The sequence below is a fragment of the Micromonospora sp. Llam0 genome (assembly GCF_003751085.1).
In the GTDB taxonomy this organism is placed as follows: Bacteria; Actinomycetota; Actinomycetes; order Mycobacteriales; family Micromonosporaceae; genus Micromonospora_E.
This window is the reverse complement of the sequence record NZ_RJJY01000002.1, coordinates 566182-623852: the sequence shown is the minus strand read 5'-3', so window position 1 is coordinate 623852 and position 57671 is coordinate 566182. Positions and strand designations below refer to the sequence as shown.

Genomic DNA, 57671 nt, shown 5'->3' with positions numbered 1-57671 from the left:
TACTGACCACCCTAACCAGGCGAAAAGCCCTCGGTGGGACAAACCGTCCGAGCCGTTCGGGCCACCCGGCGGGTGTCAGCTGACGCGGAGGCCGGCGATGAGCAGGCCGACCAGGCGGCGGGCGTCGTAGCGGGGGTCGGCGTCCGCCCCGACGCAGAGATTGCCGACGCCGCGCATCAGTTGGTACGCGTCGACTTCGGGGCGGATCTCCCCGGCGGTGACGGCGGCGGCGAGCAGCTCGGTGCAGACCGGGACCAGTCGGCCCAGGAAGTAGTCGTGCAGCGCATGGAAGGCGGCGGCGTCGGACTGCAACGCCCCGGCGAGACCGTGCTTGGTGACCAGGAAGTCGACGAACAGGTCGACCCACCGGGCGAGGGCGGCGTGCGCGGTGGCGCTCTCCGTCAGCATCGTCGGGCCGGCATCGGCGCAGGCCTCGACCTGGTGCCGGAACACCGCGACGATCAGATCGGACCGGGTGGGGAAGTGGCGGTAGATGGTGCCGACGCCGACCCCGGCCCGGGTGGCGATGTCGCGTACCGGGACGTCGACGCCGGATGCGACGAACGCCGCCGCCGCGGCCTCCAGCAGGGCCTGCTCGTTGCGCTGGGCGTCGGCCCGCTGCCGGCGCGGCCGGGCCGGCTCGACCGGTCCCGCCGACCCGCTGCTGACACCGCCGGTGTCGACCATACGTGCTTTCCTCCATTGCTCACTTGCTAACCGGAACAGCGTTCCGTATCGTCTTAGCGGAACGCTGCTCCGCTTCGGTGTCAGCGTGCCAGACCAGGCGACCCCGCTCAAGGAGAAACAGCCGTGCAGTACCGCACTCTCGGCCGCACCGGCGTGCAGGCCGGCACCCTCGCCCTCGGCGCGATGAACTTCGGCGCGATCGGCGACACCAGCCAGGACGAGGCCAGCGCCATCGTCGACGCCGCACTCGACGCCGGAATCAACCTCATCGACACCGCCGACTGGTACAGCCAGGGCCAGTCGGAGGAGATGCTCGGCAAGGCCATCGCCGGCCGCCGCGACGACATCGTGCTCGCCACCAAGGCCAACATGCCGATGAGCGACGAGCGCAACCACCAGGGCAGTTCCCGCCGCTGGCTGGTCACCGCGCTGGACGACAGCCTGCGCCGGCTCGGCGTCGACCACGTCGACCTCTACCAGATCCACCGCTGGGACCCGACGACCGGCGACGAGGAGACCCTGTCCGCGCTGACCGACCTGCAGCGGGCCGGCAAGATCCGCTACTTCGGCTCGTCGACCTTCCCCGCCTACCGGATCGTCCAGGCCCAGTGGGCCGCCCGGGAGAACAAGACCAGCCGGTACGTGACCGAGCAGCCCGCGTACTCGATCCTGCAACGCGGCATCGAGGCCCACGTCCTGCCGGTGACCCAGGAGTACGGCATGGGGGTGCTCGCCTGGAGCCCGCTCGCCTCCGGCTGGCTGTCCGGCGCGATCCGCGCCGACCAGGAGATCAGCACCAGCCGGTCCGGCAAGATGCCGCAGCGGTACGACCTGGACATCCCCACCAACCGGGCCAAGCTCGACGCGGTCGAGAAACTGGCCGCCGTCGCTGACGCCGCCGGCCTGACGATGATCCAACTCGCGCTCGGCTTCGTCACCGCGCACCCCGGGGTGACCAGCGCGATCATCGGCCCGCGCACGATCGACCACCTGCGTTCGCAGCTGGCCGCCGCGGACACCGTGCTGACCGCCGATGTGCTCGACGCCGTCGACGCGATCGTCGCCCCCGGCGTCGACCTGGCCCCGCACGAGAAGCACGACACCCCGCCCGCCCTGCTCGACCCGGCGCTACGCCGCCGCTGACCGCGTACTGGATGGACTGATGTCACCGACGGCTCGGCCCAGCTTCGGGCTCATGACCGCCCCGTCCCAGGTCGACTACCACGACGTGCTGCGCGTCTGGCGCGACGCGGACACGATCCCGGCAATCGAACACGCCTGGCTCTACGACCACCTGATGCCGATCTTCGGCGACCCGAGCGGGCCGACGTACGAAGGCTGGACCCTGCTCGCCGCGCTCGCCGCGCAGACCCGGCGGCTGCGCCTGGGCCTGTTGGTGACCAGCAACCGTTTCCGGCCACCGGCGATGCTGGCGAAGATGGCCGCGACCGTCGACGTCGTCTCCGGCGGCCGGCTCGACTTCGGCATCGGCGCCGGCTCGCGGCCCAGCCACCCGCTGGCCCGACGCGAGTATGACGCCCACGGCCTGCCGTATCACGACTTCACCCACTCGGTGGGCAGCCTCGCCGAGGCGTGCACCATCATCAGTCGATTGTGGACTGAGGCCGAACCGTTCGACTTCCACGGCACCCACCACCGGCTCACCGGAGCGTTCGGCAACCCGAAGCCGGTGCAGAAGCCGTACCCGCCGATCCTGATCGGCGGGCGGTCGGCGGCCCTGCTGCGGGTGGTCGCCGAACACGCCGACCTGTGGAACATCCCCGGCGGCGACATCGCCGACGCGGTCAGCCGCAGCGCGTTGCTGGACCGCTACTGCGCCGAGATCGGCCGCGACCCGGCGACCATCACCCGCTCCATCCACCTGCCGGTCTCCTACGACCAGCCGGGCGCCACCCGGGCCGCGATCAGCGAAGCCACGGATGCCGGCTTCCGGCATGTCGTCCTCGGGCTGTCGACGCCCTACCCGCCGGACGTCGCCCACTGGGTCGCCGACGAGATCATCTCCACCACGGCTTAACCGGTGTCCCGGCTGTACGCGGGTGACTGTGAGTTATCCTTTGCGATCGCCGAGTCCAACCCCGGCTTCACATCGACACGTCAAGGAGAGCGAGCATGGCGCTCCAGCGGATGGACAACGTCCTCATCGTTGTCGAGGACCTTGACGCCGTCATCTCGTTCTTCGTCGAACTCGGTATGGAGCTGGAAGGCAGGGGACCGGTCGAAGGGCGTTGGGTGGAGCGGGTCATCGGGGTCGACGACGTCCGACAGGAAATCGCGATGCTGCGTACCCCGGACGGCCACAGCAAGATCGAGCTGGCGATGTTCCACACCCCGAAGGCGATCAGGCCCGAGCCGACGGACGCACCAGCCAACACGCTGGGGATCCGTCGCGTCATGTTCGCCGTCGACGACATCGAGTCCGTCGTCGCCCGGCTGCGCACCCACGGTGCCGAACTCGTCGGCGAACTCGCGCAGTACGAGGAGCTCTACAAACTCTGCTACGTCTGCGGTCCCGAAGGCATTATCGTCGGCCTGGCCGAGCAACTCACCTGACGGCCGCCGGAGTCGTCCCGGGTCCTCGGCCGCAGGTCAGTGATCCTCGCCGGGTGCTGTGGCTGGTGGGCACGGCTCGGCGAGCAGCGCGGCGCTGCGGTCGTCGTCCGCGCCGAGCATGCGTAACAGGTCGCGGGCCAGGCTGTCGGCCAGGCGGGCATGCTCCCGGGCTGGTCTGTGCGCTGTCGCCCGCAGGATCGCGTCGATGGCACCGGCGGCGGCGATGACCGTGACCTCGGTGTCGGTCGGTTCGACGCGACCCGGGTTCAGCGCGGCGAGGGCGTCGAGGATGGCCACGCGTAGGCCGGGGCCGGCCGGGCCGTGCTCGCCGGGGGCCGCCTCCGCGAGCCGGCTGGTGAGGACCCTGGCGATCTCCGGGCGCAGCAGCCCGAGCCGACCGGTGAGTCGCACGCTCATCACGAACCGGGCGACCGGATCCGTACCGGCCGGGATCTGGGCGTCGCGCCACGCCACGTACGCCTGGAAGGCCTCGGCGTACGCCGTCGCGAAGAGCTCCGTCTTGCTCTGGAAGTGGTTGTAGAAGGAGCCGAAGCCGACGTCGGCGCGCTCCGCGATGGCCTGGATGCTGGCGCTGTCGGCGCCCCCCTCGGCCAGGATCTGCTGCGCCGCGCGGACGAGGGCCGCGCGGGTCCTGGTCTTGCGCCGCGTGTTCCGACCCGTCGGTTCGTCAGCGACCTCCACCACGCCCTGATGCTACCGGGACCCTTATCTGATAGCTTCATCAAATCTGATGGCACGATCAGTTAGTGGGAGGCGAGATGTGTGAGCCCAAGATCCCCCGGCGCCGGGTCTTGGCGGCCGGCGCGGCCGTCGGCGTGGGATCCGTCGCCGCAGCCGTGGGGATCCCGCTCCTGCGGGGCGAGGATGACCCGGCGAAGGCCACGCTCCCCGATGCCGAACCGCTGCGGATCGACCACGTGACGGTGATCGACCCGCTGGACGGCTCCCGGCAGGAGGACGTCTCCGTCGTCGTGAACGGCGGGCGCGTCGCCGCCGTGGGACGCGATGTCCCGGCGTCCCCGACAGCATCCGCCGTGGACGGTGCCGACCGCTTCGTCGTCCCCGGCTACGTCGACACGCACACGCATGTGCTGCAGGTCGACCGACCCGAGGCACACCTCGCCGCACTGCTCGCCGAGGGAGTGACCGGGATGCGGCAGATGGCGGGCAGCGAACAGCTCCTGCGCTACCGCGCGCGGGGCAGGCTGCCACTCACCGAGTACGCCCCCGCGCTGCTCGCCATGCCGGGCGAACTGCTCCTGCCGTTCCGGGCCGGGTCCGCCGAGCAGGCCCGCGAAGAGGTACGTCGGCAGCGCGACCAGGGCGCCGACTTCATCAAGACCGTGCTGTTCGACCGGGAGGTGTTCCTGGCCGCCGTGGACGAGGCCCGCATGGTCGGGATTCCCACCGCCGGGCACCTTCCGGCGCAGGTCACCCCGGAGGAAGCTGCCGCCGCCGGCTTCGGCTGCCTGGAACATTTCGGTACGGGTACGCCGGTCTGGATCTCCTGCTCCACCGAACGCGACGCCCTGCTGGGCCGGGACGACACCCGCCTGCCGGTCCCGGACTGGGTCCTCGGCCTGCCGTTCGTCGAGAAGATCGTCATGGGCCAGATGCGTAAACGTCTCGTCAACCCGGCGGCGTTCGACGACCCCGCAACGGTCGCGTTGCTGCGCCGAGCCCTCGACACTTTCAATGAGGCCCGAGCCGCCGAGCTCGCCGGCACGTGGGCCGACAGTGGCACCTGGCAGGTGCCCACGTTGGTGCGCCTGCGTACCCAGTTTCTGGCCGACGACCCGCAGTACCGGCAGGATCCCGCGCACCGGCTGATGACCCCGCAGGAGTCCGAGGACTGGCATGAGGTGCTCGGCACGTTCACGTCGCTGCCGACCGAAATGAAGGAGACCTACCGCCTCGCCTACCAGACGACCCTGCGACTCACGAAGATCTGCCACGACGCGGGCGTACGGATGATGACCGGTACCGACTCGTCCGGCGCCACCCCGGGGCAGTCCATGCGTCAGGAGTTCCAGGAGATGGCCGCCGCTGGCCTGTCCCCCCTGGACATCCTCCGGGCGGCGACCACGGCACCCGCCGAATTCCTCGGCCGGACATCCCGGGCCGGCCGGGTGGCGGTCGGTATGGACGCCGACTTCCTGCTCCTGGGCGCGGACCCGCTGCAGGACGTCGCCAACCTGTCGGACGTGACGGCCGTGGTCCGCGCCGGCCACCACCTCACCCGGGAGCAGATAACCACCCGCGTCAACGCCGAGTCTGCCGGCAACGGGCCGTGACGCTACCGGTCGCGACGGTGATCCGGATCGGCATGCTGGGTCAGGAAGGTCGTCACCGCTCGACGGAAGTCGGCAGGCTTCTCGACCCACGGCAGGTGACCGGCCCCGGCGAGGCTCACGCGGCTGCTGTCGGTCAGCGCCCGGTGCAGTGAGTCGACGGCCCAGCGGGGGCGGATGTCTTCAGCGCCGTCGATGATCAGCACCGGCAGGTCGAGCGCTCGGCAGCATACCGCCAGGTCGGTGTCGGTGAGTTCCCGCTTGACCTCGGCGTTGATGGCTCGGCTGCAGTCGTAGCTGATGCCCAGCCACGGGGTGGCCATGTGTTCGGCGTGACTGAGCGCGGTGTCCTGATCGGCGAAGTCGGCCGACCACTGCAGGATCGCCCACTCACGTTCCTCGGCGGGGGTACGGGAGCGGGCGCCCAGAGCCTCCCACCGGTCCAGGTGACGCCCGAGTCGCAGCCGCAGATTCCGCTCGTAGTGCGGATGCCAGCCGCGCCCGGAGTCGATGCCGGTCCCGGAGACGTAGACCAGCTGGCTGACCCGATCGGGGTGTTCGACGGCGTACCGCAATGCCAGGTGGGCACCCCACGAGTGGCCGAGCAGGGCCATTCGCGGCCCGGCCAGTTGGTCACGGACCGCGTCGAGGTCGGCGACGAAGCGGGTGACCGTGTACGGCCCACGCCGCTCCGATCGGCCGCAGCCGCGCTGGTCCCACCGGACGACGCGGACCTGATCTTCGAGGAGCCGGGCGAGCGGGTCGAAGTAGTCCCACAGACCCGGACCGCCGTGACAGAGGACCAGTGGCGATCCGGTACCGGACCGCTCACCCCACAGTCGGCAGCCGTCGTCGCTGCGTACGTCGAGGCCCACGGTGCCCATTATCCGGGTGAAGATGGACGCCGAACATGATCGATGGCTGTTACCTACTCGCCGACTGGGTACGGCTGTGGCTGGGGTTGATCCACTTCGCCTCATCGACTCGACACCCCGACACCGAGTCAGCTGGGCCGTATCCGATCACGCCGCACCGGAGAGGAACACCGCCCGTGGCGGGCCCGGCGTGGATGCCGGGCCCGCCCGTCATGCTGTGGTGCTGTGGTGCTGTGGTGTGGTGGGTCAGCGTTGCAGGGTGAGGACGCCGGGGCGGTAGGGCAGGAGGCCGTAGTCGCCGCCGGAGTTGGGGGAGCGTCCTTGGTAGAGGAGTTGGAGGTTGCAGGGGTCGATGGTCATGGTCTGGTCGGCGTTGGTGCGGATGAGTTCGCCGTGGCTGATGTCGTTGGTCCAGGTGGCGCCGCTGTTGGCGCGGCCGGCGAAGGGGTTGTTTTCGCTGGTGGCTTGGGGTGTCCAGGTGCCGCCGAGGTTGGTGGCGGTGAAGGAGCGGAAGTAGCGGCCCTGGGAGCCGATGGCTTCGACGATCATGAGGTAGCGCTGTTGGCCTTGGAGTTTGTAGACCTGGACGCCTTCGAAGAGGTTGTTGGTGGTGTCGGTCATGATGGTGGTGTAGTTGGAGCCGAAGCTGGCGGGGAAGTTGCCGATGGGCATGCTGGCGCGGTAGATGCGGCCGTTGTCGCCGGCGAAGAAGAGGTACATGTTCTGGTCGTCGCCGATGAGTGCCTGGTCGATGGGTCCGGTGCCGGAGTTGCTGATGCTGCCGGTGAAGAGGGTCTGGTGGGCGGACCAGCTGTTGACGTCGGCCGGGTTGGTGGAGGTGCGGTAGGAGAAGGCGGGGCCGCCCCATTGGTAGGCGAGGATCCAGATGTTGCGGGGGGCGAAGTAGAACAGCGACGGTGCGACGGCGGAGAAGGGCATGGCGTTCTGGCTGGCGGAGCCCATCTGGTTCCAGTTGGAGAAGAGGCCGAAGTTCATGGAGCCCCAGCTGGTGCCGTAGTCGTGGTTGGTGGCGTAGACGAGGTGTTGGCCGTTGTAGGGGGCGTGGGTGAAGTCCTTCAACGACACCCAGCCGGAGCGGGGTTGGGCGAGTGCGCCGGTGGAGGTCCAGCGGTACGTCGACGGCAGATTGCAGGTGCCGCCCGGCGGTGGTGTCGTCGGGTCGGGGTCGGGGTTGCCGCCGCCGTCGACCCGGACGAGCTGCCACTGCTGGTTGGCGCCGCCCCAGTCGTCGTACTGGACGATGTTGCCGCCGTCGGCGGTCGACGCGCCCTGGACTTCGAGGGCCTTGTTGCTGTGTCGGCTGATCAGTCGGACGTGACCGCCGTCGGAGTCGGCGAGGCGCCACTGCTGGTTGGTGCCGTTGTGGTCGGTCCACTGGACGATGGCCGCGCCGTTGGCGGTGGACCACTCGTAGACGTCGAGGACCTTGCCGGACAGGCGGGACTTGAGCCGGTAGTAGCCGCCGCCGGAGTCGACGAACTGCCACTGCTGCTGGTTGCCGTCGTTGCGGGACCACTGGGTGATCCGGGCGCCGTCGTTGGTGGCGAGGTTGTACACGTCGAGGGCTTTGCCGCTGTTGCGGTTGAGCAGCACGTACCAGGCGCTGGTGTCGACCGTCGCGGCGGCGGCGGGTGGCTGCGCCACCGCGACGGCGGCGCCGCCGACCACCAGCGCGGTCGCGCTGGCCATGGCGACGCGCGGCAGCCAACCGCGCCGCCGGGCCGGCGACGCGGTCGATGCTGATCTGCCAAAGGCAAACATGATCCTCCTTCAGGGGCCGAAGCTGACTGGTCAGCTGGAAGCGGGCGCACCGAACCGCATCCACCGGCCGCTGCCGGAGGATGTCAGCGTTAACAGAGCTACCGCTTGCCCTGGCGGTACGCCTGGTTCAAGGTCCGACGAGGCGGGCTTGCCCGGTGAGCCGCAGGCGTCGTCGTCCTTGGATATAGACTGTGAGCGATAACATGCCGTTCGTCAAGCCGTAACATGCCGCGATCGAGCCACCGGCAGCGCCGGGTCGGGTCCACCAAGATCATGTGAGCGCCATGGACGTCACCTCGCGGTCTTGAGGTCCATGGCGCTCACATGATCTTGACGAGGCCGCCGTCGGTTCGGCGGCCTCGGGTCAACGGCGGATCGCTCAGTGACCAGCCGTCGTCGCGGTGGCGGTGATCGGGCCGCGGTGCAGCCAATCGACCAGCTCCGGTACGGCGAGCTTGGCGACCTGCTCCTCGTACCGCTGCAGGTCGTCGTCGTCGAGCAGGTCACGCCACTGGCCGGTGACACCCCGGTTGAAGAACTGCTTCGGGTCGCGCCACATCGCCAGGACGGGGGCGAACTCCTTGGCGCGGTCACGCATGGAATCGAAGGTGGCCGCCTCTACCAGCTCCGGCCACCGCTGTTCGGGCACCTCGATGCCGAGCTGCTTGGCGATCGCCCGCATCTGGCCCGCCAGGTCGGCCTTCAACTCGTCGTAGTGCAGCAGCAGGACGTTGGATCGCTCGCGCTCCGCCCAGAACCCCGACATGTGGTGCAGCATCGACGGCAGGCCGATCTGTACGTCGGGGTGTTCCATCCAGGCCCAGAACCGGTCGTACTCGGAGTCCAGCTGCGGTGGCGCGTCGTCGGTGAGCTCGCCGGTCAGGTCGTCGTTGCCGACCGCCTCGTCGCGCAACTTCAGCACCACGTCGTAGTCGGTGTTCTGGAAGTGTGCGTCCCAGGACAGGGCGACGTCACGCGGGTCCCGGCCGACCGCGAGGTAGGTGACCCCGTCGTGGATCGGCAGACCGTCGAACGGGGTGTGGGTCTTGATGATGCGCCGGTGCTGCTGCGCCTCGTAGAACGCGAACACGTCGGCCTGGCTGCGCGTCTTCATATCGGGCCAGACGGTGATGTCGTCCAGCGGGCGGGGCAGCTCCGGCGTCTGAAAGATCAACAGAGCGCAGATCGTCTGGGTCCACGTCGTGCCGCACTTGGCGGGTGTCGAGATCACGATGTCGCCGTCGCGGAAGGGGAACCCCTCCCATCGGGCGCTGTCCATGATCGCATTGTGGTACCGAACCGTGGGTTGGCGCACCGGCCCTCCAGCCTGAATTGGTCAAGTCGTCCAATCAAGACCGTAATCTCCACAGTGTAGCAATGTCCAGGGTCGAGCAGAGAACCCGGCACCTGACCAGACAGTGACGGGGCCAGCCGATCCGGCTGACCCCGTCGCTGTCAGTGCTCTGCCCCGTCGCTGTCAGGGCTGTCTGGATCGTGGCCGGCGTACGGCCACCGCCAGGGCGGCCAACGCCAGTACGGCGAGACCGATCGGCCATGTCCAACGCCACCAACCGGCGCCGGCCGTACCGCCGGACTCGTCCTCGGCCGCCGCGGCGGCCAGATCGGCGACCGGCGGCGCCTGGCCCTCCACCGCCTGTACCTCGACCGTCGCCGTACTGTCGTACGGAGCCGGAGCGCTCACCGTCACCTGCCAGTCACCCGGGCTGAGCACCGGCCCGCTGGCGTAGAAACCCTGACCTTCACCGGCCGGTTCGAGCTGCAGCGGGCCGACCGACCGCCCACCGTCGGCGGTGGCGGTCAGCACCAGCCGGACCGGCAGGTCCAACCGGTGGCCATCCTCATGGAAGGCCTGCACGGTCACCCCGGTGGCGCCGTCGCCGGCCACCTCCAGGTCGAGTTTGCCGTTGTGCGCCTGCGCGGGACCGGCCGCCGGCAGCACCGCCAGCAACAGGCCGAACAGAACGGCGGCCGCTCCACGCGTACGACGCATGGTGTCTTCCCTTTCCTGTCTCGTCGACGGGTCGGTGACCTGCCGCTAGGACGGTGGCCCCGCCCGGCACCGAGGACCGGGCGAGGCCACCGCGGATCAGAGTTGCTGGTCGGGGTCGATCCGGGTGGGGTCCTCCGCCAGCCGACCGGCGCCGGTGACCGGCTTGCCGCCGTTCGCCTGCACCCCGGCCGCGCTGGCCGTGCCACCGAGCCGTTCGATCATGGCGTCGGCGTCCCGGATCAGGACGTCCCGTACGTCGGTGTCGGTCACCAACTCGGGGTCAGCGGCGAGCGCCTTGAAAGCGGTCAACTGCTGCGTCGCCCGCTTGTCCTTGCCCTGCGCCTCCGACAGCCGCGCCGCGTCCAGCTTGTTGGACAGCTTGCGGTGCGCCTTGTTGGACAGCTGCCCGGTCGCCTTGAACCGGTCGATCAGGCTCTGCATGTCCCGGAACGACGTGGTGACGAAGAACCGGACCGTCGAGGTGGTGTCGTTACCCGCCTTGTCGGTCGCGGTCACGGTCAGCTCGTGCAGGCCGAGCGGCAGGTCGTACATCACCTGCAGGGTGTTGTTGGCGTACGGCTGCCCGTCCAGCGTGCCGACGACGGTGTCGATGCCGGAGGTCGGGTCGACCGCCTGCCACGACACCCGTACGTCCTGGCTGTCGCCGTACAACTGGCCGTCGGCCAGCCCGGAGATCAGCAGGGTCGGCTTGCTGCCGTCGATCTTCACCACCGCCGACTTGAGCGCCTCGACGTTGCCGGCGAGGTCGGTGGCCCGGTAGAGCAGCTCGTGGTCACCGTCGCCGGTCACCTCGACCGGCTCGTCGTACGGCGTCCAGTCACCGCCGTCGAGCGACCATTCCAGCAGCTCGACCCCGGAACCGTCGTCGGCCGACGAGAGCACCACCGGGATGGTGCCGTCGTGCCAGCCGTTGTCGTTCGCCGGGGCGAACTCCGCCGAGCTGACCGGTGCAGTGGCGTCGATCTGGAAGGTGACCGACTGGGTCTGCTCCACGTTGCCGGCCGCGTCGGTGGACCGGAACCGCAGCTCGTGGCCGCCGTCCCCGCTCACCGCCACCGGTTCGGTGTACGCCGTCCACCCGGTCTCGTCGTCGAGCGAGTACTCGGTACCCGCCACCCCGCTGCCACCGTCTTCGTCGGTGGCGGTCAGGGTGACCGCGACCGGCCCGGGGTACCAGCCCTCGACCGGACCAGCCGGCTCGCCGGTCCCGACGACCTCGGCCTCGGTCACCGGCGCCGTGGTGTCCTCCTCGACTACCTCGGTGGTCAACCGGAAGTAGTCGAACGACGCGGTCTTCGACTCCGTCTGGTTGCCGCTGAGGGTGAACACGCCGATCTTCGGGGTGGCTCCGACGACCGCGCTGGTCAGCGAGTCGAACGTCGTCCAGTCGGTGCCGTCCGCCGAGTACGCGGCGGTGAAGACGTCACCGGCACGGGACACCCGCAGGTACCACACGCTCGAGGTCAAACCGGTGGCCCCCGGCTGCGGGTCCTGGATCACCGCGTCGATCTCGCTACGGAACTCGATCCGCCGACTGACCGCCGAACCGGGCGAGTTGTCGGTGACGAAGTCCAACTTGAGGTAGTTGTCGTCGTCGGCGTAGACGAGCAGACCGGCCTGCTGGTACTGCTCGTTCAGCAGGCTGCCGTCGATCTTCGTCTCGATCGTCCAGTCGCCCTCGGGCGCGGTCTGCAGGATGAAGTTCGTCGGCCCGGTGTTGTCACCGGTGTAGATGTCGCCGTTGGGCACGTCGATGAACAACGACCCGTCGACGACCCGGTAGGCGGCCGAGTCCTCCCGCACGATGGCGTCCCACCGGCACTTGTCCAGCGCGTCGCCGTCGAACTCGTCGGACGGCTCGACCGGCCCGGCCGGCTCATCCGGCGTCACCTGGAACCAGTCGAAGGCCGCGTCCACCACCGGAGCCTCGGTCCCACCGTTGAGCGCGAACACGCCGAACTGCGGGTTCTCGATGCCGTCCAGCGCGGCCTCGCGGCCGACCGGGGTGAAGGTCTGCCCGTCGGCCGACATGGCCGCGGTCAGGTTCGTCCCGTCGCTGGTCACCCGCAGGTAGATGGTGTCACCTGTGGGTGCGTCGGTGGCGTCGGCACCCTCGTTGCGCGGGGTGCCGGCGGTCTCCCGGATGAACTCCACCCGGCGACTGCCGTTGTACAGCAGATCCAACTTGGCGTAGTTGTCGTCGTCGCCGTAGACCAGCAGACCAGCCTGCTGGTAGTTGGCGGTCACCGGCAACGTGACCTTGGTGGTGGCCTGCCAGGCGCCGTCCGGCGCGGGCTGCAGGACCAGGTTGGTGGCGTCGTTGCGGTCGCCGTACAGGTCACCGACGCCGGTCGGCAGCAGCAGCGTGCCGTCGGCCACCGAGTACACCTGGCTCTCCCGGACCACCGTCCACCGGTCGCGGTCCAGTTCGTTGCCGAGGAAGTCGTCCGACCGCGCCCCGAAGCAGGACGTGTTCGGCGCCTCGACCCGCACCGACACGTACGCCGATGCCGTCGCGCCCCGGGCGTCGGTCACCACCAGGGTGGCGACGAAGGTGCCCGGTGCGGTGTACGTGTGGCTGGCGTCCAGGGTGTCGGCGGTACCGCCGTCACCGAAGTCCCAGGCGTACGTCAACGGGGTGTCGTCCTCGGCGTCGGTGGCCGTGCCGTCGAACGCCACGGTGAGCGGCGCGGTGCCGGACGTCGGCGTCGCGGTGACGCTGACCTGCGGCGGCGCGTTCTCGGTGACGCCTCGGCCGAGGAAGTCCATCCAGTTGACGTTGAACAGCGAATCGGCGCCGCCAGCCGGATCCCGGGCGACGAAGTACAGCATCGCCGCGTCGGCACCGCCGGTGACCGGCGCGGTCACGTCGGTCCAGGTCTGCCAGTCGCCGGTACCCGCGATGTCAGCGGAGGCGACCACCGGACCGTCGACGGCGTCGGCGCGGACCTCGATGCGGCCGCCGGCCGTCGCCGACGCGACCCGGAACCGGATCGAGTCGACGTTGGTCAGGTTGGCCGGGTCGACCGACCACCAGTCGCCGTCCTCGATGAAGCCGATGTTCTCGCCGCCACCGGCCGGGTCGTTGGTGGTCTCAATCTGTACGCCCGGGTCGCCGCCGCCGGTGGCGCCGTCCACCCGTCCGGTCGAGCTGAAGTACTCGGCCTGCTTGCGCTTGGGCTGCAGCAGTTCGATCGCCCGGCCGGTCAGCGGCGCGGCACCGCCGACCCCGCCGTCGTCGGTGTAGGTGGCCTCGAACACGCCGAAGACGTTCGCCTCGGCGCCGTGGCCGGCGGCGAGCTGGGTCTGCACCGTGCCGGAGCAGCCGGTGTGCTGCTCCAACGGGTGGGCGTGCTCGTCGTGGCCGAGCAGCACCTGCAGCTCCACCCGGTCACAGTCGATCTCGCCGTCCTCCGGGTCGGTCACGGTGATCGTGTACTCGACCTGGTCGCCCCAGTCGAAGAAGCCACCGGCCGGCGGGAAGTCGATGGTCACCGTCGGTGCGGTGTTACCGACCGTCACCGGTACGTTGGCCACCGCCGTACGCTCGTTGGGGTTGGTCACCGTCAGCTGCGCGGTGTAGTTGCCGGCCTCGGCGTAGGTGTGGGTCGGGTTGGCCTCGGTGGAGGTCCCGCCGTCGCCGAACGCCCAGGCGTAGGTCAGCGTGCCGCCGTCCGGGTCGCGCGAGCCCGCGCTGGAGAACTGCACGGTCAGCGGTGCCTGCCCGGAGGTCGGGGTGGCGCTGGCCTGCGCGATCGGTGCCCGGCTACCGGCGATGTAGTCGACCCGGTAGATCCCCGAGTCGTCGTTGTTGCCGCCGAAGCCGCTGCCCCACTCGATCAGGTACATGGCGCCGTCCGGGCCGAACTCGAAGTCCATCGGCCGGATGAAGCTCATCCCGGTCAGCAGCTGGTTGATGTCCACCAGTTCGGTGCCGTCGGCGGACACCTGCATGGTGTACATCTTCGACTGGTTCCACTCGCCCAGCAGCGCCTTGCCGTCGTAGTACGCCGGCCACTTGCGGTCGGAGGCCAACTCGGCGTCGTAGCGGTAGACCGGCCCGCCCATCGGCGCGCCACCGCCACCGATTTCGGGGTAGCGCGGGTCACCGCTGTAGCCGTAGTCGACGGTGGCGGCGATCGCCGGCGGCAACTCGGTCAGGCCGGTGTTGTTGGGGGAGTCGTTCACCGGCGCCGAGCAGTCGAACTTCGCGCCGCTGGGGCCGGACGGGAACTGGTAGTCGTTGTACGCCTCGTTCGTCCCGGTGCAGTACGGCCAGCCGTAGTTGCCGGGGGTGTCGACGATGTTCCACTCGACCAGGCCGCGGGGACCCCGGTCGGGGTTGTCCGAGTTGGCGTCCGGGCCGTAGTCCGCCACGTAGAGCGTGTCGGTGGCCAGGTCCATGCCGATCCGGAACGGGTTGCGGAAGCCCATCGCGTAGATCTCCGGGCGGGTCTGCGCGGTGCCCGGCGCGAACAGGTTGCCGTCCGGGATGGTGTACGTCCCGTCGTCCTCCGGGTGGATCCGGATCACCTTGCCGCGCAGGTCGTTGGTGTTGCCGGAGGTACGCTGCGCGTCGTAGTCCTGGCGCCCGGGCCGCTCGTCGAGCGGGCTGTAGGCGCTGGACTCGAACGGGTTGGTGTTGTCCCCGGTGGCCAGGTAGAGGTTGCCCTGGCTGTCGAAGGTCATGGTGCCGCCGGCGTGGCAGCAGGTGTTGCGCTGGGTGTCGACCTGCAGCACGGCCTGCTCGGTGGCGGGGTCGATGCTGTCGCCGACGACAGTGAACCGGGACAGCAGGTTGCGGGCCACGCCGTCGTTGGGGGCGTAGTACAGGTACACCCAGCCGTTGTCGGCGAAGTCCGGGTCGAGCCGGATCCCGATCAGGCCGTCCTCGTTGCCGGTGAACACGTCGAGGTCGATAGCGGTGACCGTGTTGCCGGTGTCCGGCTTGATGATCTGCACCCGGCCGTCGCGTTCGATGTAGAAGACCCGGCCGTCGGGGGCGACGTCGAGCTCCATCGGGTTGCTGGTGTTGCTGTCCAGCGTGATCTTCTCGAAGCTCTCGGTCAGCGAGGCGCCGCAGTCGGAGTCGACGACCCCGGCGGTGGACTGGATGCCGCCGAGCAGGTGGTCGAGGAACTCCGGCTCAGCGAACGACTCGTCGGTGTGGCCGCCGCCGGTGTACCAGGCCCGGCCGCCGTCGTAGTCGCTGCACCAGGCGATCGGGTGGTCGGCACCCATCGCGCCGGCACCGGCGGTGTAGGTGGTCTCGTCCAGGCTGGCCAGCACGTGCACGTCGCCGCGCGGGTTGGTCTGGAAGTTGTACCACTCGTCGTAGCGGGTCCACTCGGCGGGCAGGCCGTCGGTGGACGGGTGGGCGGGGTCCTCGACCTTGATCGTGGCGTTCTGGTTCGCCGGGTGGCCGGAGAAGTAGGCGCCGACCAGTTCGCCGTACCAGGGCCAGCTGTACTCGGTGTCGGAGGCGGCGTGGATGCCGACGTACCCGCCACCGGCCTGGACGTAGCGTTCGAAGGCGGCCTGCTGGTCGGCGTCGAGGACGTCGCCGGTGGTGGACAGCCAGATGACGGCCCGGTAGTTGGCCAGGTTGGCGTCGGTGAAGTCGGCTCCGTCCTCGGTGGCGTCGACGGTGAAGCCGTTGTCGGCGCCGAGCTGCTCGATCGCGGCGATGCCCGCCGGGATGGAGCCGTGCCGGAAACCGGCGGTCTTGGAGAAGACCAGCACCGAGTACGGCTCGTCGGCGGCCGCCTCGAAATCGCCTGGGCCAGGCTGCACGGCGGGGGCCGGATCGACCGGGCTGCCCGGGTTGCCCGGAGTGCCCGGGGCGGCCTGCGCGGCGGGGGCGCCGAGCAGGGCAGTAGACAACATGGAGAGCGAAAGTATCGCAGCGGTTAGCGGGCCACGTTGAACGTGGCGTCGGCGGGTTCGGGACACGTGGTCTCCTAGTCCTGGTGAACACTGTCTGGTGGGCCGACCCGCCGATGGCCGTCCCGTCTGGCCCGGTAAACGCGCTGCCACGACGCGATCACCGAGGTTTTGTTAAGCCGTTGGACAAATTAGGGACTGTCGGCTCTGTTTCCGGCAAGGGCTAGGCGTGTAACGGTTTGATAAACGCTCAGCCGGTGAACCAGCTCGGAACCATCGCAAGGGTGACGAACCGGATCGATCTGCCGACGAAGCAGACCACTGTGAACACGCTGGCCGGCATCCGGGTGCCACCGGCCACCACCGTCGTGACCAGCAGCGGAGGCACCCCGATCACGCTGCTGGCGAACAGAGTGGGGACGACGAACGCCGGCTCGTACAGCCGGCGGTGCTCCCTGGCCACCCAGCCCGCCCAGCCGGACAACCTGCTGCGCAGCCCCGGCGGCAGCCGGTCGCCGATCGCCGGACCGATCCGGCGGAACCATCCGGCCCGCGACCTGCCGTCCGCCGCCGTCGTGCCGTCCGCCGTCGGGTCCGTCGTCATGCCGTCGGCCGGTGTCGTATCCGCCGCCGTCGTGCCGTCGGCCGCCGCCACGCTGGTCGTGGCCGCCGCCTTCGGAGCGGTCCGCTTGTCCAGCCACCGGCGCAGCCACGGCGACCGGATCACCCCCCGCGACGCCAGGAACATGGCGAGCTTGGCGGCGGTCTGACCGAGCGCCGCAGCGACACCCAACGCGACCGGTTGATAGGACGTGGTGGCGGTCAACGCGATCAGGTACGGCTCGATCGGAGTCACCGGCGACACCGCCGACAACGCACCCACCGCGACGGTGGCCAGCAGAACCGCGATCACGAGGAGGCGGCGCGCAGACCCGGAAGGTCGACAGCGAGCGGGATCCGGGCCACCACGACGAGCGAAGCGAGCTTCACCACGGCGATGGCCAAGGTGAACGCCACCGGGAGCACCGGCGACGGTGCCAGCACCACCAGCAGCACCAGGCCACCGGTGTTCAACGCCTTCGCCACCGGCGACCAGTTGAACCGGTACACCTGGGTGTGCACAAGATGGAAGTAGTTCGGGCTCAGCAGCGGCCACCGCAGGAAACTCAGGCTCAGCACCAGATCCACCACGACGAACTGCACGACGAAGATGACCAGCGGCACGGCCATCGACGGCAGCAGCGGAATCAACGCGGCGGCGACCGCCAGGCAACAGACCCGGTCGCAGACGATGTCGTAGACGGCACCGAACCGGGTCTCCTGCCGCAGCAGCCGGGCGGCCAGACCGTCCGCCATGTCACCGACCCAGTAACACGTGATCGCGACGCCGGTGAGCAGCGCGCTGTCGCCGACGACGGCCAGCACGGCCAGGCCGACGGCGACCACGGTCCGGACCGTGGTGATCAGATTCGGTACGTTACGGACCGGCCCGGCAGGCCCGTTCACCCAACCGTGCGGCGCGGCCGTGGCGGCACCGGCGGACGGGTGCGTGTCGCAGGCTCCCGGAGACGTGATGGCCGGCCCCCGCCTTCCTCGTCGACACCGAGTGTGGACTGACAGACGGTAGCACGGCCGGCGGACCACGCCGCCGGGTCACATCCGCAGCTGCGGCCAGTCCAGCACGTCGGCGGCGAGCGTCGCGACCGTGGCGAGCAGACCCAGTCGGGCCTGGCGTAGCTGCGGATCCTCGGCCATCACGAAGACGTCGTCGAAGAACGCGTTCACCGGCGCGGTCAGTTGCCCGGCGATCCCGGTGAACCGGTCGAGGTCCGCGCTGTGATCCAGGTCGGCCCGCACCTGCTTGACCACCTCGTGCAGCCGTACCTCGGCCGGCTCGGTGAGCAACGCCGGGTCGTACTCGGCGGGCACGTCGGCCGGGACGATTCGCCGGGCCCGCTGCAGCGCCTCGGCGAGCGTCCGGAACTGCTCGTCCGTCAGCAGCCGGTCCAACTGGGTCAGCAGCCGGTCGACCAGCTGCGGCCGGTCGGCGTGCGCCAGCACCGCGCGGACCCGGTCCACCGGCTGACCCTCCTCGGTCAGCAGCTGCTCCACCCGGCGGGTCAGGAACTCGACGATCTCGGCCAGCACCGCATCGTCGACTGGCACCGGCTGCCGCCGGGCCGCCGCCGCCAGCCCGGCGGCCAGCGAGATCCCGGCCAGCCCAGGCTGGCTGCGGTGCACCGCCAACAGCCCCAGCACCGCCCGCCGGATCGCGAACGGGTCACTGCTGCCGGTCGGCATGCCGACCGTGGCGGCCAGCCCGGTCACCAGATCCAGCCGGTCGGCCAGCGACAGCAGCGCCCCCGGCAGCGACTGCGGCAGCTGGTCACCGGTGCTGCGCGGCAGCTCGGCCTCGAACACCGCCCGGGCGACCGCCGCCGGCTCCCCGGCGTGCTCGGCGTAGTCACGGGCCATCACCCCGGCGAGACTGGTCATCTCGGTGACCATCTGCGAACCGAGGTCGAACTTGACCAGCTCGGCCGCGCGGCCCAAGGTCACCCGGTCCGGATCGGACAGCGCGATCACCTCGGCCAGGTCGCTGGCCAGCCCGGCGATCCGGTCGGCCCGGTCCGCCATCGAGCCCAGCTTGTCGGTGAAGGTCAACCGGCTCAGCCGGGACCGCAGCTCGGCCAGCGGGGTGGCCCGGTCAGCGCGGTAGAAGAACGCGGCGTCCTCGTACCGGGCCCGCAGCACCGCCTCGTTGCCGGCCCGCACCAGATCGGTGTCGATCGCGCCGTTGGCGACCGCCACGAAGTGCGGCAACAGGGCACCGTCCGCGCGACGCACCGGCAGGTACCGCTGATGCTTGCGCATCACCGTGGCCAGCACCGCCTCGGGCAGCTCCAGGTAGCGTTCCTCGAACCCGCCGAGCAGCGGCGTGGGCTGCTCGATCAGATCCACCACCTGGGTGAGCAGACCGGCCTCGGCGGTCAGGTCGACCTGACCGCCGACGCCGGTGGCCAGCTCACCGGCGGCGGCGGTGATGATCGCCCGGCGTTCGTCCGGGTCCACCACGATGCCGGCGTCGCGGACCGTCGCCAGGTAGCTCTCCGCGTCGGCCACCTCCACGGTTGACGTCGCGGCGGTCCGGTGCACCCGGGTGGTCCGGCCGGCGGCCAGGGTGGACACCTCGACCGGCACCACCACGTCACCCCAGAGCGCCAGCAGCCAGCGGACCGGACGGGTGAACGCCAGCTGCGGATCCCGCCACCGCATGTTCTTCGCCGAGCGCAGGCCGGTCACCACCCCGGCGAGCACCTCGGTGAGGACCTCCGTCGCGGTGCGGCCGGGCTCGTCGCGCAGCACCGCCAGATGCGGTACGCCGCCGATCTCCACCCGGGCCAGGTCGGCCACCTCGACCCCCTGGGAGCGGGCGAAGCCCGCCGCAGCCGGGGTGGGCGTGCCGTCCGGCCGGAACCCGGCGGCGACCTTCGGTCCGCGTACCGTGCGGGTGTGGTCGGGCTCGCGGGTGGCGACCGCGTCGACGATCGCGACCAGCCGGCGCGGGGTGGCCAGCACCCGGACGTCGCCGTGCGCCAGCCGGGTGGCGGCCAGCCGGTCGGCGACCAGCTTGGCGACCTGCTGGCGGGCCGAGCGGACCTCCGACGGCGGCATCTCCTCGGTGCCGATCTCGAACACCAGCTGCCGGGCCGGGTCCGACTCACCGGGCTGCGCGGCCGCCTCGTCGGCCTGCCCGGCCGGTGCCGGCGGCACCACGCCCAGCGGATGACCCAGCTCGTCGCGGCGGCGCACCCACAGCTGCGCCACCTCGCCGGCCAGCCGGCGCATCCGGGCGAACTCGGTGGCCCGCTCCGCGGTGGAGACCGCGCCCCGCGCGTCCAGCACGTTGAACGCCTGTGAGCACTTGAGCACGAAGCTGTGCGCCGGCACCGGCAGCCCGGCGTCGATCATCCGCTGTGCCTCGGCGGCGTACAGGTCGAGCAGTTGCCGGTTGGTGGCGACGTCGGCGTCGTCGAGGTAGTAACGGGACATCTCGTACTCACCTGGGCCGAAGATCTCGCCGTAGGAGATGCCCGGCGCGTACGCGATCTCCTTGAAGTGGCGGACCCCCTGCAACGCCATCATGATCCGCTCGATGCCGTAGGTGATCTCCACCGACGGCACCTCGAGGTTGATCCCACCGGCCTGCTGGAAGTAGGTGAACTGGGTGATCTCCAGCCCGTCCAGCCAGACCTCCCAACCGAGACCCCAGGCGCCGAGCGCCGGTGAGGCCCAGTTGTCCTCGACGAACCGGACGTCGTGCGCGGCCACGTCGATACCGAGCGCGGCCAGGCTGCCGAGGTAGAGCTCCTGCGCGTCGCCCGGCTCCGGCTTGAGGATCACCTGGAACTGGGTGTGCGTCTGGATCCGGTTCGGGTTCTCGCCGTACCGGGCGTCGTCCGGGCGTACCGACGGCTCGACGTAGGCGACCCGCCACGGCTCCGGACCGAGCACCCGCAGGAACGTGGCCGGGTTCAGCGTGCCGGCGCCGACCTCGGTGTTCATCGGCTGGACCGTCAGGCAACCCTGCTCGGCCCAGTACGCCGCGAGGCGGGCCAGCGCGTCCTGCATCGTCAGCACGAATTGCTCCCAAGGTCGGTGACGGCCGGTACGTCGGGTACCGGCCGGCGGCGGTTGATTCCGGGCCATTCTATTTGCCCGGCCGCGACCGACCTGAACGGGCCGTGACCCGCGCGACGGTGGGTGGTTCGCTGGGAGCGGAGGTCAGCGGTCGAAGCCCCAGGCGTGGTAGGACTCCACGGTCAGCCAGGCGGACACCCGGGGGCGCTCCCGGTCCGCGTAGCGGTCACCGGTGTAATGCCGGGCGAGCCGGTCGATCCCGGTCAGCTCGGGGTCCGGCTCGATGGTCACCCTGCCGTGCAGGCTGACGTGCCGGTACCAGGAGTCGCCGTCCAGCACGGTCAGTGACACCCTTGGGTCGGCCCGCAGATGCTCCAACCGCTTGCGCCCGGCATCCAGGTTGAGCAGCACCCGGCCGTCGTCCCACAGGTACCAGGTGGCGACGGTGACCGGCGCGCCGCTCGGGTTCACCGTGCCCATCACCGACAGGTTCGGTCGCCCCAGCATCTCGACCAGGTGTTGCGGCAACGGTGGCTTGGCCATCGACGAAGCTCCTTCCGGCTGGCGACGGGTCGATCGGTAGCGTACGGTCACCGACTCTACGGCCGCCGGAGGTCGCTCACACCTGATCGCGCAGGCTTTCTGTCCGCTGCTCGACCGTGGCCCGCAGCTGTTCCAGCTCGGTCGTGACCGCCGCGTCGTCCCGGCCGTCGACGGTCGTCAGGACGGCGGTCAGGCCGTCCAACGCGGCCGTCGCCGCGCCGCTGGCGAACATCCGCTGGTAGAGATCGCGGTACGCGGTGGCGTACACCTCGGCGAACGCCTGGCTGGCCAGGAACCGCTCCTTGAGCGGGTGGCCCGTCGACCGGCCGGGACCGCCGTCCTGTTGTGCGGCGCCGGGACCGCCGCCCTGCTGGGCAGCGCCGGGACCGCCACCGAACCGGCCACCGCCCATGGTCACCGCGTCCTGCGGCCCGAGGGTGGCGTCGCCACTGAACGTCAGGTTGTGGTCCCAGCTGACCACCGTGAACTTCCGGGTGGCCAGGTCGTACCAGAGGTAGTAGTTGCGGCCGGGACCGGCCATGTCGTCGAAGTTGAGCAGCAGGTTCTGGGCGGCGACGTAGCGGGCGAACGACTCGACGTCGACGTAATCGGCCAGCTCGTCGTCGAACTCGTCGTCGGACGCCTCGGACATCCAGCGGATCAGGTTGATCGCCGGCTGCAGGTCCTGGCTTCCGGTGAGGTTGATCTGCTTGAAGTCGTCCTGGTACTCGACCGGATCCTCGCCCTGGTAGGTGAACGAACCGCCGGCCAACGACTTGTAGAGCACGCCACTGTCACCCAGCCCGGCGGCGTAGTGCTCGTCGGGGTGTTCCACCACGAGGCGGCCGGTGGTCGGCCGGTCGTTGACCGTGAACGCGCTGTACGCGTACCGCTGGGTGGTCATCCCGGCGGTGCCGAGCAGCGACAGGGCGAGGGCCTCGTTGGCCACGGCGGTGCCGCCGCCCATTCCGCCGACCCGCACCGCGATCTCCTGCAGTCCCTGGTAGCGCCGCCCCTCGACGAACGTGTCGAAGCTGATCAGCCAGGGCAGGGTTTCCGGCTCCTCGGCGGCCAGCCCGGCCCGGCCCATACCGCCGCCCGGCCCGCCGGCGCCCTGCTGCTGGCCCTGTCCGCCGTCGGGTCGCTGCCCTCCACCGAACTGGCCGCCGTCGGGTCGCTGCCCACCGCCGAACTGGCCGCCGCCGGGTGCGGCCCCGCCACGTTGGGCGGTCTCACCGTCGCGGGTCAGACCGGACAGGGTGGAGTTGCCTTTGAGCCGGATGCCCACGCTCGGGATCGTGGTCGAGTCGACCACCAGGTCGGCCTCGACGTACTCCTTCTCGCCGTCAGTGAAGTAGGCGTCGAGCATCCGCTGGTAGTCGGCGTCGGCGAAGACCAGCGAGATCTCGTGAGCCACCGTCGAATCGAACAGGTCGACGGTGCCGGCGATGTCGACCGTCACCAGATCGGTCGCGGCGTCGGCCGCGCTGGTGACGTACGGCTGGATCCGGGTGCTGCCCAGCACGACCGTCACCACCAGCAGGAAGGCGGTGCAGCTGGCGAGCAGCCGGTAGTTGTGCCGGACCCGCAGCGGGATCCGGTGCCGCCACCGGCGCTTCGGCGGGGCGACCGACGGCGCGGCCGGCGGGTTCGGGGCGGACGCTGTACCGCTCATCACAGATCCGTCTGGTCGTATCCGGTGAGCACCGTGACCCGTTGACCGCCGGTCAGTTGGCTCAACGCCGCGATCAGCTCACCCGGCTCGGATCCCTTCTTCAACCTGACCGTGTACATCAGCTCGGTCAGCGCGCCGCCCCGGATCGACTCGATGCTGACCAGCTCGAACTCGGTGGTCAGCCGCAGCAGCACGTCCTGCACGGCGTGCGTGTGGTCGCGGTCCGGTGGCACCTGCACCTTCACCACCTGGCGTTGCACGTTGAGTGCGAACCAGTTGAAGCGGTACATCACCCCGATGATCAGGCAGATCGCGACCGTGGCGATCACCGCGAGCAGGTAGAACCGGGTGCCGCAGGCCATGCCGACGCCCATCACCAGGAAGATGAAGCCGACGTCGCGGGTCTCCTTGATCGCGTTGCGGAACCGGACCACGGACAGCGCGCCGACCAGGGCGAAGGCGCGGGCGATGTTGGAGCCGACGACCAGCATGATCAACGAGATCAGCATGCCGAGGATGATCAGTGTCTGGACGTACGACTGGCTGTAGGACACGTTGCGGTGGGTGGCCCGGTAGACCCAGCCGATGATCGCGCTGAGCACGAAGGACAGCGCCAGCGACGCGGCGATGTCGCCGAGGCTGAACGTGCTGGACAGGTCCTGGAAGGTGATGTCCATGTCAGGCCCGCCCGCCGCTCGCGCCGACGGCCAGCAGTTCGCCGACCGGCCGGTCCGGCTCCGGTGGTGGCGCGTCGGCCGGCAGGTGGAACACCGACCGCGGGGCCCGCCCGAACGCCTCGACGCACTGGCAGTACTTGCTGACCCGCACGACCGACAGGTCGGCCTTCGCGGCGAGGTCGGTCAGCCAGTACGGAACCCGTTCGTTCGCCTTCACCTCCATGATCGAACGCCACGGCGGGACGATGAACCGGTTCTCGGCGTCGACGCCCAGGCGCAGGTCACGGTCTCGACCCCGGACCCGGGTGTCCAGGGTTACCCGCAGGCCGAGATCGGTGCCGGTGCCGACGAACGCCTGCCGGTGGTAGCCGGTGATCGCCACCGGGCGTAGGTCCAGGCCGTTGACCAGGCTGAGGACCTCCTGCACGAAGCCCCGCTGCGGCTCGGCGTGGTCGATCATGGTGCGGCCGTCGCAGAGTTGACGGGCCAGTCGGTACGGCAGCGCGATCCGCCGTTTCTGGGTGACCCGGTTGACCCGCTGCTTGATCTCGACGTGCACGGTGGTGTCGTCGTCGATGCCGGTCCGGTCACCGTAGTGCCGGATCCGCAGTTTGCGGCGGAACCGCAGCCCTTCGATCTTCTCCCAGTAGAACCGCAGGTCGTCGGTGTCGTAGTAGAGGCTCCACACCCCGTACCCGGTGGTCCCGGCATGGCTGTCCCGGTCGAGTCGGCGGGCGAGCCGGTCACGCAGCGCCGGCACCGCCGCGTTGTCGACCAGGTACTTGATCTCGTACCGGTTGAACGCGTGCAGCCGGGTGACGCCCCGCAGCGCGTGACCGGCCCGGTCGTCCGCGCCGTGACCGGCCCGGTCGTCCGGTCCTGGGCCGGTCGCCGTCGGCGGTGCCGATTGGGGTCGCATGGGCAGGTCCTCACCTTCAGGTAGGGCGGATTCGGTGTGAAGGTGAGGAAACACCGCGCAGATCAAAACAACCTCGGAACGGGCTGCGATGTTCAGGTAAACGGCAGATGGCCGACGGGTGGCCGGGGGTGTCTGCGGTCGCCCGGTCACCCCACAGCTGGCTCCCAGCCGGCTCCGAGACTGCGCCGGTATGCATGGCTGATGACCTCATCCGCCGAGATCGGCCAGGCAGCCGACGCCGGACCGGACCGGGCTCCCCGGATCCTGGTCGTCGACGACGAGCCGAACATCTGCGCCCTGCTCGCCGCCACGTTGCGGCTGATCCGGTTCGACGTCCGGGCGGTCGACGGCGGCCGGGCCGCCCTGGTGGCGATCGAGGAGTTCGAGCCGGATCTGGTGGTCCTCGACGTGATGATGCCGGATCTGGACGGCTTCGAAGTGGCCCGGACGATGCGCCGGGGCGGCCGCCGGCACGTACCCGTGCTGTTCCTGACCGCGCGGGACGCGGTGCAGGACCGGATCGCCGGGCTGACCGTCGGAGCCGACGACTACGTCGCCAAGCCGTTCAGCCTGGAGGAGGTGGTGCTGCGGATCCGGGCGATCCTGCGGCGCAGCGGCGTCGTCGACGAGCCCGAGCCGACCGACCGGGTGCTGCGCTACGCCGACCTGGAGCTCGACGAGGACGCCCACGAGGTACGCCGGGCCGGCCAGCGCGTCGACCTGTCGCCGACCGAGTTCAACCTGCTGCGGTATCTGCTGGTCAACGCCGGCCGGGTGGTCAGCAAGAGCCAGATCCTGGACCGGGTGTGGAGCTACGACTTCGACGGCGACGGCCGGATCGTCGAGTCGTACGTCTACTACCTGCGCAAGAAGGTCGACCAGCATGAGCCGGCTCTGATCCACACCGTCCGGGGGGTCGGCTACACGCTGCGACTGCCCCGATCGGGCGGTGTCTGATGCGGCTCCCGAAACGGTTCCGCTCCCGGATCACCGTACGGCGGTGGTCGCACTGGACGCTGCGGTCCCGGCTGGTGCTGGCCACCGCCGTCCTCACCGCCGTCGCCCTGCTGCTGGCCAACACGGCCGGTCTGGTCCTGCTGCGGCAGAGCCTGACCGACCGGCTCGACGAGCAGTTGCGGCTGATGAGCCGACCGTACGCCGGATCCGCGCCGCCCACCCTCGACCCGGACGGTCCCCGACCCCGGCTGTTCCCCGGTGCCTCCCTGCAACCGGCCCAGTCGGTCCTGCTGTACGACGCCGACGGGACCCTCACCGAGCAGTTCTCCTCCGACCCGGATGCCGCCCTGCCGGAGTTGGACGACTATCCGGCGCTGGTCGAGCGGGCCGGCGTCCAGCGTCCCTACACGGTGCCCGCCGCCGACGGTGACGGATCCTGGCGGGTGCTCGCGGTGACCCGCGCCGACGGCGGGCTGGCGGTGGTCGGCGTCTCGCTGCGCCAGGTCGACGCGACCGCCGACACGCTGCTCATGATCGACGTCGCGGTGGTGCTGCTGATCCTGGTCCTGCTCGGTCTGGTCGCCGCCGCGACGGTCCGGCTCGGGCTGCGACCGCTGACCCGGATGGAACGCATCGCCGCCGAGATCACCGGCGGCAACCTGTCCCGGCGGGTCCTCGACGCCGACCCGCACACCGAGGTCGGCCGGCTCGGCGGGGCGCTGAACTCGATGCTGGACCGGATCGGGGCCGAGGTCGCCGCCCGGACCGCCTCGGAGCAGCGACTCCGGCAGTTCGTCGCGGACGCGTCGCATGAACTGCGCACCCCGCTCACCTCGATCCGGGGATTCGCCGAACTGTACCGACGGGGCGGGGCGACGCCCGGCCCGGAACTCGACGAGGCGATGCGCCGGATCGAGGCGGAGGCGGCCCGGATGGGGCTGCTGGTGGAGGACCTGCTGCTGCTGGCCCGGCTCGATCAGCGTCGGCAGCCGGTACGCCGACCGGTGGATCTGCTCGCGGTCGCCGCCGACACGATCCGTGACGCGTCCGCGCGGGCCCCCGACCGCCGGGTCCGGATGGCACCGGCCGGCCCGGTCGGCTCCGCCGTACCCGATCTGCAGCCGGTCTCGGTGCCCGGGGACGAGTCGGCGCTGCGCCAGGTGGCCGCGAACCTGGTGGCGAACGCGCTGCAGCACACCCCGCCGACGGCCGAGATCACCGTACGGGTGGGGTACCTGCCGGCCGGCGCTGGCGGTGCCCTGTCGGACCGGCCGCTCGCCGCGGTCGGGCGGGACCTGCCGGCGGACGCGCCGCTGGCGGTGATCGAGGTGGCCGACACCGGTCCCGGCGTGCCGGCGGCACACGCCGGGCGAATCTTCGAGCGGCTGTACCGGGTGGATCCCAGCCGTACCCGGGCGCGGGGCGGCGGCTCCGGGCTCGGCCTGGCGATCGTCGCGGCGATCGTCGACGGTCACGCCGGCCGGATCGAGCTGTCCGACCGGCCGGGCGGTGGTGCCGTGTTCCGCGTACTGCTGCCCGGGCCGATGTTGTGCCGGCCCGCACCAGCCCTCATGCTTTAGCCGGGGGTCGGCGCGGTCCACGGTCCGGGCGGCCGGCCAATGGTTGAAGGAGTCCCGGTGCCACGGCGCGTCCTGACCGGTTACCTCGCGGTGCAGGCTGTCCTCGGCGCGGCGGTCTTCGGGGCCCCGGCAGCCGCCGCCGTCTGGTGGGGGGCGATCGGCGTGGTCAGCGTGGCCGCGGTCGGTTGGGGGATTCACCGGCACCGGCCGCCCCGCCGCCTTCCCTGGCTGCTGCTGGCCGGCGGCGCCGGGGCGTTGGCGGTCGGCGACGTTCACTACGAGCTGTCGCGGCGTACGGCGGGTGCCGCCGGCGACGTCCTGTCACTGATCGCCGACGTCGCCTACCTGGCGACCTTCGGCCTGCTCGCGGCCGGGGTGCTCGGCCTGACCCGGACCACGGTGGCGTTGCGGGACCGGTCCGCTCTGCTGGACACCCTGGTGCTGGTCGTGGTGACCGGCCTGGTCACCTGGACCCTGGTGGTCGGCCCGGCGGTGACCGATGTGGATCTGCCGGCGGTGGAGAAGGCGTTGCTGGCCGTGCACGGCCTCGGTGGGGTGCTGGTCGTCGTGGTGATGCTGCGCCTGGCGGCCGCCGCCTGGCGGGATCCGACGGTGATCGGGCTGGCCGTCGGCGCGGCCGGCATGCTGGCCGCCGACATCTGGTACGCGGCGGCCGAACTCAACGCCGGCTGGCAGCCGGGGCACCCGGCCGAGCTCGGCTGGTATGTCTTCTACGTCAGCTGGGGGGTCGCCGCCCTGCATCCGAACATGGCCCGGCTGGCCACGCCGTCCGCCCCGGGCCCGGACGACATCGCCGCGATGCGGGTCGGTCTGTTGACGATCACCTGCCTGACCGTGCCGTTCCTGCTGGTGATCCAGGCGTTCGCCGGAGAGCCGGCCGAGCTGCCCGACGGGCTGGTCACCGCCGCGGCGGCCGGTCTCACCACGTTGCTCGCGGTGACCCGGGTGGTCGATTCGGTGACCGGGCACCGGGCCGCCGTGCACCGGGAACGGTCGCTGCGCAGGGCCGGGATGCGGCTGCTGTCGGCCACCACGACCGCGCAGGTGGCCGAGACGGTCCGCCGGTCGGTCGGCGAACTGCTGCCGGCTGGGACCGGTCACCAGATCCTGTTCGCCGTGCGCCGCCCGGTGGCGGGGGCCGACGGCGAGCCGCCCGACCCCGATTCGGTGGCCGACTGGCAGCCGCAGGTCGTCGTCGACGATCCGTTGCCGGTGGACGCGGCGCGGCGGCGTACCCGGATCATGCCGACCCGGCTGCTGCATCCCGACCTGGCCGACCGGCTCGCCCCGGCACCGGCCGCCCTGGTGGCCGCCCTGGCCGGCCCGGACGGCCACCAGGGCGGCCGGGCCGCGCCGGCCCCGTCCGCCGGGACCGGCACCGCGCTGCTGGTCGGGGCGGCGGACGGGGCGCTGGCCGCCAGCCGGGACGCGATCGAGGTGGTCGTCGCTCAGTCGGCGCTGGCCCTGCACCGGATCGCCGCGACCGAGGACGCCGCCCGGCGGGACCGGGACCGGTACCTCAACCTGGTCGCGGGCACCGCCGGCGACGCGGTGGTGATCGTCGGAGCGGACGACCGGATCCGGTACGCGAGTCCGCCGTGCAGCCGGTTGTTCGGGGTCGAGCCGGCGGTCCTCGCCGACTGGCGGGACCTGGTGCACCCCGCCGATCAGGCGCAGGTGTCCCGGACCCTCGGCGCGGCCGGCGACCGCGACGACGGTTCGGCGGTGGGTGACCAGTGGGTGCTGCGCCGGCCGGACGGCAGCCATGTGCTGCTCGAGGTGCGGTGCCGGGACCTGCGGCGGGTGCCGGGGGTACGCGGCCTGGTGCTGACCTTCAGCGATCTGGCCGATCAGCGTCGCCGTGACTCGGAGCTGGCGCTTCGCCGGATCGACCGCAGCGCGCCGGGGCAGAACCGGCGCAGCCTCCGCCGCCGCTTTCGCTGACTATGACAGCGGATGTCGCTTTTGGTGGTTGTTCCGTTCCGTGCTGAACCGCAAACTAGCCTTGCCTGGCCCGTTGTGCGGCAGGGGTCGACCTGGTTAAGCTTTTCATGCGCGCCCCTATCGCCCGCTTCCCCCGTGGCAGGCGATCGGGGCGCGCTTCTTTTGTCTTCCAACGCTCTCCGGCACCCTCGCCCACCTGCTGTCTCAGCCGACGCTGCTGATCACAGTGGAGATATGGGTCAGGTGAGTCCACGATCGGCTGACGGCAGCCGTCCGGCGGCCGTCGACCACCGGACGGGCAGCGGGCCGGGAGCGGGCCGGCCGTGATGGTCAGATCCAGCGTCCGCCGAGCCACATCCGCGCCGACCAGTCCTCGTACGGCAGCGGCTCACCGACGAAGATCGGGTAGAAGTACGCGAAGCAGACGGCGACCAGCAGGACGTAGGTACCGGCGACCACCGCGCCGACCAACCGCCGGTCGTTGCCGGCCGGATCGGCGACCGCCGTCGCGCCGGACGGTGTGACGATCGCACCCAGCACATAGGTCACCGCGAGGACCAGGAACGGCAGCGCCGGCGCGGTGTAGAAGGAGAACATCGTCCGGCCCTCGGTGGCGTAGTAGAACCACGGCAGCAGCCCGGCGGCCACCCCGGCGAGGATCGCCCCGGCCCGCCAGTCCCGCCGGGCGATACCGAGCCAGACCAGCGCCGCCAGGGCCGGCAGGAACGACCACCACAGCAGCGGAGTGCCCAGCAGCAGCACCTCCTCGGCGCAGCTGGGTGCTCCGCAGGCGGTCTGGTCGGTCCAGTGGAAGGCGACCGGGCGGCCCAGCAGCAGCCACTGCCACGGCCACGACTGGTAGCGGTGCTCCGTCTCCAACGTGCTGTGGAAGCCGTACGCCTGGGTGTGGTAGTGCCAGAGGTTCTGCAGGGCACCGATGACCGGTGCCTCGGACATGCCGTTGTCCGCCCGGTAGTGCCGCAGGTAGCCGCCGTCGGTCAGTAGCCAGCCCGACCAGCTGGCGAGGTAGGTGCCGAGGATCAGCACCCCGCCGAGGACCAGCCAGCCGATCTCGCCGAGCACCGCGTCCAGCCACGGCCGGCGGACCCCGGCGGACCGACGGGCACCGGCCTCCCACCAGATCACCAGCAGGCCGAACACCGGGATGAACCACAGCGCGCTCCACTTGACGGCGAGACCGCAGCCGAGCAGCAGTGCCGCGATCAGCCGCCACCACGGTACGGCGAACGGCGGTCGGCCGGCGCGGCCCGGAAGAGTCGGATCGAGCCCGTCGTCGACCGCCCGCAGCCATCGTCGCCTACTCCAGTCCCGGTCGACGACCAGCGCGGCGAAGGCGGCGAGCACGAAGAACGCGAGGAAGATGTCGAGCAGGGCGGTCCGGGACAGCACCAGGTGGAAGCCGTCCAGGGCGAGCAGCAGTCCGGCCGCGCAGCCGAGGGCGGTGGAGCGGAACAACCGCCGGGCCGTCCGGGTGATGATCAGCACCATCAGGATGCCGGCGACCGCCGCCGAGATCCGCCAGCCGAACTCGGTGAAGTCGAACAGGCGGACGCCCAGCGAGATGATCCACTTGCCGAGCGGCGGATGCACCACGTACGCCGGGGTGTTGTTGGTCTCGTCCCACTCGAAGCCGTACTGGCGCAGTTCGTTGGCCTCGTTGGCGTAGTAGAGCTCGTCGAAGATCAGGCCCGGCGGGTGACTCAGGTTGACCAGCCGCAGTACGCCGGCGATCGTCACCACCACGGCGGTGGCCAGCCAGGACCACGGCTCCAGCCAGTTGTCCAGCGGCGCCAGCCGGCGACGGACCACGGACGGCAGCCCGCCCACGCCGGTCGGTCCCGACGGCCCGGTCGGGCCGGTGCCGGCCGGGTGGGTCCCCGCCGGGCCGGCGTCCGGTGGACGGACCGGCCGGTCCGCTGTCGCCGTCACCGCTGGTTCACCGCTTGCCGCGTCCGAAGCTGCCGCCGAGATCACCCCGTGATCGTAGGCCGCCGCCCGACGTGGCGGGACCTCCCCGCCGAAGAATATATCTCGGGTCGTCGATGTCAGCCGGTCCAGGTGGCGGCCAGGAACCCGGCGGCCAGCAGGACCGGTGCCAGCAACGCGGCGACCGTGGCAGCCCGACGGGCGGCCGCGGTGGCCAGCCGGCGGGCACCGCTGCCCCAGATCAGCAGTACGCCGAGCAGCACGGTCAGCCCCCAGCCGACCGACCATCGCAGGTGCAGCACGACCAGGTCGGCCACGACGTACGCGGTGTCCCGCTCGCGGTGCAGCATCCGGGCGGTCAGCTCGGCGCCGGCGGCCTGGTCAACCGGCGGTACGCCGAACAGCCGTACCCGGTCGACGGTGAAGCCGGTCTGCGCTACGAACTCGCCGAGGCACCGTCGGCCGTACCCGTCGCCGGTGCAGTCGGTGACCGTCGCGGTGCCGGTGACGCCCCGGCCGACGGCCAGCCACAGCGGTTCGGCGCTGACCCAGCCGAGGAACGCCGCCGCCGCCGCGACGACCACGATCCAGGCGATGCCGGTCGCCGGCCGGCGGGTACGCCGGACCCTCGTCCGCCGCCGACGGGCGACCGGGCGGCGGACCGGGCGGCTCGGCGGCCGCTCCGCCACCGGCACTGCCACCCGTCTGCCGTTGCCGGCCGGTCCGCCGTCATCCGGGTCGGCGCTGTCGGCTGGTGCGGCGCTGTCGGCCGGCTCGCCGGCATCCGGGGTCACGGGCGTGGCCGGTTCGCCGGCAGTTGATTCGCCACCGTGCCACCAGGTGCCCTCCGGCCCGGCCGTCGCCCAGGGGCTCGGCCGCCGCCGACGCTGCCCGGGAGCGCTCGCCGGCTCCCGGGTGGGTCGGGCGGTCGGCGGCCCGTCGGACTCCGGCATGCTGGGTTCCCCGGTCACCCCGCCATTTGACACCCCGGTACGCGGAGCGGGGGCGAACCCCCCAGGCGTGTCGCGCCCCGTCGGGCGGCTCGGCAACCCGTTCGCGTACGCCCGGTGACACTAACTAGGCTGGTCGCATGAGTCACGTTCTCGCGGCGGTCGCCTGGCCCTACGCCAACGGGCCCCGCCACATCGGCCACGTCTCCGGTTTCGGGGTGCCCTCCGACGTGTTCAGCCGGTACATGCGGATGGCCGGCCACGACGTGCTCATGATCTCCGGCACCGACGAGCACGGCACGCCGATCCAGGTGCAGGCCGACAGCGAAGGACTCAAGCCGCGCGAGCTGGCTGACCGGTACAACCGGGTGATCGTCGAGGACCTGCACGGGCTCGGCCTGTCCTACGACCTGTTCACCCGGACCACCACCGGCAACCACTATCAGGTGGTCCAGGAGCTGTTCGAGACGCTGCACCGCAACGGCTACATCGTTGCGAAGACCACCCTCGGTGCGATCTCCCCGTCCACCGGTCGCACCCTGCCGGACCGCTACATCGAGGGCACCTGCCCGATCTGCGGCTACGACGCCGCCCGGGGCGACCAGTGTGACAACTGCGGCAACCAGCTCGACCCGGTCCAGCTGATCGACCCGCGTTCCAAGATCAACGGGGAGACGCCGAACTTCGTCGAGACCGAGCACTTCTTCCTGGACCTGCCGGCGTTCGCCCAGGCGCTCGGCACGTGGTTGGACACCCGCGACGGCTGGCGGCCCAACGTGCTGCGGTTCTCCCGCAACCTGCTCGACGACCTGCAGCCCCGGGCGATCACCCGGGACCTGGAGTGGGGCGTGCCGATCCCGCTGGACGGCTGGCGCGAGCGCGGCGACAAGCGGATCTACGTCTGGTTCGACGCGGTGATCGGCTACCTGTCGGCCTCGATCGAGTGGGCCCGGCGGTCCGGCGACCCGGACGCCTGGCGCCGCTGGTGGACAGCGGACGCCCAGGGCAAGGAGGCTCGCGCCTACTACTTCATGGGCAAGGACAACATCGTCTTCCACTCGGTGATCTGGCCGTCGCTGCTGCTCGGCTACTCCGGCGACGGCGACCACGGTGGTGAGCCCGGTCAGCTCGGCCGGCTCAACCTGCCCACCGAGGTGGTCTCCAGCGAGTTCCTGACCATGGAGGGGCGTAAGTTCTCCTCCTCCCGCCAGGTGGTCATCTACGTGCGGGACTTCCTGGCCCGCTACGACGCCGACGCGCTGCGCTACTTCATCGCCGTGGCCGGCCCGGAGAGCCAGGACACCGACTTCACCTGGGCCGAGTTCCGGCGCCGCAACAACGACGAGCTGGTCAACGACTGGGGCAACCTGGTCAACCGGTCGATCTCGATGGCCGCGAAGAACTTCGGCGCCATCCCGCCGGTCGACCCGGCCGGGCTGACCGCCGCCGACGAGGCGCTGCTGGCGACCAGCCGGGCCGCGTTCGGTACGGTCGGCGCGCTGATCGAACGGCACCGGCAGAAGCAGGCGATCGGGGAGGCGATGCGGGTGGTCGCCGAGGCCAACCGCTACCTGTCCGACCAGGCCCCGTGGAAGCTCAAGGGCGAGGCGGACAAACCCCGGATGGGCACCGTCCTGCACGTCGCCCTGCAGGTCGTCGCGGACGCGAACACCCTGCTCACCCCGTTCCTGCCGCATTCGGCGCAGAAGATCCACGAGCTGCTCGGCGGCACCGGCGTACACGCGCCGATGCCCCGGATCGTGGAGGTCGACGACCTCGACGCCGGGCCGGCGTACCCGATCCTCACCGGCGACTACCGCGACGGTGCCCGGTGGGAGTCCACCCCGGTGGAGGCCGGCCGGCCGCTGGCCGCGCCGAAGCCGGTGTTCCGCAAGCTCGACGAGTCGATCGTCGACGAGGAGCTGGCCCGGCTCACCGGCTGACCGGGTGACCGACTACCTGGCCGGACTGCTGCTCGGCCTCGGCCTGATCATGCCGATCGGGCCGCAGAACGTCTTCGTGGTCAACCACGGGCTGGCGGTCGGCCTGCCGCGTGCGCTGTGGGCGGTGCTGGCCGCCGGCTGCTGCGACACGCTGCTGATCGTCGCCGGGGTCGCCGGCGTGTCCGGCCTGATCGCCACCGTGCCGGGCGTGCGGCCGGCGCTGCTCGTCTTCGGCACGGTCTTCCTTACCTACCTGGGCGTGCGCTCCATCCGTACCGCTGGCGGGCACCTCACCGTCGGCCCGCCGGGCGGGCCGGGGCCGGGGGCGGCGGCCGGGTCGGTGCGCCAGGTCGTCGGGCGTACGGTCAGCGTGTCGTTGCTCAACCCGCACGCCATCCTCGACATGGTCGGGGTGATCGGCGCAGCGGTGATCGCCCAGCCGGCGGACTCGCGCATGACGTTCGCCGCCGGCACGCTCTCCGCGTCCTGGACCTGGTTTCTGATCCTGGCGGTCGGTGCCGCCCAGGCGCGTCGCTACCTGACGCCGCGGGCGATCGCCTGGTTCGACCGGCTGTCCGGCGTGATCATGCTGGTCTTCGCCGGCTACTTTCTCGTCGAGCTGACCCACCTGGGCTCAGGATGAGCGCGGCGCTTCCGCTGGTTCACGGCTGGTCCGGCCGGTTCACAGCTGGTACGGCAGGTCGGTCGGGCCTTCGTCGGAGATCTCCACACTCGGTGCCCACACCTCGTACACCCCGCGTTCGTAGCACTGCGCGCCGAGCGACGCGACCGCCTCCGGGGTGGGCCGGCACAGCCGCAGCCGGCTCCACCCGGAGTCCTGCCGCAGCACCTGGCAGCGGGTGTCGCGCCAGGTGGCGAGCCGCACCCGGCGGGCCAGCGAGTCGACCGGGTAGCGGGCGGCCCGGGTCATCGCCAGCACCCGGAACTCGTGCGGCGGGTCGGCGACCGCCTCGTAGGTCTGGCCGGCGTGGGTGCCGACCAGTTGGGTCGACTGCGGCAGGTCGCCGGTGCGCAGGTACTCCTGGTCGGACGGGACGTCGGGGATGCCGTCGAGCAGGGCCCGTCGCTGCGGTCCGGCCATCCGGATCCAGCCGCGCTGCTCCGGCTGGTACGTGTACAGCACCACCTCCGCACCGTCCGGGGTGTATGCCAGCAGGGCGGCGTTGGCCGGCATCGGCAGGTCGGTGCAGCCGGCGGTGACGAACTCGGGGATCAGGTGGCGTTCGCTCGGGGTGAACCCGGTGCCGAGCACCGGTGGGCCGATCCGGTCCCGCGGCGGCATGGTGGCCAGCCCCTGGTACGCCGGGCCGGCCGGAATCTCGTAGTCGTCGGCGCCGATGGCCCGCCAGCGCAGCGCGTACGCCACCTCCAGGCTGTCCCGCCCGCCCTCGTCGTCGGTGCGCAGCAGGGCCAGGTCGGCCGGGGTACGCAGGTGCGCGATGTCGTACTCCCGGTAGCAGAAACCAGCCGGTGACCAGCCGCGCAGGAAGCCGGCCACCTGCCGGCCGGAGAGGACCTTCATCATCCGGGTGCCGCGCCGGACCGTCGCGGTGCGCCGGACCACGGTGATCGCCGGATGGTCGGCGGCCGTCGGCGTCTGACTCAGCTGATGCACGTCCGCCCAGCTGGCGGCCCGGGTCAACGGGGCCATCAGCGGACTGTCGCCCGGATCGTCGGCGCGGTCGTCCGCCGCCGCGCCGGCACCGAAGGCACCCGCGCCGGCACCGAAGGCACCCGCGCCGGAGATCGGGCCGACCTCGCTGGCGTGTACGTGGCGGAACCAGCGGCCTCGGCCATCGCGCTGGAAGCCGGCTGCCGGGTCCGGGCTGACCAGCCGGTACGCGGCACCCCGGGCGATCTCCTCAGCCGGGTAGACCGCACCCTCGAAGCGGACGTGCAGGCCGGCCGGGGCATCGGCGACGCCGCCACGCGCAGAGCTCAGAGTCACGTCGCCGACGGTAGTTGCCGGGTCACCGCTTCGGGTGAACGCGCGGTTGCCGGCGAATGTCCATTGACGGTGTCGCCCGGGTGGGCCGGTGAACCGGCCGGACCGGGACGTGTGATGCTGTCCGATGATGACGCAGCCAGCCGAGACCCGCCGGCAACGGGCCGCCCGCCGGGCCGGGGAGTTCCCACCGCCACCCGACCCACTGCCCGTACCGGTGATCGACAGCCACACCCACCTGGACCTGACCGTCGCCGAACCGGCGGTGCCCGGCCGGGACAGCGGCGACCCGGTGGCCACCCTGATCGCCCAGGCCGCGTCGGTCGGCGTAGACCGGCTGGTCCAGGTCGGTGTCGACCTGGAGTCGTCGCGCTGGGGCACCGAGCTGGCGGGCGGCACCCCGGCGGTGGTCGCCACGGTCGCCCTGCACCCCAACGAGGCACCCCGACTGGCCGACCTGGACGAGGCGCTGCGCGAGATCGAGGCGCTGGCCGCCGCCGACCGGGTGCGCGGCGTCGGCGAGACCGGGCTGGACCACTTCCGGACCGGGCCGGACGGCCTCGCCGCGCAGCAGGCCAGCTTCCGGGCGCACATCGCGATCGCCAAGCGGTACGGTAAGCCGCTGGTGATTCACGACCGGGACGCGCACGCCGACGTGCTGCGGGTGCTCGACTCCGAAGGCGCCCCGCAGACCGTGGTGATGCACTGCTTCTCCGGCGACGCGGATTTCGCCGCCGACTGCGTGCGGCGCGGCTTCGTACTCAGCTTCGCCGGTACGGTGACCTTCGGCAACGCCGCCGGGCTGCGCGCCGCGGCCGCCGTGACGCCGGTCGAGCAGCTGCTGGTGGAGACCGACGCGCCGTATCTGACGCCGGCGCCGCACCGGGGCCGGCCGAACGCTTCCTATCTGATCCCGCACACCGTCCGGCTGCTGGCCGAGGTCACCGGCACCGACCTGACCGAGCTGTGCGCCGCGATCTCGGCCACCGGCGACCGGGTCTTCGGGCCGTGGTGAGCCGGTGACCGAGCTGCTCGGCCCGGCGCAGCTCCGGGAACTGGCCGGCCGGCTGGCGGTGGCGCCCACCAAACGGCTCGGGCAGAACTTCGTGCACGACCCGAACACGGTCCGGCGGATCGTGTCCGCCGCCGACCTGCCGCCGGACGCGGTGGTGCTGGAGATCGGCCCCGGGCTCGGCTCGCTGACCCTGGGCCTGCTCGACCAGGTACGCCACCTGCACGCGGTGGAGATCGATCCGGTACTGGCCGGCGCGCTGCCGCCGACCGTCGCCGGCTGCGGCGGTGACCTCGCCCGTCTGACCGCGCACACCGCCGACGCGCTGCGGATCACCGCCGCCGGTCTCGGCGGGCCGGAGCCGACGGCGCTGGTGGCCAACCTGCCGTACAACGTGGCGGTGCCGGTGGTGCTGCACCTGCTCGCCGAGCTGCCCGGCCTGCGGCAAGGGCTGGTGATGGTGCAGAAAGAGGTGGCCGACCGGCTGGTCGCCGGCCCGGGTTCACGCACCTACGGCGTACCGTCGGTGAAGCTGGCCTGGTACGCCGCCGCCCGCACCGCCGGTCGGGTGCCGCCGAGCGTGTTCTGGCCGGCGCCCAACGTCGACTCCGGGCTGGTCGCGTTCACCCGGCGGGAGCCGCCGACGATCCCGCCGGGCCAGCCGGTGGACGGGTTCCGCCGGCGGGTCTTCGCCGTGGTGGACGCCGCGTTCGCGCAGCGCCGCAAGACGCTGCGGGCGGCGCTGGCCGGCTGGGCCGGCGGGGCGGACCGGGCGGCGGCGGTGCTGGCCACGGCCGGGGTCGACCCGGGCGCGCGAGGCGAGGCATTGACCGTGACGCAGTTCGCGGCGATCGCTGCGGCGGCGCCGCTGGCCGAAACGGTGGCCGAGTAGGCTGGCGGCCGTGATCGTGACGAGAGGTACCCGCGCGGCCCATCTCAGCCGGGGTATTTCCCGGTGACCGAGGCGTGGCGGCCGGGCGACGAGGACGAAGGGTTCCGTCGCGGCGCGCGCAGCTCGGTCAAGGTACGGGTGCCAGCCAAGATCAACCTGCGGTTGGCCGTCGGCCCGCTCCGGTCCGACGGCTACCACGAGGTGAGCACCGTCTACCACGCGATCGCGCTCTACGACGAGCTGACCGCCCGACGGGCCGACACCCTGATCCTGACCATGGACGGTGAGGGCACCGGCGAGCTGGCGCTGGACGACTCCAACCTGGTGCTGCGTGCCGCCCGGGCGCTGGCCGCGCACGCCCGGGTCCCCGCGCACGCCCGACTGCACCTGCGCAAGCAGATCCCGCTCGCCGCCGGCCTGGCCGGCGGCAGCGCGGACGCCGCCGCCGCGCTGGTCGCCTGCGACGAACTGTGGGGGACCGGGCTGTCCCGGGACGATCTGGCCGGGCTGGCCGCCGGCCTCGGTTCGGACGTGCCGTTCCTGCTGCACGGTGGCACCGCGCTGGGCACCGGCCGGGGCGAGGCGATCAGCCCGGTGCTGGCCCGACCCACCACCTGGCACTGGGTCGTCGCGGTGGCCGACGGCGGCCTGTCCACCCCTCAGGTCTACGCCGAGCTGGACCGGTTGCGCGCCGCCGGTGCGGCGCCGCCGCCGGTCGGCGCCGCCGACGAGTTGCTGGCCGCGCTGCGCCAACGGGATCCGCAGGTACTGGCCGGCGCGCTCGGCAACGACCTCGAACCGGCCGCGTTGTCCATGCGTCCGGCGATCAAGCAGGTGCTGGACACCGGGGTGGCCGCCGGGGCGCTGGCCGGTATGGTCTCCGGGTCCGGCCCGACCTGTGTCTTCCTGGCCGCGGCCGCGGCCGGTGCGGCCACCGTCGCGGCCGCGCTGGACGACGCCGGGGTCTGCCGTGACGTGCACCTCGCGCACGGTGCGGTACCCGGTGCCCGGCTAGTCTGACCGGGTCGGCCCCGCCGCCCGGGACCGGGCCGGCCGCGCCGACCGAGGGCGGCCGCCGTCCACCGCCGTCCACCGCAACGAAGCGTCCACCGCAACGAAGCTCGGAGCATGGTGAACATCGTCAATCTGGACCGGGTGTCCAAGGGCTACGGCGCTGCCGGGCAGCTGCTCACCGAGGTCTCGCTGGGACTGGACGACAGCGACCGGATCGGCGTCGTCGGTCTCAACGGCGCCGGGAAATCGACCCTGCTGCGGCTGCTCACCAAGGCCGAGGAACCCGACGCCGGCCGGGTCACCCACCGCCGGGACCTGCGGGTCGCCGCGCTGCCCCAGACGCTCGACCTGGCCGGCGACGCCTCCGTACGGGACGTGGTGCTCGGCACCGCGTGGCTGGCCGAGGGGTTCGGCGCCGAGCACGAGTGGGCCGGCGACGCCGGGGTGCGTACCGTCCTGGACGGTCTCGGCATGCCGCACCTTGGTCTGGACCAGCCGGTCGGGCCGATGTCCGGCGGCGAGCGGCGCCGGGTCGCCCTGGCCGCGTTGCTGATCCGCCCGGCCGAGCTGCTGATCCTGGACGAGCCGACCAACCATCTGGACGTCGCCGGGGTGGCCTGGCTCGCCGCGTACCTGGTGCAGCGGCGCCGGGGCGCGCTGGTGGTGGTCACCCACGACCGGTGGTTCCTCGACGAGGTCTGCACCAACACCTGGGAGGTCGCCGACCAGACGGTCCGCGCCTACGAGGGCGGGTTCGCCGCCTGGACGCTGGCCCGCGCCGAACGGGAGCGGGTCGCGGCGGCCACCGAGGCTCGCCGGCAGAACCTGCTCCGCAAGGAGATCGCCTGGCTGCGCCGTGGCCCGCCGGCCCGTACCTCGAAGCCGCGGTTTCGGATCGAGGCGGCCAACGCGCTGATCGCCGACGTCCCGCCGCCGCGCGACACCGTGTCGCTGCACCGGCTGGCCACCGCCCGGCTCGGCAAGCAGGTCTACGAGCTGGACGACGTGACCGCGTACGCCGGGGAGAAGCTGATCCTCGACGGGCTGACCTGGCAGATCGGTCCGGGGGACCGGTTCGCGATCGTCGGTGCCAACGGTGCCGGCAAGACCACGCTGCTGCGGCTGCTGGCCGGGGTCCGCGCCCCGCAGCAGGGCCGGGTGGTCACCGGGGCGACGGTCCGGCCGGCGTTTCTGTCCCAGGAGCTGGCCGAACTCCCCGGTGAGCTGCGGGTGTTGGAGGCGGTGGAGGAGGTCGCCCGCCGGGTGGTGTTCGGCGACCGGGAGTTGGCCGCCACCCAGTTCGCCGAGATGTTCGGCTTCACCGACCGGCGACTGTGGACCCCGGTCGGCGATCTGTCCGGTGGCGAGCGTCGTCGGCTGCAGCTGCTGCGGCTGCTGGCCGGCGAGCCGAACGTGCTGCTGCTCGACGAGCCCACCAACGACCTGGACACCGACACCCTGGCGGCGCTGGAGGACCTGCTCGACTCGTGGCCGGGCACGCTGATCGTGGCCAGCCACGACCGGTACCTGATCGAGCGGGTCACCGACGAGGCGTACGGCATGTTCGGCGACGGCCGGCTGGTGCACCTGCCCGGCGGGGTCGACGAGTACCTGGCTCGGGCCGGCGATGCCGCCGGCTCCGGGGCGGCGCGGGCAGCCGGGACCGGCTCCGGGGCCGACCGGGCGGCTGGTTCGGGTACGGCCGGCCCGGCGGGGGCCGGCGACCGGTCGGTGGGTGACGCCGCCGGTGGCGGGCTGTCCGCCGGTGACCTGCGGGCAGCCCGCAAGGAGCTGGCCCGACTGGAGCGCCAGGTCGGCAAGCTGGAGCGGCAGGAGGCGGCGCTGCACGAGGAGCTGGCCCGGCACGCCACCGACTTCAACCGGCTCGCCGAGCTGGACGCCCGACTGCGTGAGGTGCAGGCACAGCGCGGCCGTACCGAGGAGGAATGGCTCGCCCTGGCCGAACAGGTGAGCTAGGGGGTCAGGTGAGCCGGCCGGTTGGTGAGCCGGGCCGCGCCGGCCGGGGCCACCCCCCGCTGGTCGCGGGCGATGAGCGACAATCGTCGGCGACCACCCCCGTCGGCGTTGGAGCAGACCCCATGCACACCCCCGTCAACCACCCCGCCCGGCCGATCTACCGGGCGGTCGCCGCGCTGACCGGCCTCTACCTGGTGATCTTCGGTGTCGCCGGGATCATCGTCACCAGCGGCGATGCCCTCTTCGCGCAGAACGACAGCCGGGTGCTCGGTCAGGGCGCCAACCTCGGCTTCTCCGGGCTGTGCCTGGTGTTGGGCGTGGCCGTGCTGGCCGGCGTAGGGCTCGGCCGCAACATCGACACGGCGATCAACAAGGTGCTGGCGTACGGTCTGATGGCGTTGAGCCTGGCCGAGCTGGCGGTGCTGCGCACCGACGCCAACTTCCTCAACTTCACGGTCAGCACCTGCCTGGTCGTGATGATCATCGGCTTGGTGCTGCTGATGGCCGCCATGTACGGCCGGACCGGCAGCGAGCAGGAGGCCCAGGCGTGGCGGGACGGCCGGCTGGTGCTCTGACCTGGTCCAGCGGCTGCCTACCGGCCGGTTCGGCTGCGCGCCACCCGCTCACGGCGGGAGAATCCGGGGAGAGACGCCCGCGTCGCCGCGACGCGGGTCCTGGATCGGCGACAGGAGCGGCAGCCATGGCGCACATCCCGGTCAACCACCCGCTGCGGCCGGTCTACCGGACGATCGCCGGGCTGACCGGCCTGTACGTGCTGATCTTCGGCGTCGCCGGAACGGTCGCGACCTGGGGTGATCCGCTGTTCGCCCGGGACGACGTCTGGGTGCTCGGGCTGCGCACCAACCTCGCGTTCTCGATGTCTTCGATCGTCTACGGCGGGCTGATCCTGATCGGGGCGGTCATCGGCGGCCGGGCCGGGCACCTGGCCAACCTCACCATCGCGGTGGTCTTCATGGTCACCGGCCTGCTGATGATGGCCCTGCTGCAGACCGATGCCAACTTCCTGAACTTCTCGATGTCGACCGTGATCGTGTCGCTGATCTTCGGCCTGATCTTCCTGGCCACCGGCCTGTACGACAAGGTGGGGCCGGCCGAGGCAGCCGGCGACGAGGAACGCTACCGGCGCGGCGCGCACCGACCGGCCGAGCAGGCCCGGCGGTGAGCGTACGCCGGACCGACCCGCCCGGCCCGGCGGTCAGTGCTTGCGGCGCCGGGTCAGCAGGGTGGGTTTTGCTTCCAGGTGGGACAGGCCGTTCCAGGCCAGGTTGACCAGGTGCGCGGCGACCGTCTCCTTGCGCGGTTTGCGTACCTCCAGCCACCAGCGCCCGGTCAGCGCGACCATCCCGACCAGCGCCTGGGAGTACAGCTCGGCGAGCTTCGGGTCGTACCCCCGGCTCTTGAACTCGGCACCGAGGATGTGTTCCACCTGGTGCGCCACGTCGTTCATCACGCTGGAGAAGTTGCCGGCGGCCGACAGCAGCGGCGACTCGCGGACCAGCACCCGGAAGCCGTTCGTCTCCGCCTCGATGTAGTCCAGCAGTGCCAGCGCGGCCTGCTCCAGCAGCTCACGCGGATGCCCGGCGGTCAGCGCGGTGGTGATCCGGTCGAGCAGGGCGCGGACCTCCCGGTCCACCACGACCGCGTACAGCCCTTCCTTGCCGCCGAAGTGCTCGTACACCACCGGCTTGGAGACCTTCGCCCGGGAGGCGACCTCCTCGATGGAGGTGGCGTCGAACCCCCGTTCGGCGAAGAGCTGCCGCCCGATGACGATCAGCTGCTCCCGCCGTTGCGCGGCCGACATACGGACCCGGGAGTTCGGTTTGGCCGGTGCCGCCGGTGGTGGTGGCGGTGCCGGTGTGCCGCCCGGTGAAGCGTCACCGTTGGTGGTTGGGTTGTCCGTCACTTGGCTCATCCTGCCAGTGCCGGGCCACCGGGTCGGTGCCCGCACCGACCCGGTGGGTAGCCGTACCGGCCGCGGTCCGGCTCAGCCAGCCGGCTTGACCAGCTTGGCCGCGATCCGATCGGGCTTCGGCCAGCGGACGTTGGAGACCGCGCCGGTCTTCTCCAGCAGCCAGATCACCCGTGCGGAGATGTCGATCTGCCCGCGCAGTACGCCGTGCCGGGCACAGGTCGGGTCGGCGTGGTGCAGGTTGTGCCAGCTCTCGCCGAAGGACAGGATGGCCAGCGGCCAGAAGTTCGACGCCTTGTCGCCCTGCCGCACCTCGAACGGGCGTTCCCCGTAGACGTGGCAGACCGAGTTGATCGACCAGGTGATGTGGTGCAGCAGCGCCACCCGGACCAGGCCGGCCCAGAAGAACGCGGTCAGCGCGCCCTGCCAGGACCAGGTGGCCAGGCCGCCGATCAGCGCGGGGGAGACCATGGTGACCACCACGAGCAGCGGGAAGAGCCGGTCGATGCGGCGGACGTCCTTGTCGGCGAGCAGGTCCGGGGTGAACCGCTCCTGGTTGGTCAGGTCCCGGTGGAACAGCCAGCCGACGTGGGCGTAGAGCAGGCCCTTGGTCAGTCCCCAGACGCTGGTGCCGAACCGCCACGGGGAGTGCGGGTCACCTTCGATGTCGCTGAAGGCGTGGTGGCGGCGGTGGTCGGCGACCCACTGGATCACGTTGCCCTCGATCGCCAGCGAGCCGGCGAGCGCCAGGGTGATCCGCAGCCACCGCTTCGCCTTGAACGAGCCGTGGGTGAAGTACCGGTGGAACCCGACGGTGATGCCCAGCCCGGCGACCACGTAGAAGACCAGCCCGATGACGACGTCGGTCCAGCCCAGCCAGCCGCCCCAGGCGACCGGTACGGCGGCGAGCAGCGCCAGGAACGGGACGGTCACGAAGGCGCCGAGGGCGATCAGCACACCGAGCGACTGTTTGCCGACGGTCAGCGGCTTGGGGGCGGGGCCGGGGTTGGTCTGTGGTGGTTCGAGTAGGGCGGTTGACATGGCACCTCGCAGCGGTGACGGTTCGACCGCGGTGCGCCGGGGGCGTTCCAGCCGGTGCGGCGGCCAGCGGTGAAACAACGGGAACTTACGCCTACGTCACCGTAACCTACGGAGCCGTAGTTTTCTACGGTCGAGTTCCCGAGTCGGATCGCACGGTCGGGCGAACGGGAGTACGCCGGGATCCGCCCGGCACGCTAGGCTGTGTCCGTAGCACGATCGGCCGTGGTGTAATTGGCAACACCTCGGGTTTTGGTCCCGATATTCTAGGTTCGAGTCCTAGCGGCCGAGCTTCCCGCGACACTCAGACCGCCGGCGGTGACGCTGGGTGTCGTGCCAGGTCAAGCAGGTGTGCCGCCGCCCTGACGGGAGCATTTCTCGTGATCCAGCCCCGGTCCCGTACCGTGGTCGTCCTCGCTGCCGGCGAAGGCAAGCGGATGAAATCGGCGCTACCCAAAGTGCTGCACCCGCTGCTCGGCCGGACCCTGGTCGGGCACGTCCTCGCCGCCGCTGCGGCCGCCGCCGCCGAGCGCACCCTGGTCGTCGTCGGACACCGCGCCGAGCAGGTCACCGCCCACCTGTCGGAGATCGCCCCGGCGGCCGTGCCGGTGCTGCAGGCCGTGCAGCACGGCACCGGGCACGCGGTCCGGCTGGCGATGGCGGCCGCCCCCGACGCCACCGGCACCGTCGTGGTGCTCAACGGCGACGTACCGCTGCTGCGCCCGGAGACGGTGACCGAGCTGATCGAGGCACACGAGTCGGCCGGCGCGGCCGCTACCGTGCTGACCGCCGAGGTCGCCGACCCGACCGGTCTGGGCCGGATCGTCCGCGACCCGGCCGGCGGCCTGGAACGCATCGTCGAGGAGCGCGACGCCAGCCCGGAGCAGCGCCGGATCCGCGAGATCAACGCCGGGATCTACGCCTTTGACGCGGCCGGGCTGCGCGACGCGCTCGGCAAGCTCACCACCGACAACGATCAGGGCGAGGAGTACCTGACCGACGCCGTCGGCCTGCTCGCCGCCGCCGGAGCGCCGGTCGGCGTGCACGTCGCCGCCGACGTGACCGAGACCCTGGGCTGCAACGACCGGGTGGAGCTGGCCCGGCTGCGCCGGCTGCTCGCCGACCGGGTCAACGAGGGCTGGATGCGCGCCGGGGTGAGCATCCTCGACCCGGCCACCACCTGGATCGACGTGACCGTGCACCTGGAACGCGACGCCGTCGTCGAGCAGAACACCCAGCTGTACGGCACCAGCACGGTCGGTGCCGAGGCCACCGTCGGGCCGGACGTCACGCTGATCGACACCACTGTCGGCCCGGGCGCGACCGTGCTGCGCTCGCACGCCGTGCAGGCCCGGATCGGCGCCGGCGCCAGCGTCGGCCCGTACGCCTATCTGCGCCCGGACGCCCAGCTCGACGAGCGGGCCAAGGTCGGCACCTTCGTCGAGGTGAAGAAGTCGCAGATCGGCGCGGGCGCCAAGGTGCCGCATCTGAGCTACGTCGGGGACGCCACGATCGGCGCCCGGGCCAACATCGGCGCGGCGACGATCTTCGTCAACTACGACGGGGTGCACAAGAGTCACACCACGGTCGGGGAGTCCGCCTTCGTCGGCTGCGACAGCAGCCTGATCGCCCCGGTCGAGATCGGCGCCGGCGCGTACGTCGGCGCAGGCAGCGTGGTGAACCGGGACGTGCCGCCCGGCGCGCTCGCCGTCACCCGGGCCCAGCAGCGCACGGTCGACGGCTGGGTGCAGTCCCGCCGGCCGGGCACCGCCGCCGCGGCGGCGGCCGAGCGCGCCGGGGCCGGTGCGGCCGGTGCCGAAAACGGGCAGGTCGGGGTCGGTAACGGGCAGGTCGGGGCCGGTAACGGTGAAGCGGCCCACCATCACGGTGCCGGCGACCCGGTTCCGGGAGATACTGCGACTGACTAGTCCAGCGGCGTACGGCCCAGCCAGGTCGGCGTCCGCAACCACCCTGACGGGAGCAGACGTCTCGATGGGCAGCATCGTCGCCGAGAACCGCAAGAGCCTGATGCTTTTCACCGGCCGGGGTTTCCCCGAGCTCGCCGAGGAGATCGGTGAGGTGCTCGGCATCGCACCCACCCCGTCCGACTCGTACGAGTTCTCCAACGGTGAGATCTTCGTCCGGTTCAAGGAGTCGGTCCGCGGCTCGGACGCGTTCGTCGTCCAGTCGGTCACCCACGGCGTCAACCGCTGGGTGATGGAGACCCTGATCATGATCGACGCGCTGAAGCGTGGCTCGGCCAAGCGGATCACCGTGGTGCTGCCGTTCTACCCGTACTCGCGTCAGGACAAGAAGCACCGCGGCCGGGAGCCGATCTCCGCCCGGCTGATCGCCGACCTGCTGCGCACCGCCGGGGCGAACCGGATCCTCACCGTCGATCTGCACACCGCGCAGATCCAGGGCTTCTTCGACGGCCCGGTCGACCACCTCTTCGCGATGGGCATCCTGGCCGGCTACGTCGAGGAGCGCTTCGCCGGACGGCCGATGACCGTGGTCGCCCCGGACTCCGGCCGGGTACGGGTGGCCGAGCGCTGGACCGACCGGCTCGGCGGCTGCCCGCTGGCCTTCATCCACAAGACCCGGGACCCGCTCAAGCCGAACCAGGTGGTGGCGAACCGGGTGGTCGGCGACGTCGAGGGCCGGGTCTGCCTGATCGTCGACGACATGATCGACACCGGCGGGACGATCACCAAGGCGGCGGAGATCCTCTACGAGGCCGGCGCGTCGGACATCGCGGTCGCGGCCACCCACGCGCTACTGTCCGACCCGGCCACCGAGCGGTTGAAGAACAGCCGGATCAGCGAGGTGGTGGTGACCAACACCCTGCCGTTGCCGGCGGAGAAGCAGTTGGACAAGCTCACCGTGCTGTCCATCGCGCCGCTGCTGGCCCGGGCGATCCGCGAAGTCTTCGACGACGGCTCGGTGACGACGCTGTTCGGCGGGCTGAGCTGATTTCAGCCCGCGCCCGCGCGGGCTGAGCCGGCATTCGGCCCCGCTCGCGCGGGCTGAGCTGACCGCACAGGGGTACTGCCTGAACCAGTTCACCAGCCTCGGGTAGACTGGTGCGGTTGCCACGGCGAGGGTGCCCTGCGGGCCGCTGCTGACGAAGCGCTGCCGCCCGGAAGCACCGTGATCGACGCGGTGCTCCGGGCACTGCCCAGTTGGACGAGCGCCCAGCGTGCCCCTTCGCCCGGCACCGCCGACATCGCGTCCGTCTCTCCGGAGCCGGATCAGGTTCCCCCGCACGCACTGCCGAAACTCCAGGAGTACTCCCGTGTCCGAGGTAAAGATCAGCGCCGAGCCCCGCACCGAGTTCGGTAAGGGTGGTGCCCGCCGTACCCGCCGGGCCGGCAAGGTGCCCGCCGTGCTGTACGGCCACGGCGAGAAGCCCAAGCACATCGCGTTGCCCGCCCGTGAGTTCGCCGCCGCGATCCGGCACGGCGGCGCCAATCAGCTGTTCGCCATCGAGATCACCGACGGCACCCAGGCGCTGGCGTTGACCAAGGCGATCCAGCGTGACCCGGTCAAGGACACCTTCGAGCACGTCGACCTGCTGCTGGTCCGTCGGGGCGAGAAGGTCACCGTGGACATCTCGGTGCAGCTGGTCGGCGAGCCGGCCAAGGGCACCCTGGTGATGCACGAGCACGACACGCTGTCGGTCAGCGCCGAGGCGACCCGGGTGCCGGAGTCGCTGGAGGTGTCGATCGAGGGTCTGGAGCCTGGCTCGCACGTCACCGCCGGCGACGTTCAGCTGCCGGGCGGGGTCGAGTTGACCGGCGACCCGGCGACCGTGCTCGTGGTGGTCTCCGCCGCGCCGAGCGCCGCCCAGCTCGACACGGAGGCGGGCGAGGAGACGGCCGAGGGGGCCGTTCCCGAGGGCGCCGCCGAGCAGCCGGTCTGACCTGCCGTTCGACGATCCGGGCGTCCCGCTGCCGGCCTTGCCGCGGCGGTGACGCCTTGATCCGTTTCAGGAGGTGTGGTGGAGACGGCGCCGTGGCTGGTCGTCGGGCTGGGCAACCCGGGCCGGGAGTACGCCCGTAACCGACACAATGTCGGGTTCATGGTCGCGGACCTGCTCGCCGGTCGGCTGGGTGTGCGGTTGAGCCGGCACCGTCGGGCGGCGGCCGAGTCCGGCGAGGGTCGGCTCGGCCTGGGCGGCCCGAAGCTGGTGCTGGCGAAGCCGATGACGTTCATGAACCTCTCCGGCGGCCCGGTGGCGGCGTTGGCGAAGTTCTACAAGGTGCCGGTCGAGCAGATCGTCACGGTGCACGACGAGCTGGACATCGACTACGGTCGACTGCGGGTGAAGCAGGGTGGTGGAGAGGGCGGCCACAACGGGCTGCGCTCCATGTCCCGGTCGCTCGGCAGCAAGGAGTACCTGCGGGTCAGGTTCGGGGTCGGGCGTCCGCCCGGTCGCCAGGATCCAGCAGATTATGTTTTGTCAGATTTCTCGACAACTGAACGCAAGGAGCTCGACTTTCTCGTCGATCGGGCCGCTGACCTGGTGGAAGCGGTGGTCGTCCGAGGGCTCGAGTGGGCCCAGAACACGTACCACAGCACCTGAGAGGCGGCTGTGGCGTTACATCTGGGACAGCTGGATCGTGAACCGGGCAGAACACCGCCCGTGGATTCCGGGTGGACGGCCCGGTGCCCGCCGGGCAGGTAGGAGAGGAGCCAGATGAGCACGCCGCCGGTAACCGACGCCGCATTCGCCCGATGGCTCGCCGGGCGCGCCGGCGAGTCGCTGCTCCAGGTCCGTGAGGAGCTGGGGTACGCCGACCCGACCGCGCTCAAGGCGGCCGGTGACAAGGTCTCCCACGACCTGCTCCGTACCGAACTGGCCCGTTGGCGGCCGGCGGACGCGGTGCTGTCGGAGGAGGACGACGGCGCCCGCCAGGCGCTGCCCGACCCGGACGCCGAGACCTCGACCGGGGCCGGGCCTTCCCGGCTCACCGCCGACCGGGTGTGGATCATCGACCCGCTCGACGGCACCCGGGAGTTCTCCGAGGAGGGCCGCGCCGACTGGGCGGTGCACGTGGCGCTCTGGTCCCGCAGCGGCTCCACGCCGCACCGGCTGGTCGCCGGCGCGGTGGGCCTGCCCGCCCAGCACCGCACGATCAGCACCGAGCACCCGCCGCCGTACCCGCCGATGCCGGCGCCCGGCATGCCCGGCTCGGGGGCGATCCGGCTGGCCGCCAGCCGCAGCCGGCCACCCGCCTTCGTCACCGCGCTCGCCGAGCAGCTCGGCGCCGAGCTGGTGCCGATGGGTTCGGCCGGTGCCAAGATCGCCGCGGTGATCGCCGGCGACGCCGACGCCTACGTGCACGCCGGCGGCCAGTACGAGTGGGACTCGGCCGCGCCGGTCGCCGTGGCGACCGCCACCGGTCTGCACGCTTCCCGGATCGACGGATCCGCGCTGCAATACAACGAGGCCAACCCGCGGCTGCCAGATTTGGTGGTCTGCCGACGAGATCTTGCCAGCAAACTGCTCGCAGCGTTGCGACAGCATCTGCAGGTATCCTGACCCCCTATCTCCAGCTTGCCAACCGGAAAGGTCTGGTATTCGGATGACCAAGCTTCGGATGACCCACAACCAGGGGTGGGTGTGATGACCAACGCGACCGCGTACCGCGTCTCCCACCTCGACGCGCTGGAGGCGGAGAGCATCTTCGTCATGCGCGAGGTCGTCGCCGAGCTGGAGCGGCCGGTGCTGCTCTTCTCCGGCGGCAAGGACTCGATCGTCATGCTGCGGCTGGCGCAGAAGGCGTTCGCCCCGGCCCGGATCCCGTTCCCGGTGATGCACGTCGACACCGGGCACAACTTCGCCGAGGTGCTCGACTACCGGGACCGCCGGGTCGACGAGCTCGGCCTGCAGTTGGTCGTCGCCAGCGTGCCGGAAGCCATCGAGTCGGGGCTGGTCCACGAGTCGCCGGACGGGATGCGCAACCGGATTCAGACCCCGGTGCTGCTGGCCGCGGTCGAGAAGTACCGGTTCGACGCCCTGTTCGGCGGGGCCCGCCGGGACGAGGAGAAGGCCCGGGCCAAGGAGCGGGTCTTCTCGTTCCGTGACGAGTTCGGCCAGTGGGACCCGAAGAACCAGCGCCCCGAGCTGTGGTCGCTGTACAACGGCCGGCACCATCCCGGCGAGTCGATCCGGGTCTTCCCGCTGTCCAACTGGACCGAGCTGGACGTCTGGCACTACATCGCCCGGGAGCGGATCGAGCTGCCGCCGATCTACTTCGCCCACGAGCGCGAGGTGATCGAGCGCGACGGCATGCTGTACGCCGTCAACGAGTTCATCCAGCCCCGCTCCGGCGAGACGTCGTTCATCGAGCAGGTTCGTTACCGTACCGTCGGCGACGCCTCCTGCACGGCGGCGGTCCGCTCCCCGGCGGACACCGTCGAGAAGGTGATCGACGAGGTCGCCGCGACCCGGATCACCGAGCGTGGCGCCACCCGGGGCGACGACCGGGTCAGTGAGGCCGCCATGGAGGACCGCAAGCGGGAGGGCTACTTCTGATGACGGTGACGGCTGACGCCCCCACCACCCGGGCCATGGACCTGCTGCGGTTCGCCACCGCCGGCAGCGTCGACGACGGCAAGTCGACCCTGATCGGTCGGCTGCTCTACGACACCAAGTCGCTCTTCACCGACCAGCTGGAAGCGGTCGAGGCGGTCAGCGCGGCCCGGGGCGACGAGTACACCAACCTGGCGCTGCTCACCGACGGACTGCGCGCCGAGCGGGAGCAGGGCATCACCATCGACGTGGCGTACCGCTACTTCGCCACCCCCCGGCGGAAGTTCATCATCGCCGACACCCCCGGGCACACCCAGTACACCCGCAACATGGTCACCGGTGCCTCCACCGCCGACCTGGCGCTGATCCTGGTCGACGCCCGCAAGGGCCTGGTCGAGCAGTCCCGCCGGCACGCGTTCCTCTGCTCGCTGCTGCGGGTGCCGCACCTGGTGCTCTGCGTCAACAAGATGGACCTGGTCGACTGGGACCAGTCGGTCTACGAGACGATCGCCGACGAGTTCACCACCTTCGCCGCCAAGCTCGAGGTGCCCGACCTGTCGGTCATCCCGATCTCGGCGTTGAACGGCGACAACATCGCCACCCGCTCCGAGCGCAGCCCGTGGTACGAAGGCCCGTCGCTGCTGCACCACCTGGAGCACGTGCACATCGCCTCCGACCGCAACCTGGTCGACGTGCGGTTCCCGGTGCAGTGCGTGATCCGGCCGCAGTCGACCACCGTCACCGACTACCGCGGCTACGCCGGCCAGGTCGCCTCCGGGGTGCTCAAGCCCGGCGACGAGGTGATGGTGCTGCCGTCCGGGCTGACCAGCACGATCGCCAGCATCGAGACCGCCGACGGCCCGGTCGACGAGGCGTTCCCGCCGATGTCGGTGACCGTCCGGCTCACCGACGAGCTGGACATCTCCCGGGGCGACCTGATCTGCCGGCCGCACAACGCGCCGACCCCGGCCCAGGACGTCGAGGCGATGATCTGCTGGATGGACGAGACACGGCCACTGCAGGTGGGCGGCAAGTACGCCATCAAGCACACCACCCGCAGCGCCCGCGCCGTGGTCCGTGGCGTGCAGTACCGGCTGGACGTCAACACGTTGCACCGCGACGAGTCCGCCAGCCAGCTCGGCCTCAACGACATCGGCCGGGTCACCTTCCGGACCACGGTCCCGCTGCTCACCGACGAGTACCGGCGGAACCGGACCACCGGCGGTTTCATCCTGATCGACGAGTCGACGAACCGGACCGCCGCCGCCGGCATGATCATCGAAGCCGGCTGACCCAGGGTCGACGGGTCGGGTCCGCTGTCACCGGCGGGCCCGACCTTCCGGCTGAGCTCACCAGCGTCCGTAGACCGGGGCCCGGCCGGCGGCGAGTGCGCCGAGCGCCGCCACGATCTGGGTGCTGCCGCAGTCCAGCAGCATGGTCGGCACCATCAGCCGGGCACCCGGCGGCACCGCCGGGTGCGGCGTCTGCGCGTCGATGAAGATCAGATCCTCGATCCCGGTACGGCGGACCTGCACCGCCGACACCGCGTCCCACGGCAGCCAGACCGGGTTGGCGCGGAAACTGCCGTTCGCCACCCAGACCCCGGTCCGGTCGGCGGCCAGCACCGGGCCACGGCCGGTGAACCGGCCGTGCCACATGACAACCGTCGCGGCCAGCAACCCGCCGAGCAGCAGCACCGGCAGGCCGGCCAGCGCCATCGTCGCCGAGCGGCCGACCGCCGCCTCCCTCGCGACCAGGTACGCCACCCCGCCGAGCAGCCCACCGGCCAGCAACCAGCAGACGGCGGCCAGCCCGCCGGCCCAGATCAGGAACCGGCGTCCGTCGATCCGGACCAGGAACGGGGTGTCCTCCGCCGGCCGGTCGGTCATCTCCTGCACCACGGGCACCTCCGCCGCCACTGGTCTAATGTGTCGCGGCGAGGTTAGTGGATCCGTTCGGCTCCCGCGCAGGGCAGGGCGGTGAACAACGTCGGCGGCGGGAAGCCGTGGTCGGCGTACGCCGCGCCCACTGTGGCCGCCACCCGGTCGGCGGCATCCGCATCGACCAGCGCCAACACGCAACCGCCGAAGCCGCCGCCGGTCATCCGGGCCCCGTACGCGCCGCCGGCCAGCGCCGCGGTCACCGCGACGTCCACCTCCGGCACGGTGATCTCGAAGTCGTCGCGCATAGACGCGTGCGAGGCGGTCAGCAGCGGGCCGATCTCGCGGATCCGGCCGGCCCGCAGCAGCGTCACCGTCTCGCCGACCCGGTGGTTCTCGGTGACCACGTGCCGGACCCGGCGTCGCGTCGGGTCGTCCGGCAGCCGGTCCAGCGCGGCCGGCAGACCGTCGACCGGCACGTCGCGAAGCGCTGGCACGCCGAGCAGCCCGGCCGCCCGTTCGCAGGCGGCCCGGCGGGCGGCGTACTCCCCGGAGACGTGCCGGTGCGGCGCCCGGGTGTCGATCACCAGGACGGCCAGCCCGGCGGCGGCCAGGTCGAACGGGACGTGTTCGACGTCGAGCGACCGGCAGTCCAGGAACAGCGCGTGCCCGGCCCGGCAACGGATCGACGCCGACTGGTCCATGATCCCGCAGGGCACCCCGGCGTAGCCGTTCTCCGCCCGCTGGGCCAGCGCCGGCCGCCGGTCCACCGGCAGCCGGTCGGGGCCGATGCCGCCGAGGTCGGTCAGGGCGGTCAGCACCGCGGACTCCAGCGCCGCCGACGACGACAGGCCGGCGCCGAGCGGTACGTCGGACGCGATGGCCAACCGGGCGGCCGGTACGGCGTACCCGGCCTCGCGTAGCGCCCACACCACCCCGGCGACGTAGCCGCCCCAGCCGTCGACCGCGCCGGGCCGGTCCGCGTCGGCGGCGCTGAACGCGATCTCCTCGCCGGACTGCTCCGACCAGACGGTCCAGCCGGGCTCCGCCGGGCCGGCCAGCTCTGTCGGGCCGGCCAGCTCTGTCGGGCCGGCCAGCTCTGTCGGGCCGGCCGCGACGACGGTGCGGTGCGGCAGGGCGAACGGCAGTACGAAGCCGTCGTTGTAGTCGGTGTGCTCGCCGATCAGGTTGACCCGCCCGGGTGCCGCCCACACACCGGCCGGCGGTACGCCGTACCGCTGCCGGAAGCCGTCGTGGGCGCGGCGGGTGACCGGCCCTGCGGCGCTGTCGTGTGCGCCGCCGTCGGCTAGCGGGAGTGTCACGATCGGTGTCCCTTCACGCCGCCGGTCGTCCGGGGAAGATTCCATCACATCCGGCCAGGAATCAACAGTGGCGACAGGTTAATCCAACAGAGCCGAACATTGCCGACCGGCGGCGGCCGGTCGGATACCGGCGAGACATCGATCCACCGGTGCTGTCAGAATTGTCGACATGTCCGAGCCCGCCTCCCGCCCCCGGGTGCTCTCCGGCATCCAGCCCACCGCCGACTCGTTCCACCTCGGCAACTACCTCGGTGCGGTGCGCAACTGGGTGGCGATGCAGGACACCCACGACACCTTCTACTGCGTGGTCGACCTGCACGCGATCACCGCCGGACACGACCCGCAGGTGCTGCGCCAGCGGACCCGGGTGGCCGCCGCCCAGCTGCTGGCCGCCGGCCTCGACCCGGGCCGGTGCACCCTGTTCGTCCAGTCCCAGGTGCCGCAGCACGCCCAGCTCGGCTGGGTGATGGGCTGCATCACCGGGTTCGGCGAGGCGAGCCGGATGACCCAGTTCAAGGACAAGTCGGCCAAGCAGGGCGCCGAGCGGGCCAGCGTCGGGCTGTTCACCTACCCCGTCCTGCAGGCCGCCGACATCCTGCTCTACCAGGCCGACGCGGTCCCGGTCGGCGAGGACCAGCGGCAGCACCTGGAGCTCACCCGGGACCTGGCGCAGCGGTTCAACACCCGATTCGGCGTCACCTTCACCGTGCCGGCCCCGTACATCGTCCGGGACACCGCCAAGATCCTCGACCTGCAGGACCCGACCGCCAAGATGTCCAAGTCGTCGTCCTCCCCGGCCGGCATCATCGACCTGCTGGAAGATCCGGCCAAATCGGCCAAGAAGATCCGCTCGGCGGTCACCGACACCGGCCGCGAGATCATCTACGATCCGGAGAGCAAGCCCGGCATCAGCAACCTGCTCACCATCTACGCCGCGCTCACCGGCCGGACGCTCGACGAGCTGACCGCCGCGTACCAGGGCAAAGGCTACGGTGACCTGAAGAAGGACCTGGCGGAGGTGGTAGTGAAGTTCGTCCGGCCGATCCAGGAGCGCACCCGCGGCTACCTCGACGACCCGGCCCAGCTGGACAAGATGCTGGCGATCGGCGCCGGGAAGGCCGAGGCGGTGGCGGCCACGACGCTCGCCGCCGTGTACGACCGGATCGGCTTCCTGGCACCCGCGGGGACTGTCTGACAGTGTCCGTCATCGGCGCGCGACCAGCTCCCGGTCAGGTGCGGATCGGCGTCGCCATCGACATCCCGCAGCCCTGGGGCGAGGAGCTGACCCGCCGCCGGGCCGAGGCCGGTGACCCGGCCGCCGAGTACGTGCCCGCGCACATCACCCTGCTCGGCCCCACCGACATCGTCGAAGGCCAGCTGGCCGAGGTGGAGGCGCACCTGGCGGCGGTGGCCGCCGCGCACCCGCCGTACCCGCTGCACCTGCGCGGGACGGGGACGTTCCGGCCGATCACCGAGGTGGTCTTCGTCGCGGTGGCGGCCGGGATCAGCGAGTGCGAGCTGCTCGCCTCGGCGATCGGCACCGCCGACCAGCTCGTCCGGGAAAGCCGGTTCGCGTACCACCCGCACGTGACCGTCGCCCAGGACGTGCCGACCGACGCGATGGACAAGGTGTACGACGACCTCGCCGGCTTCGAGGCGCAGTTCGAGGTCGACTCGTTCACGCTCTTCTCACACAGCGGTGAAGGGCGATGGCGTCCGCACCGGGATTTTCCGCTCGGCGGCTGACCACCCGGCGGCGTGCCAGTGCACCGGGATGACCGGTGCACCAGGATGACGGGGTGAACGTTTTCGGCCGGGCCTGGTCCGGCACCCAGCGGGCGCTGGATCGGTCCCGGCGGCGGTACCCGCGCCTGGACCACCTCTGGCGGGCGGTGGAACGCTACAACCAGGTGCTGGGCGGGCGGCTGGCCGCTGCGATCGCCTACTACGGGTTCTTCGCCGTCTTCGCTCTCGGCCTGGTCGCGTACTGGGTGTTCGGCGCCCTGGTGGAGGCCAACGCCGAGGTCAGCGCGGCGGTCGCCGACTTTCTGCTGCAGAACCTGCCGTTTCTGGACCTGGCCCAGATCCAGCGCAACAGCGGCCAGGTCGGTGTCGTCGGCCTGGTGCTGCTCGCGTTGACCGGCATCGGCTGGGTGGAGGCGATCCGCTCGTCGCAACGGTTCGTCTACCGGCTCGACCAGCAGCCCGGCTACTTCGGCGTACGGCAGGTCGTCGACCTCGCCGTACTCGTCGGGGTGTTCCTGCTGATCGGCGTTTCGGTCGGCGCGGTCGACGCGCTGCGGTCGCTGCTCGGCTGGCTGCTCGGCGAGGAATCGGTGGCCGCGACCGTCGCCAGCGTGCTGCTCGCCTTCGTGATCAACATGGTGCTCGCCTCGGCGCTGCTGATCGCGGTGCCCCGGCTGCGGATGTCGGCCCGGCGGCTGGTCGCGCCGATCCTCGTGGTGGCGGTGGGCATCACCCTGTTGAACACCGTGGGGCGGTTCTACGTCGGCCGGTTCGAGCGCAATCCGGCGTACACCGTGGTGGCCGGCGCGGTTGGTCTGCTGATCTACCTCTATCTGCTCAACCAGTTGCTGCTGTTCGGCGCGGCGCTGGCCGCCACCAGCCGGCACGGCCGGGTGGTCGATCTGACAGCCCGGCGGGCGGCCGGAACGGCACCGCCGAAAGCAGTAAAAGCGGCAAAAGCCGTCGGCGGTCAGCGTCGTACGACGATGATCGGTCAGGTGGGGGCACTAGTCACGCTTGAGCTGCCGGACGACTCGCCGGCGCACACGATGCCGTGGATCATCACCTTCGGGCCGCTCGGCGACCAGGACGGCGAGTGGGAACCGGTGGTGTGCGGGCCGTACGAACGGGCGCACGCGCTGGCCCTGGCCGAGACGGTGGTCGCCGACGAGGAGCTGATGGCGGTGGTCGAGCCGCTGCTGACCCTGGTGACCGTCGAGGAGATCCGCGCCGAACTGGCCGCCGCCCAGGCCTCCGCCGACGAGGACGTCGCCGAGTACGACGACTTCGAGGACCTGGTCGGCGGCAACGACGTCGAACCGCAGGAGCGGCACGTCGAACCGTCGCCGCCGCCGTCACCGGACGAGGTACGCGCCGGCATGGCCCGGATCGCCAGCATCCTGACGACCCGGGCCTGACCGTTACGGCCGGTGCGCCCGTGCTGACTTTACGGGCGCAGCGTCAGCCGCCAGCCGTCGATGTACGCCGGGCCTGGGACACTCGAGTCGTGGTCCTGGACCCGGAGCTTCCAGGTGCCGTTGGCGGGTTTGCCGGACCAGCTGACGACGAAGGTCCGGAACATGTCGGGCAGGCCCATGCCGTTGACGCCCTGCAAGGGGAACACCTGACCGTCCGAGGCGACGAGGTCGAAGCTGAGATCGCGCGACCACGGGTGGACCACCCGGACGTCGACCCAGGCGCTGTTCCCCGAGGCGAGGTCGCACCCGGCCACCGTGATCGGACTCTCGACGATCGCCCGCCTGCCGATCGGCACGTCGGTGGTCGCCTCGCCGCCACAGACCGGCACCGGCAGGTCAGCGCCGGCGAGGTTCAATGTCCAGGAGTCGAAGGACCCGGCGCCGACCGGGCCGGCGTCGCGCAGGTGCAGGCGCCAGGTCCCGTTGGCCACCTTGTCGGACAGGTCGTAGGTGAACGTGTGATCGACGTCCGGGGAGGCCAGGTGACCGGTGCGCACGAGCAGGAAGTACCGGGTGCCGTCGGGGGCGAACAACTCCACCTGCAGGTCGACGATGGCGCTGTGCGGAATGCGCAGCTCGATGGTGCTGTTGGCGGCGGCGTTGCCGGCGCAGCCGGTGATCTCGATGAGCACGTCGACTGCGGTGCCGAGCGGCAGCGGCCGGTCGATGTCGTCGATGCCGACACAGCCGGACAGCGCCGAGACGGTGAGGGTGAAGCTCGCGGTCCGGGTGGCGTGCTCGCCGGTGCCGAGGATCAGCACCGGGTAGCTGCCGGCGCCGGTGACCGCCGCGGTGGTGATGGTCAGGGTGGTGCTGCCGGCCGAGTCGATGCCGGCCGGGGCGAACGTGGCGGTCGCGCCACGCGGCAGACCGACGACGCTCAGGTCGACCGACTGCGCCGCGCCGGCGGTGACGGACGCGGAGACGGTGGTGGTG

Annotated in this window: 47 protein-coding genes, 1 tRNA gene and 1 pseudogene (1 of these 49 running past the window's edge); 27 read left to right on the top strand and 22 right to left on the bottom strand. The window is 71.4% G+C overall.

Features of this window, described 5'->3' with window-relative positions:
- Window positions 1-75 precede the first annotated feature (75 nt).
- Window positions 76-687, bottom strand: a complete 612-nt coding sequence (locus tag EDC02_RS29940; RefSeq protein ID WP_123605652.1) for a TetR/AcrR family transcriptional regulator — start codon at window positions 685-687, stop codon at window positions 76-78.
- Window positions 688-810: 123 nt separating this feature from the next.
- Here EDC02_RS29940 and EDC02_RS29935 point away from each other — a divergent pair, with 123 nt between their 5' ends.
- The 3 genes from EDC02_RS29935 to EDC02_RS29925 all read left to right on the top strand — a co-directional run bounded on the left by EDC02_RS29935 (window position 811) and on the right by EDC02_RS29925 (window position 3261).
- Window positions 811-1830, top strand: a complete 1020-nt coding sequence (locus EDC02_RS29935; protein ID WP_123605651.1) for an aldo/keto reductase — start codon at window positions 811-813, stop codon at window positions 1828-1830.
- A gap of 52 nt (window positions 1831-1882) precedes the next feature.
- Window positions 1883-2725 carry an LLM class flavin-dependent oxidoreductase gene (locus EDC02_RS29930; protein ID WP_233606511.1) on the top strand — a complete coding sequence of 281 codons (843 nt, stop codon included), beginning with the start codon at window positions 1883-1885 and terminating at the stop codon, window positions 2723-2725.
- 95 nt (window positions 2726-2820) lie between these two features.
- Window positions 2821-3261, top strand: a complete 441-nt coding sequence (locus EDC02_RS29925) for a VOC family protein (RefSeq protein ID WP_123605649.1) — start codon at window positions 2821-2823, stop codon at window positions 3259-3261.
- A 36-nt stretch (window positions 3262-3297) separates the two neighbouring features.
- Here the strand turns inward: EDC02_RS29925 and EDC02_RS29920 are convergent, their stop codons facing one another.
- Window positions 3298-3966 (bottom strand): TetR/AcrR family transcriptional regulator, encoded by a 669-nt coding sequence (locus tag EDC02_RS29920; protein ID WP_123605648.1) that lies wholly within the window; start codon window positions 3964-3966, stop codon window positions 3298-3300.
- Between the two features lie 74 nt (window positions 3967-4040).
- Between EDC02_RS29920 and EDC02_RS29915 the strand changes: the two genes are divergently transcribed.
- On the top strand, window positions 4041-5576 hold the full coding sequence (locus EDC02_RS29915) for an amidohydrolase family protein (protein WP_123605647.1): 1536 nt from the start codon (window positions 4041-4043) through the stop codon (window positions 5574-5576).
- Between the two features lie 2 nt (window positions 5577-5578).
- Here the strand turns inward: EDC02_RS29915 and EDC02_RS29910 are convergent, their stop codons facing one another.
- The 12 genes from EDC02_RS29910 to EDC02_RS29855 form a co-directional block, all read right to left on the bottom strand.
- A complete protein-coding gene (locus EDC02_RS29910; protein WP_123607224.1) occupies window positions 5579-6448 on the bottom strand; it encodes an alpha/beta fold hydrolase in 870 nt (289 codons plus the stop codon).
- Between the two features lie 246 nt (window positions 6449-6694).
- Window positions 6695-8230: a non-reducing end alpha-L-arabinofuranosidase family hydrolase gene (locus tag EDC02_RS29905; RefSeq protein ID WP_123605646.1), complete on the bottom strand. Its 1536-nt coding sequence runs from the start codon at window positions 8228-8230 to the stop codon at window positions 6695-6697.
- Between the two features lie 379 nt (window positions 8231-8609).
- Window positions 8610-9509: a sulfotransferase domain-containing protein gene (locus EDC02_RS29900; protein ID WP_123605645.1), complete on the bottom strand. Its 900-nt coding sequence runs from the start codon at window positions 9507-9509 to the stop codon at window positions 8610-8612.
- 198 nt (window positions 9510-9707) lie between these two features.
- On the bottom strand, window positions 9708-10241 hold the full coding sequence (locus EDC02_RS29895; RefSeq protein WP_123605644.1) for a hypothetical protein: 534 nt from the start codon (window positions 10239-10241) through the stop codon (window positions 9708-9710).
- A 96-nt stretch (window positions 10242-10337) separates the two neighbouring features.
- On the bottom strand, window positions 10338-16148 hold the full coding sequence (locus EDC02_RS29890) for a ThuA domain-containing protein (protein WP_370461584.1): 5811 nt from the start codon (window positions 16146-16148) through the stop codon (window positions 10338-10340).
- A 247-nt stretch (window positions 16149-16395) separates the two neighbouring features.
- Window positions 16396-17058, bottom strand: coding sequence for a hypothetical protein (locus tag EDC02_RS29885; protein WP_123605642.1), 663 nt, complete (start codon window positions 17056-17058; stop codon window positions 16396-16398).
- Window positions 17055-17651, bottom strand: a complete 597-nt coding sequence (locus EDC02_RS29880) for a CDP-alcohol phosphatidyltransferase family protein (RefSeq protein WP_123605641.1) — start codon at window positions 17649-17651, stop codon at window positions 17055-17057. Before EDC02_RS29880 ends, EDC02_RS29885 begins: the two co-directional genes overlap by 4 nt.
- Before the next feature lie 147 nt (window positions 17652-17798).
- Entirely contained in the window at window positions 17799-20777 is a 2979-nt protein-coding gene (locus tag EDC02_RS29875; RefSeq protein WP_123607223.1) for a glycine--tRNA ligase, read from the bottom strand.
- A gap of 153 nt (window positions 20778-20930) precedes the next feature.
- Window positions 20931-21329 (bottom strand): PPOX class F420-dependent oxidoreductase, encoded by a 399-nt coding sequence (locus EDC02_RS29870; protein WP_123605640.1) that lies wholly within the window; start codon window positions 21327-21329, stop codon window positions 20931-20933.
- A gap of 76 nt (window positions 21330-21405) precedes the next feature.
- Entirely contained in the window at window positions 21406-23004 is a 1599-nt protein-coding gene (locus tag EDC02_RS29865) for a CotH kinase family protein (protein WP_123605639.1), read from the bottom strand.
- On the bottom strand, window positions 23004-23681 hold the full coding sequence (locus EDC02_RS29860) for a DUF4956 domain-containing protein (protein ID WP_123605638.1): 678 nt from the start codon (window positions 23679-23681) through the stop codon (window positions 23004-23006). The genes EDC02_RS29865 and EDC02_RS29860 overlap by 1 nt, the downstream gene beginning before the upstream one ends.
- Before the next feature lies 1 nt (window position 23682).
- On the bottom strand, window positions 23683-24600 hold the full coding sequence (locus tag EDC02_RS29855; RefSeq protein ID WP_123605637.1) for a polyphosphate polymerase domain-containing protein: 918 nt from the start codon (window positions 24598-24600) through the stop codon (window positions 23683-23685).
- Between the two features lie 201 nt (window positions 24601-24801).
- On the opposite strand from EDC02_RS29855, the gene EDC02_RS29850 reads away from it, so the two are divergent.
- The 3 genes from EDC02_RS29850 to EDC02_RS29840 are packed head-to-tail and all read left to right on the top strand — an operon-like array spanning window position 24802 to window position 29102.
- Window positions 24802-25557 (top strand): response regulator transcription factor, encoded by a 756-nt coding sequence (locus EDC02_RS29850; protein WP_123605636.1) that lies wholly within the window; start codon window positions 24802-24804, stop codon window positions 25555-25557.
- A complete protein-coding gene (locus tag EDC02_RS29845) occupies window positions 25557-27137 on the top strand; it encodes a cell wall metabolism sensor histidine kinase WalK (RefSeq protein ID WP_123605635.1) in 1581 nt (526 codons plus the stop codon). Before EDC02_RS29850 ends, EDC02_RS29845 begins: the two co-directional genes overlap by 1 nt.
- Window positions 27138-27194: 57 nt before the next feature.
- On the top strand, window positions 27195-29102 hold the full coding sequence (locus EDC02_RS29840; protein ID WP_123605634.1) for a PAS domain-containing protein: 1908 nt from the start codon (window positions 27195-27197) through the stop codon (window positions 29100-29102).
- Window positions 29103-29432: 330 nt separating this feature from the next.
- Here EDC02_RS29840 and EDC02_RS29835 read toward each other — a convergent pair whose 3' ends face one another.
- Window positions 29433-31172, bottom strand: a complete 1740-nt coding sequence (locus tag EDC02_RS29835; protein ID WP_370461615.1) for a dolichyl-phosphate-mannose--protein mannosyltransferase — start codon at window positions 31170-31172, stop codon at window positions 29433-29435.
- Complete coding sequence (locus EDC02_RS41980; protein ID WP_233606510.1) at window positions 31169-32002, bottom strand: hypothetical protein; 834 nt, start codon at window positions 32000-32002, stop codon at window positions 31169-31171. Before EDC02_RS41980 ends, EDC02_RS29835 begins: the two co-directional genes overlap by 4 nt.
- Before the next feature lie 137 nt (window positions 32003-32139).
- Here EDC02_RS41980 and metG point away from each other — a divergent pair, with 137 nt between their 5' ends.
- On the top strand, window positions 32140-33942 hold the full coding sequence (gene metG, locus EDC02_RS29830; protein WP_123605632.1) for a methionine--tRNA ligase: 1803 nt from the start codon (window positions 32140-32142) through the stop codon (window positions 33940-33942).
- A 4-nt stretch (window positions 33943-33946) separates the two neighbouring features.
- Window positions 33947-34585, top strand: coding sequence for a LysE/ArgO family amino acid transporter (locus tag EDC02_RS29825; RefSeq protein WP_123605631.1), 639 nt, complete (start codon window positions 33947-33949; stop codon window positions 34583-34585).
- Between the two features lie 39 nt (window positions 34586-34624).
- Here EDC02_RS29825 and EDC02_RS29820 read toward each other — a convergent pair whose 3' ends face one another.
- Window positions 34625-35911 carry a hypothetical protein gene (locus EDC02_RS29820; RefSeq protein WP_123607222.1) on the bottom strand — a complete coding sequence of 429 codons (1287 nt, stop codon included), beginning with the start codon at window positions 35909-35911 and terminating at the stop codon, window positions 34625-34627.
- Between the two features lie 127 nt (window positions 35912-36038).
- Between EDC02_RS29820 and EDC02_RS29815 the strand changes: the two genes are divergently transcribed.
- The 6 genes from EDC02_RS29815 (at window position 36039) to EDC02_RS29790 (ending at window position 41986) form a co-directional block, all read left to right on the top strand.
- The gene (locus EDC02_RS29815) at window positions 36039-36923 is read left to right on the top strand and encodes a TatD family hydrolase (protein WP_123605630.1); all 885 of its coding nucleotides are present in this window, start codon (window positions 36039-36041) and stop codon (window positions 36921-36923) included.
- A 4-nt stretch (window positions 36924-36927) separates the two neighbouring features.
- On the top strand, window positions 36928-37812 hold the full coding sequence (gene rsmA, locus EDC02_RS29810) for a 16S rRNA (adenine(1518)-N(6)/adenine(1519)-N(6))-dimethyltransferase RsmA (RefSeq protein ID WP_123605629.1): 885 nt from the start codon (window positions 36928-36930) through the stop codon (window positions 37810-37812).
- Window positions 37813-37875: 63 nt separating this feature from the next.
- Window positions 37876-38832 carry a 4-(cytidine 5'-diphospho)-2-C-methyl-D-erythritol kinase gene (locus EDC02_RS29805; protein WP_123605628.1) on the top strand — a complete coding sequence of 319 codons (957 nt, stop codon included), beginning with the start codon at window positions 37876-37878 and terminating at the stop codon, window positions 38830-38832.
- Between the two features lie 108 nt (window positions 38833-38940).
- Complete coding sequence (locus tag EDC02_RS29800) at window positions 38941-40803, top strand: ABC-F family ATP-binding cassette domain-containing protein (RefSeq protein WP_123605627.1); 1863 nt, start codon at window positions 38941-38943, stop codon at window positions 40801-40803.
- Between the two features lie 122 nt (window positions 40804-40925).
- Window positions 40926-41378, top strand: coding sequence for a DUF4383 domain-containing protein (locus EDC02_RS29795; RefSeq protein ID WP_123605626.1), 453 nt, complete (start codon window positions 40926-40928; stop codon window positions 41376-41378).
- A gap of 125 nt (window positions 41379-41503) precedes the next feature.
- The gene (locus EDC02_RS29790) at window positions 41504-41986 is read left to right on the top strand and encodes a DUF4383 domain-containing protein (protein ID WP_123605625.1); all 483 of its coding nucleotides are present in this window, start codon (window positions 41504-41506) and stop codon (window positions 41984-41986) included.
- A gap of 33 nt (window positions 41987-42019) precedes the next feature.
- Here the strand turns inward: EDC02_RS29790 and EDC02_RS29785 are convergent, their stop codons facing one another.
- Together EDC02_RS29785 and EDC02_RS29780 are read right to left on the bottom strand one after the other, a co-directional pair.
- Window positions 42020-42625 carry a TetR/AcrR family transcriptional regulator gene (locus tag EDC02_RS29785; protein WP_123607221.1) on the bottom strand — a complete coding sequence of 202 codons (606 nt, stop codon included), beginning with the start codon at window positions 42623-42625 and terminating at the stop codon, window positions 42020-42022.
- Between the two features lie 183 nt (window positions 42626-42808).
- Window positions 42809-43774, bottom strand: coding sequence for an acyl-CoA desaturase (locus EDC02_RS29780; protein WP_123607220.1), 966 nt, complete (start codon window positions 43772-43774; stop codon window positions 42809-42811).
- A gap of 216 nt (window positions 43775-43990) precedes the next feature.
- On the opposite strand from EDC02_RS29780, the gene EDC02_RS29775 reads away from it, so the two are divergent.
- The 8 genes from EDC02_RS29775 (at window position 43991) to EDC02_RS29740 (ending at window position 51601) form a co-directional block, all read left to right on the top strand.
- Window positions 43991-44062: transfer RNA gene (locus EDC02_RS29775), tRNA-Gln, on the top strand.
- A gap of 146 nt (window positions 44063-44208) precedes the next feature.
- Window positions 44209-45699 carry a bifunctional UDP-N-acetylglucosamine diphosphorylase/glucosamine-1-phosphate N-acetyltransferase GlmU gene (gene glmU, locus EDC02_RS29770; RefSeq protein ID WP_233606694.1) on the top strand — a complete coding sequence of 497 codons (1491 nt, stop codon included), beginning with the start codon at window positions 44209-44211 and terminating at the stop codon, window positions 45697-45699.
- Between the two features lie 64 nt (window positions 45700-45763).
- Complete coding sequence (locus EDC02_RS29765; protein WP_123605623.1) at window positions 45764-46744, top strand: ribose-phosphate diphosphokinase; 981 nt, start codon at window positions 45764-45766, stop codon at window positions 46742-46744.
- 322 nt (window positions 46745-47066) lie between these two features.
- On the top strand, window positions 47067-47693 hold the full coding sequence (locus EDC02_RS29760; RefSeq protein WP_123605622.1) for a 50S ribosomal protein L25/general stress protein Ctc: 627 nt from the start codon (window positions 47067-47069) through the stop codon (window positions 47691-47693).
- Between the two features lie 75 nt (window positions 47694-47768).
- A complete protein-coding gene (gene pth, locus EDC02_RS29755; RefSeq protein ID WP_123605621.1) occupies window positions 47769-48356 on the top strand; it encodes an aminoacyl-tRNA hydrolase in 588 nt (195 codons plus the stop codon).
- A gap of 114 nt (window positions 48357-48470) precedes the next feature.
- The gene (locus EDC02_RS29750) at window positions 48471-49316 is read left to right on the top strand and encodes a 3'(2'),5'-bisphosphate nucleotidase CysQ (protein WP_123605620.1); all 846 of its coding nucleotides are present in this window, start codon (window positions 48471-48473) and stop codon (window positions 49314-49316) included.
- A gap of 84 nt (window positions 49317-49400) precedes the next feature.
- Window positions 49401-50312: a sulfate adenylyltransferase subunit CysD gene (gene cysD, locus EDC02_RS29745; protein WP_123607219.1), complete on the top strand. Its 912-nt coding sequence runs from the start codon at window positions 49401-49403 to the stop codon at window positions 50310-50312.
- The gene (locus tag EDC02_RS29740; protein ID WP_123605619.1) at window positions 50312-51601 is read left to right on the top strand and encodes a sulfate adenylyltransferase subunit 1; all 1290 of its coding nucleotides are present in this window, start codon (window positions 50312-50314) and stop codon (window positions 51599-51601) included. The genes cysD and EDC02_RS29740 overlap by 1 nt, the downstream gene beginning before the upstream one ends.
- A 57-nt stretch (window positions 51602-51658) precedes the next feature.
- On the opposite strand, the gene EDC02_RS29735 is transcribed toward EDC02_RS29740, so the two are convergent.
- Both EDC02_RS29735 and galK read right to left on the bottom strand, forming a co-directional pair.
- A complete protein-coding gene (locus EDC02_RS29735; protein WP_148083694.1) occupies window positions 51659-52207 on the bottom strand; it encodes a hypothetical protein in 549 nt (182 codons plus the stop codon).
- 44 nt (window positions 52208-52251) lie between these two features.
- The gene (gene galK, locus EDC02_RS29730) at window positions 52252-53511 is read right to left on the bottom strand and encodes a galactokinase (RefSeq protein WP_233606509.1); all 1260 of its coding nucleotides are present in this window, start codon (window positions 53509-53511) and stop codon (window positions 52252-52254) included.
- A 169-nt stretch (window positions 53512-53680) separates the two neighbouring features.
- Between galK and trpS the strand changes: the two genes are divergently transcribed.
- The 4 genes and pseudogenes from trpS to EDC02_RS29710 all read left to right on the top strand — a co-directional run bounded on the left by trpS (window position 53681) and on the right by EDC02_RS29710 (window position 56675).
- Entirely contained in the window at window positions 53681-54706 is a 1026-nt protein-coding gene (trpS, locus tag EDC02_RS29725) for a tryptophan--tRNA ligase (RefSeq protein ID WP_123605616.1), read from the top strand.
- Between the two features lie 2 nt (window positions 54707-54708).
- On the top strand, window positions 54709-55257 hold the full coding sequence (locus EDC02_RS29720; RefSeq protein WP_233606508.1) for a 2'-5' RNA ligase family protein: 549 nt from the start codon (window positions 54709-54711) through the stop codon (window positions 55255-55257).
- A 53-nt stretch (window positions 55258-55310) separates the two neighbouring features.
- Window positions 55311-56168 (top strand): annotated as a pseudogene (locus EDC02_RS29715) (YihY/virulence factor BrkB family protein); the annotation flags it as partial.
- A gap of 87 nt (window positions 56169-56255) precedes the next feature.
- Entirely contained in the window at window positions 56256-56675 is a 420-nt protein-coding gene (locus EDC02_RS29710) for a hypothetical protein (protein ID WP_199758086.1), read from the top strand.
- Between the two features lie 29 nt (window positions 56676-56704).
- Here EDC02_RS29710 and EDC02_RS29705 read toward each other — a convergent pair whose 3' ends face one another.
- Window positions 56705-57671, bottom strand: the 3' portion of a protein-coding gene (locus EDC02_RS29705; RefSeq protein WP_123605614.1) for a S8 family peptidase. The gene runs 1307 nt beyond the window's last position; the window shows 967 of its 2274 coding nt (coding positions 1308-2274); its start codon lies off the right edge, out of view — the gene reads right to left on this strand; it ends in the stop codon at window positions 56705-56707.

What these genes read in the sequence shown, in the direction of transcription:
- EDC02_RS29940 (WP_123605652.1), bottom strand. Translation starts at nt 687, where the DNA reads ATGGTCGACACCGGCGGTGTCAGCAGCGGGTCGGCGGGACCGGTCGAG.
- EDC02_RS29930 (WP_233606511.1), top strand. Translation starts at nt 1,883, where the DNA reads ATGACCGCCCCGTCCCAGGTCGACTACCACGACGTGCTGCGCGTCTGG.
- EDC02_RS29925 (WP_123605649.1), top strand. Translation starts at nt 2,821, where the DNA reads ATGGCGCTCCAGCGGATGGACAACGTCCTCATCGTTGTCGAGGACCTT.
- EDC02_RS29915 (WP_123605647.1), top strand. Translation starts at nt 4,041, where the DNA reads ATGTGTGAGCCCAAGATCCCCCGGCGCCGGGTCTTGGCGGCCGGCGCG.
- EDC02_RS29905 (WP_123605646.1), bottom strand. Translation starts at nt 8,230, where the DNA reads ATGTTTGCCTTTGGCAGATCAGCATCGACCGCGTCGCCGGCCCGGCGG.
- EDC02_RS29900 (WP_123605645.1), bottom strand. Translation starts at nt 9,509, where the DNA reads ATGGACAGCGCCCGATGGGAGGGGTTCCCCTTCCGCGACGGCGACATC.
- EDC02_RS29895 (WP_123605644.1), bottom strand. Translation starts at nt 10,241, where the DNA reads ATGCGTCGTACGCGTGGAGCGGCCGCCGTTCTGTTCGGCCTGTTGCTG.
- EDC02_RS29890 (WP_370461584.1), bottom strand. Translation starts at nt 16,148, where the DNA reads ATGTTGTCTACTGCCCTGCTCGGCGCCCCCGCCGCGCAGGCCGCCCCG.
- EDC02_RS29875 (WP_123607223.1), bottom strand. Translation starts at nt 20,777, where the DNA reads ATGCAGGACGCGCTGGCCCGCCTCGCGGCGTACTGGGCCGAGCAGGGT.
- EDC02_RS29870 (WP_123605640.1), bottom strand. Translation starts at nt 21,329, where the DNA reads ATGGCCAAGCCACCGTTGCCGCAACACCTGGTCGAGATGCTGGGGCGA.
- EDC02_RS29865 (WP_123605639.1), bottom strand. Translation starts at nt 23,004, where the DNA reads ATGAGCGGTACAGCGTCCGCCCCGAACCCGCCGGCCGCGCCGTCGGTC.
- EDC02_RS29860 (WP_123605638.1), bottom strand. Translation starts at nt 23,681, where the DNA reads ATGGACATCACCTTCCAGGACCTGTCCAGCACGTTCAGCCTCGGCGAC.
- EDC02_RS29855 (WP_123605637.1), bottom strand. Translation starts at nt 24,600, where the DNA reads ATGCGACCCCAATCGGCACCGCCGACGGCGACCGGCCCAGGACCGGAC.
- EDC02_RS29850 (WP_123605636.1), top strand. Translation starts at nt 24,802, where the DNA reads ATGACCTCATCCGCCGAGATCGGCCAGGCAGCCGACGCCGGACCGGAC.
- EDC02_RS29845 (WP_123605635.1), top strand. Translation starts at nt 25,557, where the DNA reads ATGCGGCTCCCGAAACGGTTCCGCTCCCGGATCACCGTACGGCGGTGG.
- EDC02_RS41980 (WP_233606510.1), bottom strand. Translation starts at nt 32,002, where the DNA reads ATGCCGGAGTCCGACGGGCCGCCGACCGCCCGACCCACCCGGGAGCCG.
- metG (WP_123605632.1), top strand. Translation starts at nt 32,140, where the DNA reads ATGAGTCACGTTCTCGCGGCGGTCGCCTGGCCCTACGCCAACGGGCCC.
- EDC02_RS29815 (WP_123605630.1), top strand. Translation starts at nt 36,039, where the DNA reads ATGACGCAGCCAGCCGAGACCCGCCGGCAACGGGCCGCCCGCCGGGCC.
- EDC02_RS29800 (WP_123605627.1), top strand. Translation starts at nt 38,941, where the DNA reads ATGGTGAACATCGTCAATCTGGACCGGGTGTCCAAGGGCTACGGCGCT.
- EDC02_RS29795 (WP_123605626.1), top strand. Translation starts at nt 40,926, where the DNA reads ATGCACACCCCCGTCAACCACCCCGCCCGGCCGATCTACCGGGCGGTC.
- EDC02_RS29790 (WP_123605625.1), top strand. Translation starts at nt 41,504, where the DNA reads ATGGCGCACATCCCGGTCAACCACCCGCTGCGGCCGGTCTACCGGACG.
- EDC02_RS29785 (WP_123607221.1), bottom strand. Translation starts at nt 42,625, where the DNA reads ATGTCGGCCGCGCAACGGCGGGAGCAGCTGATCGTCATCGGGCGGCAG.
- EDC02_RS29780 (WP_123607220.1), bottom strand. Translation starts at nt 43,774, where the DNA reads ATGTCAACCGCCCTACTCGAACCACCACAGACCAACCCCGGCCCCGCC.
- glmU (WP_233606694.1), top strand. Translation starts at nt 44,209, where the DNA reads ATGAAATCGGCGCTACCCAAAGTGCTGCACCCGCTGCTCGGCCGGACC.
- EDC02_RS29765 (WP_123605623.1), top strand. Translation starts at nt 45,764, where the DNA reads ATGGGCAGCATCGTCGCCGAGAACCGCAAGAGCCTGATGCTTTTCACC.
- EDC02_RS29750 (WP_123605620.1), top strand. Translation starts at nt 48,471, where the DNA reads ATGAGCACGCCGCCGGTAACCGACGCCGCATTCGCCCGATGGCTCGCC.
- cysD (WP_123607219.1), top strand. Translation starts at nt 49,401, where the DNA reads ATGACCAACGCGACCGCGTACCGCGTCTCCCACCTCGACGCGCTGGAG.
- EDC02_RS29740 (WP_123605619.1), top strand. Translation starts at nt 50,312, where the DNA reads ATGACGGTGACGGCTGACGCCCCCACCACCCGGGCCATGGACCTGCTG.
- trpS (WP_123605616.1), top strand. Translation starts at nt 53,681, where the DNA reads ATGTCCGAGCCCGCCTCCCGCCCCCGGGTGCTCTCCGGCATCCAGCCC.